This is a genomic window from Kitasatospora sp. NPDC092039 (genome assembly GCF_044756065.1).
Classification (GTDB): Bacteria; Actinomycetota; Actinomycetes; order Streptomycetales; family Streptomycetaceae; genus Kitasatospora.
Genome location: NZ_JBIVSD010000007.1, coordinates 56,884 through 113,014 on the forward strand (window position 1 = coordinate 56,884; position 56,131 = coordinate 113,014).

Here is a 56,131-nt window from a genome sequence, read left to right on the forward strand (position 1 = left end):
CCTCCTCGTCGCCCTCCAGCGGGAACAGGTCGGCGAAGTCGGGTGTGAAGTCCTCGGTGACACTGATCTCCAGCGTTCCGCCGACCGCCTCGACCCCGGGGATGGCGGCCACCAGCCGGTCCGGATGGAGCAGCGCGCCGAGCGCCGCGTTGGCGTCCTCGGCGACCTCGCGCAGCAGTTCGCGGCGCTGGCCGGCCGGGTCGATGCCCTCGAACTCCAGTTCCTCGACGGCCCTGATCGCGGCCGCGCGCAGGGCCGGCCAGTCGGTGATCCGCAGGCCCAGCACCACCGTCGCCTCGATCTCCTGCGCGCCGGAGTCCTCCGCCGCGCCCGGCCCCTGTGGATGATCGCTTCGCTCGCCCATGGGCTAACGGTACGGCCTTTCGGTCCCCCCATCACCGGTCGGGACCAGCTTCCGGACGCCTTCTCGGCCACCGTCCGGCCCTGCCTGGGTCACTCGGACGCAGGAACTTGGCAGGATGAGTCCCATGGCTGACATCAACGAGTACGGCGGCGGGCAGGGCCCGAACGCCGACGTCCTGGTCGTGACCACCAACGACATCCCCGGCTTCCGGGTCGACCACGTGATCGGCGAGGTCTTCGGGCTGACCGTGCGCAGCCGCCACATCGGCAGCCAGATCGGTGCCGGTCTGAAGTCGCTGATCGGCGGCGAGCTGCGCGGTCTGACGAAGACCCTGGTCGAGAGCCGCAACGAGGCGATGCAGCGGCTGATCGAGCAGACCAAGGCGCGCGGCGGCAACGCCGTCCTGATGATGCGCTTCGACGTCACGGAGGCGGCCGACGTCGGCACGGAGGTCTGCGCCTACGGCACCGCCGCGGTCATCTCGCCGGTTTCCTGACGTTCTCATCCGTGCGTCCCCGTTCAGCGGGTCCGCTCCCGGGTGTGCGTTCGCGCCCCCGCTGACGGGGGCAGGGAACAGCCACCGCACCGGTGATGTTTCACCAGCGTGACTGTTTACGGTGCAACGAACAGCGTTCAGGGACGCGTTGACGTGCTGGTGGTGGGTGCCGGGCAGGCAGGCCTGTCCGCCGCCTACCACCTGCGCCGCCGCGGCTTCGCCCCCTATCGGGCGGGCGCCGACGGCGGCTTCGTCGTGCTCGACGCCGACGCCGGTCCCGGCGGCGCCTGGGCGCACCGCTCGCCGTCCCTGCGGATGGCCACCGTGCACGGCTTCCACGACCTCCCGGACGCCGAACTCCCGCCGCCGGACCCCGAGGCCCCCGCGCGCGAGGTGGTGCCGGGGTACTTCGCGGCGTACGAAGCCCGGCACGCGCTCCCGGTCGTACGCCCGGTCACGGTGCGCGCCGTACGCGCCGAGTCCGCAGGCCCCGACTCCCGACTGCTGGTCGAGACCGACCGCGGCACCTGGTCCACGCGCTCGCTGATCAACGCCACCGGCACCTGGACCCGCCCCTTCCTCCCGCACTACCCGGGCCACTTCGCGGGGCGCCAGCTGCACTACGCGGAGTACCGCGGCCCCGAGGAGTTCGCGGGCAGGCGCGTGCTGGTGGTGGGCGGTGGCGCCTCGGCGGTCCAGGTGCTGTCCGAGGTGGCCGCCGTCGGCGAGACGGTCTGGGTCACCCGTTCCGAGCCCGTCTACCACGACGGACCGTTCACCCCCGAGTACGGGCGCGCGGTGGTCGCCAAGGTCGAGGAGCGGGTCCGGCAGGGCCTGCCGGTGCGCAGCGTGGTGAGCGTGACCGGGCTCGGCCCGTCCGTCGCCTACCGGCGCGCCGAGGAGCTGGACGCGCTGCACCGCCGGCCGATGTTCGACCGCCTCACCGAGCACGGGGTCGCCTGGGGCGACGAGGAACTGGCGGTGGACGCGATCGTCTGGGCGACCGGTTTCCGGCCCGAGGTCGGACACCTCGCCCCGCTCGGGCTACGCTCCCCCGGCGGCGGCATCGCGCTCACCGGCACCCGCGCCACCGCCGATCCCCGTGTCCACCTGGTCGGCTACGGCCCGTCCGCCAGCACGGTCGGCGCCAACCGGGCCGGCCGTGCGGCGGTCAACGACCTGGTCAAGCTGCTCGGGGATCCGGCGGCCGGGGACTCGACGCTCGGAACGCCGGTGCCGCAGCGATCGACACTCGGGAGCCCGGCTCCCGGGAAGCCGACACCCGGGAGCCCGGCGGCCGGGGCGCCGGTCGTGGAGGCCGCCGTGGTCTGAGGCTCAGCGGTCGTAGTCGACGGTCACCCGCTCGGTGACCGGGCGGGCCTGGCAGGTGAGGACGTAGCCGGCGGCCAGCTCCTTCTCCTCCAGCGCGAAGTTGCGGCGCATCTCCACCTCGCCCTCGGTGACCAGCGCACGGCAGGTGCCGCACACCCCGCCCTTGCAGGCGAACGGCAGGTCGGGGCGCGAGCGCTGGGCGCCGTCCAGGATCGAGCGGTCGCGCGGGAGGCAGAGCGTGCTGCCGCGGCCGTCGAGGACGACGGTGACCTCGCTCTGCGGGCCCGACGCGCCGTCGGCCGAGGCGTCGCCGCGGTCCCAGTCCTCGTCGCGCTCCGGGAGCGGCTCGTCCTCCGCGTGGAAGAGCTCCTGGTGCACCCGCTCGCCCGGCACGTCCAGCTCGGCGAGCAGGTCCTTCGCCCCGACGACCATGCCGAACGGGCCGCACAGCCACCAGTGCCCGACGCTCCCGACGTCCACCAGCGCGGCCAGCAGGGCCCGTACCCGCTCCGGGTCCAGCCGGCCGCTGAGCAGCTCGGCGTCCCTGGTCTCCCGGGAGAGCACATGGACCAGCTGGAAGCGGCCGAGGTAGCGGTCCTTCAGGTCGGCCAGCTCGTCCGCGAACATCACGGTGTCGCTGCGCCGGTTGCCGTAGAGCAGGGTGACGGTGGAGCGGCGGTCGGCGGCCAGCACGGAGGCGGCGATCGACAGCATCGGGGTGATGCCGGAGCCGGCCGCGAGCAGCACGTGGTCGGCCGGGACGCCGAGTTCGGGGGTGAACAGGCCGGACGGCGTCAGCACCTCCACCTCCTCGCCCGGCTTCGCCTCGCGCACCAGCCAGCGCGAGAACAGCCCGCCGGGCACCTCCCGGACGGCGATCCGCAACGGCCCGCCCACCGGGGCGCAGATCGAGTACGAGCGGCGCTCGTCGACGCCGTCGACCAGCTTGCGCAGCGTCAGGGTCTGCCCCGGCCGGAAGGCGAACTCCTCCGCCAGCCCGTCCGGCACCGCGAAGGTCACCGCCACGGCGTCCTCGCAGAGCCGCTCGACCCGGTCGATCCGCAGCCGGTGGAAGGTCGGACGGCGGGCGGGGCGGATGCCGGGAGCCGGGGTGCCGGAAGGCTGGGCGTCGGGCGCCGGGATAGCAGGAGCCTGGGCGTCGGGAGCCGGGGTAGCGGGAGCCTGGACGTCGGACGCCTGGGTGTCGGCGGCGGCGGGCGAGACGGCGGCGGACATTCAGATCTCCTTGACGCGTTCGAAGGGCTCCCGGCAGGCGCGGCAGCGCCAGAGCGCCTTGCAGGCAGTGGAGCCGAAGCGGGACAGCTCCTCCGTCTCCGTACCTCCGCAGAGCGGGCAGGGCACCCGGCTCTCGGCGGTTCCGGTACGGGTCGGGCCGAGGGTGAGCGCCACCGGTCCGGCCGCGGCGGCCACGGCCAGGGCGGCGGTCGGGCGCGGCGGGGCGATGCCCGCCTCGGCGAGCTTGCGGCGGCCCTCGGCGGTGATCAGGTCGGTGGACCACGGCGGGTCCAGCCGCAGCCGCACCCGGACGTCCGGGTACCCGGCCGCGCGCAGCCGGCGGTCCACGTCGGCGGCCATCTCGGCGACGGCGGGGCAGCCCGAATAGGTCGGGGTCAGCCAGGCGGTCACGGTGCCGCTGCCGCCGTCCACCTCGACCTCGGCCAGGACGCCCAGGTCGGCCAGGGTGAGCATGGGCAGCTCCGGGTCCGGGACGGCCGCGGCGACCGCCCAGGCCAGGTCGCGGGTCGTCGGGCCCTCCGGTGCCGCGGGGGCGGCCGTACCCGCCGGGCCCGCCGTACCCGTCGCGGGCGCCGGTCCCATCGGCACGTCGTCCGTCACCATGTCGCCCCCGGGTGGGCGCGGGCCACCACCTGGAGTTCTGCTAGCAGCGGACCGAGCGCCTCGGTGTGCACGCCGTCCCGGCCGCCCCGGCCGAGGACGGTGGCCAGCGGCGGTACGTCCGGCACGGTCAGTCCGGCCTCGGCGAGGACCGCGGCGATCGAGCCCAGCACCGGTTCGCGCAGGGTCGCCGGGTCGACGCCCGCCCGCCGCTCCACCGGGTGCGCCGTGAACAGCTCCTCCAGCAGCGGCCAGACGGCGTCCAACCCGGCCTGCATCCGCTCGGCGGAGTACGGCGTGCCGTCGCCGAGGCGCAGCGTCCAGGCGGTGGCGTACTCCCGGTGGTACGCCAGCTCCTTGACCCCCCGGGCGGCGACCGCGGCCAGCACCGGATCGGGGTGCCCGCTCAGCGCCTCGTACAGGGCGCCGCGCGCGGTGGCGAACAGCAGCAGCCGGGCGATCGAGTACGCGAAGTCGCCGTTCGGCGTCTCCACCAGGCGTACGTTGCGGAACTCGTGCTCCTCCCGCCAGTACGCCAGGTCGTCCTCGGTGCGACCGGTGCCGTCCGCCTGGCCGGCCCGGGTGAGCAGCAGCCGGGCCTGGCCGAGCAGGTCGAGGCCCAGGTTGGCGAGCGCGACCTCCTCCTCCAGCTCGGGCGCCCGGGTGCACCACTCGATCAGCCGCTGCGCGAGGACCAGGGCGTCATCACCCAGCATCTGGCAGTAGGCGGCGAGGTCGGCACCGTCCAGTCCGGCGGGCAGCGCGGTGTCCACGCCGAGCAGCGGGTCGGCGAAGCCCGTCCCGTACGCCCAGCGGCCCTCGCCCTCGGGGCCGGGGGCGGCGTCGACGAGGCTGAGGTAGACGTGGTCGTCCTGGTCGGCGCCCGCGCCGGTGCCGGTGGTGGAGGTGGTGTGGTCGTGCACGGTGGCTCCCCCGTCAGATGTGCGGGACATCCTCGGGGATGTCGTAGAAGGTCGGGTGGCGGTAGACCTTGTCGCCGCTGGGCTCGAAGAACGGGTCCCGCTCGTCCGGCGTGGAGGCGGTGATCGCGTCCGAACGGACCACCCAGAGGCTGACGCCCTCGTTGCGGCGGGTGTAGAGGTCTCGGGCGGCGAGCAGGGCCATCCGGTCGTCGGAGGCGTGCAGCGAGCCGACGTGGACGTGGTTCAGCCCGCGCCGGGGGCGCACGAACACCTCGTACAGCGGCCAGCCGGCCTTGGACCCGGCCGGGGAGCCAACCTGGGGGTCGGTCACTTTCCGTTCTCCTGTTCGGTGGGTCCGACGGCTTCGGCCGGTTCGACGGCTTCGGTCGGTTGGACGGCTTCGGTGGGTTCGGCAGGTTCGGCAGGTCCGGCGGCGTCGACGGGCTGGGCGGCTTCGGCAGCACGCTTGGCCGCGTAGGCGACGGCCGCCTCGCGGACCCAGGCACCCTCCTCGTGCGCGGTGCGGCGGCGGTCGATCCGCTGGGTGTTGCAGGGGCCCTGGCCGTGGATGACCCTGGTCAGCTCGGACCAGTCCGGCTCGCCGAAGTCCCAGCCGCCGCGCTCCTCGTTCCAGCGCAGTTCGGGGTCCGGGAGGGTGACGCCCAGGTGCTCGGCCTGCGGGACGGTCATGTCGACGAAGCGCCGGCGCAGCTCGTCGTTGCTGTGCCGCTTGATCCGCCAGGCCATCGAGCGGGCGGAGTTCGGCGAGTCGGCGTCCGAGGGGCCGAACATCATCAGCGACGGCCACCACCATCGGTCCACCGCGTCCTGCACCATCCGGCGCTGGCCCTCGGTCCCGCGCATCAGCGTCATCAGGAGCTCGTAGCCCTGGCGCTGGTGGAAGGACTCCTCCTTGCAGATCCGCACCATCGCGCGGGCGTACGGCCCGTAGCTGCAGCGGCAGAGCGGGACCTGGTTGCAGATCGCGGCGCCGTCCACCAGCCAGCCGATCACGCCGACGTCGGCGAAGGTGAGGGTCGGGTAGTTGAAGATCGAGGAGTACTTCTGGCGGCCGGAGATCAGTTTCTCGGTGAGCTCGGCACGGTCGACGCCGAGGGTCTCGGCGGCGGCGTAGAGGTAGAGGCCGTGGCCGGCCTCGTCCTGGGCCTTGGCGAGCAGGATGGCCTTGCGGCGCAGGGACGGCGCCCGGGTCAGCCAGTTGCCCTCGGGCTGCATGCCGATGATCTCGGAGTGGGCGTGCTGGGCGATCTGGCGGATCAGGGTGGCCCGGTAGGCGTCGGGCATCCAGTCCCTGGGCTCGATCCGCTGCTCGGCGGCGACGACCGCCTCGAACCGGTCCTCCGGCGTCTGCGCGGGGACCGCCTCGGCCACCTCTGCTGTCACCACGGTCCCCTCTCGTGTCCTGCCCGGTCGGGTCGCCGGAGTACCGGCCGACCAACCGACTGACCGTTCGGTCGGTACCATTCTGCGCGGCGGGGCGGAGGGATGGCAAGGTGCGGAACAGATAACAGCTGACAGATTTCAGAATCTGTCAGCTGTCATCTGTCGGCTGCTCTCTGTTCGCTGTTGGTTGTTCGCTGTTAGTTGTTCGAGGTTCGCTGTTCGGGTTCGGTGTTCGGGGTTCGGCGTTCGCTGAGGCCTGTCAGCTACCCGCTGCTTGAGGCCTACCGTCAGCCGTCGGTCGCCTGACGTCAGCGGCTCGCCGCCGGCTCATCCCTCCGCGCGGTCCCGCAGTCGCGGCAGGGGCACGGCGAGCAGCGCCGCCAGCAGGGTGAGCCGGGGGGCGATCTGGTCGAGCCGGATGTGCTCGTGCCGGGCGTGGGCCCCGGCGCCCACCGCGCCGAAGCCGTCCAGGGTCGGGAGCCCGCGCGAGCCCGGCAGGTTGGTGTCCCCCGCCCCGCCCGCCGGGGCACCGTCCAGCTGCTGCCCGAGCACGGCGGCGAGCGAGCGCACGTGCCGCAGCAGCGGGTTCCCGGTCCGCTCGGGCCAGGCCGGACGACTGGACAGCACCTCCGTACGGACCCGGGCCCCCGGTCGCAGCGCGGTGAGCCGGGCGAGGCCGTCCAGCGTGCGGCGCTGCGCCTCCACGGTGGCGAACCGCAGGCCCAACTCGGCCTCGGCCCGCCCGGCGACCACGTTGGCACGCGAACCACCGCTGATCCGACCGGCGTTGAGCTCGGTACCGGGCTGCCCGGCGAGGTCGCGCACCAGCACGAGCTGGTCCACCAGCTCGTCGACCGCGGACACCCCGTCCCGGGCGTCGTTGCCCGCGTGTGCCTCCCGGCCGGTCACAGTGAGCCGCACCCGGGTGCTGCCGCGCCGGGCGGTCTTCAACCGGCCGTCCGGGTGCGGGGGTTCGAGCCCGAGGACCGCGGCGGCGCCGCGCAGCTGGCGCTCGACCAGGCGCCGCCCGTCCGGGCTGCCCACCTCCTCGTCGGAGACCACGACCAGGCGGACGGTTCGGTGCGGGCGCTCTCCCACGTCCGCGAGGAGCCCCAACGCTCCCTCCAGGATGGCGAGTCCACCCTTCATGTCGACCACACCGGGGCCGGTGAGCCGACCGTCCTGCTCGGTCACCGGCCAGTCCGCGAGGGTGCCGACCGGCCAGACGGTGTCGTGGTGGCCGACGATCAGCAGGTGCGGCAGGGACTCGTCCCGGCCCTCCCACTCCAGTACGAGGTGGTCCCCGGCCGGCCCGGGTTCACGCCGGGCGGTCGCACCGGTGGCACGGAAGCCCGCGGCCAACTCCTCGGCGAGGGCGTCGAGTCTGGGGGCGTCCCCACTCGGTGACTCGATCCGCGCCAGATCGGCGCAGCGGCGCCGGACGGCGCCGGCGAGGGTACGGGCACGGGTGCTGAGAGCCTGCGGCAGGCCGGGCAGCGCCGCGGTGACGGCGACGGCGGTCCCGGAGGCGGTGGCCGCGGCGGGGGTGACGGTGGCGGCTGGCCCAGTCACGGCCTTCGCGACAGCGGTCGGCGCGGCTGAGGTCTGGGCGTCCGCGTTCTTCGACACCGCGCTCTTGGCGACGACGGGTCTGGTGACGGAGGACTTCACGAGGGCGGACTTGGCGACCGTGGTCTTGGTGGCGGCCACCTCGGCCACGGCGGCCTTCGCGATGCTGGACACGGCGGCGGTGGACACTGCGACGCTGGACACGGCGGCGGTGGACACGGCGGCGGTGGACACGGCGGCGGTGGCCTGAACCGAGACGGCCGGAACCGTAGTGGCCGCAGCGTGAGCGGCAGTTGCCGCGCCGACGACGTCAGCCGTCGCGGTGGCCGCGGCCGCGGCGGGGAGGGCCTCGCCGTCGGCGGCGGCCGGGTCGGTGACCGAGGTCGGATCGGATTGCGCGGCGGCGCCCGAAACGGCGGGCGACCCGATGGTCCGGGGACTCAACGCTCGCCTCCGCGGCCGCCGCCGGTATTCAGCGGCCGTACCGGCCGACCGCTCCCACCCGCGTACCAGGCCCGGCCTGACCGCACCGGTCGACCGGATTGGTGGGCGGCCCACCGGATCGGTCCGTCTGGCCCAAGTACGGTGGAACGGTTGGGCGGCGTGCTTGGCATGGTGCGTCCTCCTCGCTCGATCCGGTGGCCCCGGTCCGCCCGGAGCCCCGTGGACGGCGGCTTCCTGGTGACGGGCGCAGTGGCGGGACCGCCGCAGGGAAGCCGAGATGTGAGCCTAGAAGAACCGTTCGGTTTCCTGCGAGGTGGCCCTGCTCCCAGCGTGCCGGTACCGGGCCCCGCTTCGGAGGCCGCCCGGCCGCGATCGGCGCGGGCGCTCGGCGCGCGGGCCTGGATCGGCGCGCGGGCGCGGTCGCCGATCGCGCCCATCTCCACCATGGACCCGCCGCCCGAGTTCGGCAGCGCAAACGGCCAAGGCACGGCATTTCCACGCCGGATGGGTGACAGCTGCTCAGCCCGCGGTACGAACCGGGTGCACGCGACGGCTCAGGGAAGCCCGCCTCGTCGCCCGCCCTGACTCCTCAGGAACATCCGGGGAACACCGGCGTGAACACCGGCCGATGCCGTGCCTCGATGTGCCCCGCCGAGCACGGACGTGCCTCGGCTGCCGTCCAGGGCGCGCGACATGGCGATATCGGGGACCGGCGGGCGGTCGCCCGGGCACGGCGGTGGAACACCTCGGGCACGAACGTGCACGTACGGGCACGCACCTACGGGCACGCACGTACACGACCGACCGGAACCCTGGTGCCCGCCCCGAGCGCGCAGCCGCTCCCGACCGTCCGCCCTCAGCCCCCGTCGCCCATCAGCCCGGCGTCGCGGGCGAGGAGCGCCGCCTGGACCCGGTTGCCGACTCCGAGCCCGGTGAGGATCCGGCTGACGTGCGCCTTGACGGTGCTCTCGCGCATCCCGAGCACGCCCGCGATCTCCGCATTGGAGAGCCCGTCGGCGAGTTCGCGCAGCACGTCGGTCTCCCGCGGGGTGAGCCCGGCGACCCGGTTACGGGCGGCCACGGACCGGGGCGCCCCGACCCGGTGGTACCGGTCGATCAGCCGCCGCGCGGCCGCCGGGTGCAGCATTCCCTGGCCGCCCGCGACGACATGGACGGCACGGGCGATCTCCGCGGGCGGGGTGTCCTTCAGCAGGAAGCCGTCCGCCCCGGCCGCCAGCGCCTGGTACACGTACTCGTCCAGGTCGAAGGTGGTGAGGGCGATGACCCGCGGGCCGTCGGGGAGTTCGCGCAGCCGCCGGGTGGCGGCGATCCCGTCGAGCCGGGGCATGCGGATGTCCATCAGTGCGACGTCGATCCGCCGACTGCCGGCGAGTTCGACGGCCTGCAGCCCGTCGGCGGCCTCGGCGACCACGGTGAGCGCCGGGTCCTGGGTCAGGAGGTCGACCAGGCCGAGGCGCACCAGCGCGTCGTCGTCGACCACCATGGTTCGGATCATGCGGCGCCCTTCGGCTGCGTTCTCGGTTCCTGCTCCGGTTCCATCGGCTCCTTCGACGCCCCTTGCGCCCCTTGCGTCCCTTCCGGCGACTGCCGTGCCCGTCGTATCCCTTGCCCCGGCCGCGGCGACGCCCGCCCCGGCCGGGGAGCCGGACCGTCGCCACGGGCGGAAGCCCGGTCGGGCACCCCCGGCGGCGGGCGGTCCGGCGCGGGTAACCGGGCGGAGAGCCGGAAGCCTCCGCTGCCGTCCGGACCGGCGTCGAGGCGGCCGCCGAGGGCACCGACCCGTTCGGCCAGCCCCACCAGCCCGTACCCGCTTCCGGCGCCCGTCCCGTCCGGCGGCGCCCCGCCCGGACCGTTGCGGACCTCGACCGTCGTCGCCGGCGCCCCGTAGCCGACCCGGACGGTGACGGGCGCGGCGTACGCGTACCTGCGGGCGTTGGTCAGCGCCTCCTGGACCAGCCGGTGCACGGCCAGCCGGTGGGTGGTCGGGACGGTCTCCGGGTCTCCGGAGAGGGCGAGTTCGACCTGTTGCCCGGCCTGGGTCGCCTCGCCGACGAGTTCGGTGAGGTCGCGCAGGGCTGGTGCCGGGACCAGCCCGGCCTCGGCGGGCACGGACGGCTCGCCCCCCGGGGCAGGCGGGGCCGGCGGGTCGGCCCGCAGCGCGCCCAGGACGTCGCGCAGGTCGTCGAGTGAACGGGCGGCGGTGGCGCGCAGCAGTTCGAGGCGGTGGGTGAGCCGGTCGAGGTCGGCGGCGACGGTGCCGGCGCCGGCCTGGTCGCGCAGCACCCCGGCGTGCAGCACCAGGAGGCTGAGCCGGTGGGCCAGCACGTCGTGCATCTCCCGGGCGATCCGGGCGCGTTCGGCGGCCCGGGCCTGTTCGGCGCGCAGCTCACGCTCGCGACGCAGCGCGTCCACCTGCTCGTGCAAGGTGCGGATCAGCACCCGTCTGCCGTGCAGCCACAGACCGACGGCCAGGACGGCGGCCTGGACGAGGAGTTGGGACCCGGCGCTGCCGAACCAGCCGACCAGCGAATCCGCGGCCGTCGCGCTGGTCACGGCGATGACCGCGCCGCCCGCGATGGCGGGGCCCGTCCGGCCGAGGTAGGCGAGGTGGAAGACGCTGAACAGGCCGGGGAAGGCCCGGTTGAACAGCCCGCCGGTGAGCACCGGCAGCACGGCCGCGGCCACCGGGTGGCGGCGGGCGAAGAGGAGCGAGAGCGCGGCGAGCGCGGCCACCACCGTACGCGCCAGGCGCAGCGGCCCGTCGGACCGCGTCCACTGGACCAGCGCCTCCTCGACCGCCAGGGCGAGCACGCCGATCAGCAACAACGTGTCCGTCCCGGCCCGGTGGTCCGGCCCGTACCAGCCCAGCACACTCCTGCGCATGGCGCTCCTCCTCTCCCTCTCCCCACTCCGAGAGCCTTCCGCACGTCCGCCGTCCGGGACTTCGGGCTCGATGCTAGGGGCGCTCGGCCGCGGACCGCCTCTGTCTTCCGGCTAACGTCACCCTCGACTTTCGTCGGGGGTCGGCGCCGCTGACCGGCCGATTCGCGGCGGCCCGGCCCTGCCTAGCGTCGACGGCATGACCGACGAACGGCTCCACCACCGCCCCGACTCCCCTGCCGCCCGGTACAGTTCGCCCTCCGGCGGGGACCATCTGCTGTTCCTCGCCGAGGCGCTGCGCGCCTTCCACGACACCGGCGCGCTGGCTCCGAGCGGCCCGGAGCTGGTGAACGCGCTGGTGGTACCGGCCACCAGCCGCCCGAACCGTCCGATCTCGGTGCTGGAGGTCGGCGCCGGCACGGGCGCGGTGACCCGACGGCTGGCCCAGGTGCTGCGCCCGGGCGACCGGTTGCACGTCGTCGAGGCCAACCCGCGGTTCGCCGACCGGCTGCGGGGGGACCCGGTCCTGGCCGCGCGCCACCCGGGGGTGGGGCTGCGGCTGTCGGCCTGCCGGATCGAGGAACTGGCGGAGTACCGCCCGCCGCTGCCGGCAGGGGCCGAACCGGAGGACGGCGCACAGCGGTACGACGTGATCGTGTCCGGGCTGCCGTTCACCAACTTCGAGCCCGCGCAGGTGCGCGACATCCTCGACCTCTACCTGCGGCTGCTGGCGCCCGGCGGTGAGCTGACGTACTTCGGGTACCTCGGCACGACGACGGCCCGCCTCCTCGCCTCGGGCCCCCGCCGGGGCGCCCGTCACCGGGCGGTGGTGCGGCTGCTGCGACGGTTCGAGGCGACGTACGGCCTGGGTGAGCGCACGGTGTGGCGCAACGTGCCGCCCGCCCGCGCCCACCTCCTGCGGGCGCCGGGCGGGCGCGAGACCTGGGCACCGGCCGAAGAAGGCCCCGCCGCCGACACGACGGACGGGACGGGGGCGGGACGGAGGCCGCCGGCCAGGAACAGATGACAGAAGACAGAAGACAGATTTCAACTTTCAGATGACAGACGACAGCGAACAGATTTTGAAATCTGTTCGCTGTCGTGCCATAGTGACACCCGGGCCACCCTGCCCCCGCCTCCCGGCACCGCACTGTCCCCTTGGAGCACCCGTGTCCTCGCACACCCGCCCCGCCCAGCGCACCCTCGGCACCGCCGGCCCGGTCACCTCGGCCCTCGGCCTCGGCTGCATGGGCATGTCCGACCTCTACGGCCCGGCCGACGAGGCCGAGAGCATCGCCACCATCCACGCCGCCCTCGACGCCGGGATCACCCTCCTCGACACCGGTGACTTCTACGGCATGGGCCACAACGAGCTGCTGATCCACGAGGCGCTGCGCGGCCGCGACCGCGAGAGCGTGCAGATCAGCGTGAAGTACGGCGCCCAGCGCGGCCCCGACGGCCAGTGGCTCGGCTACGACACGAGCCCCGCCGCCACCAAGACCGCGCTCACCTACACCCTGCGCCGCCTGCGCACCGACCACGTCGACGTCTACCGCCCGGCCCGCCTGGACCCGAACGTCCCGATCGAGGAGACCGTCGGCGCCATCGCCGACCTGGTGAAGGCTGGCTACGTCCGCCACATCGGGCTCTCCGAGGTCGGCGCCGACACCCTGCGCCGGGCCGCCGCCGTCCACCCGATCAGCGACCTCCAGATCGAGTACTCACTGCTCTCCCGCTCGATCGAGACCGCCGTCCTGCCCGCCGCCCGCGAACTCGGCATCGGCGTCACCGCCTACGGCGTGCTCTCCCGCGGCCTGCTCAGCGGCCACTGGGGCTCGGACCGCGCCCTCGCCGGCACCGACTTCCGCAGCCACAGCCCCCGCTTCCAGGGCGAGAACCTGACCCACAACCTGGCCCTGGTCGAAGCCCTGCGCGAGATCGCCGCCGCGCGGGGTGCGACCGTCGCCCAGGTCGCCATCGCCTGGGTGGCCTCGCGCGGGCAGGACGTCGTCCCGCTGGTCGGCGCCCGTCGCCGGGACCGTCTGACCGAGGCCCTCGGCGCACTCGACGTCACGCTGACCGAAGCCGACCTCGCCGCCGTCGAGGCCGCCGTACCCGCCGGCTCCGCCGCCGGTGACAGGTACGCTGCCGCACAGATGGCCCACCTGGACAGCGAGCACTGACCGCCCCACCGGCGCCATCGGCGCACGCCCCGACCGCACGACCCTAAGGACGGACCTCCCCGTGACCACGGACACCACACTCACCGCCGAGCAGATCCTGATCGCGGCGGAGGACGTCCTCCGGCGGTTCGGCCCGGCCAAGGCCACCGTCGTGGACGTCGCCCGCATCCTCGGCGTCAGCCACAGCAGCGTCTACCGGCACTTCCCCAGCAAGGCCGCGCTGCGCGAGGCGGTCACCCAGCGCTGGCTCGACCAGGCGCACCACGACCTGGCGGCCGTCTCCAACGAGGGCGGCCCCGCCGCCGACCGGCTGCACCGCTGGCTGACCACGCTGTTCGCGGCCAAGCGGAAGAAGGCGCTGGACGACCCGGAGCTGTTCGCCACCTACATGGTGCTGGTGGAGGAGAACAGCGGCCTGGTGGACACCCACATCGACACCCTGGTCGACCAGATCGCGCAGATCGTCGCGGACGGGATCGAGAGCAAGGAGTTCAAGCTCGCCCACATCCGCGACACCGCCCGCGCCGTCTTCGACGCCACCGGCCCCTTCCACGACCCGGTCTACGCCTCCACCTGGTCCGCCCCCGGGGCGGACGACCGGTTCGAGGGCGTCTGGAAGCTCGTCCTCGGCGGCCTGAAGGCGAAGTGACCGGCCATCGGTGAGGGCCGCCGGTCATGAGGCGCGAGTGACCGGGGCGCCGGCCGGCGGAGAAAACCGCTGGTCGGCGCCTCACCCGACCGGCAGACTGCCCCGCACGGTTGATCTCACCTGGAGGATGACATGCGTGCGGCCGGCTCGGTCCTGGACAGCCTCGAGGGACTCGCCCTCGGCGACGCCTTCGGCGACCGCTGGTTCTCGGTCCCGCTGGACGAGGCGCCCGCCGCCCTGGCCGCCCGGCTGGTCCGGCCCGCACCCTGGCACTGGACCGACGACACCGCCATGGCGCTCGTCCTGGTCCGCCACCTGCTCGACACGGGCGAGGTCCGTCCGGACGCCCTCGCCCAGGAGTTCGCCGCCGAGTACACCCGCGAGTACGGGCGCAAGTACGGCCCGTCGATGCACCGGGTGCTGCGCGGGATCGGCGCCGGCGGGGACTGGCGCGCCATCACCGCGGGCCAGTTCGAGGGCCAGGGCTCGCACGGCAACGGTGCCGCGATGCGGGTCGCCCCGCTGGGGGCCTGGTTCGCCGACGACCTCGACGCGGTGGTCCGGCAAGCCGAACTCCAGGCGCTCACCACCCACTTCCACCCGGAGGCGGTCGCCGGCGCACCCTGGAGGGCTGGGGAGACAAGGACACCACCTGCGCCATCGCGGCCGGCGTGGTCGCCGCCCGGACGGGGTTCGCGGACGTGCCGTCCGGCTGGCTCGCCGCGCGCGAGCGACTCCCGGGCCGGGTCGCCGAGGTGTCCCGGGCCGCCGCCACCCGGTGACCGGTGACAGCGGGACCGCCGCCCGGTGGCCCGTGTCGGACGGGCGGCGCCCGGTGCCGGGCGGGCCGCCGCCCAGTGGTCAGCGCCGGGTGATGAAGCGGAACACCCGGTAGGCGAGCAGCAGGACCATCGCGCCACCGATCGCCGACACCCAGGTCGTGACGTCGAGGAGGCTCGGCTTCACCGCCCCGTGCATCCAGTGCGTGACGATCCAGGCGCCGATGTAGGAGCCGGTGATGCCGATCAGGGTGCTGCCGATCAGACCGCGCTCCCCCCTCGACATCGCCATCCTGGCCAGGGTCCCCGACACCAGGCCCAGCACGATCCACGCCATCCAGCTCATCCGCCGCCCCTTGCGTCATCGGTGTGACGACCCCGTCGAGCCCCCGAGTCCGACCGGAAGGACGTTCGGGGGCCTCGCGCCGTTCCAGCAGGTCGGCAGGACCGGTTCGAACCGGCCAACCGGGCTCTGCCGCGCCGGGCGGCGGCGGCCCTCGCGGCACCACCCGGGTCCTCACGGCACCGCCCGGGCGCCCTCACGGCACCGAGACGGCAGCGAACCAGCCCCTCAGCGGCGCGAGTTGCCGAACAGCAGCCGGTAGACGATCAGCAGCACCAGGGCACCGCCGATCGCCGACACCCAGGTCGCCGCGTCGAAGAAGTGCGCGGTGACCGAGCGGTGCAGGAAGTGCGACGCGATCCAGCCGCCGACGAAGGACCCGGCGATGCCGATCAGGGTGGTCACGATCAGGCCGCCCGGGTCCTTCCCCGGCAGCAGCAGCTTGGCCAGCGCGCCCGCCAGCAGGCCCAGTACGATCCACGCGACGATGCTCATCCGTCATCCCCTCCCGTCCGAGGCGTGACGGGCCCCGTCCCGTCCGCTCTGCCCGCAAGGACGCCGCCGGCCGTCGCCCGGTTCCGCCGACCGGCTCCACCACATGCGGAACGGCGCTCCAAACCGGTGGAAGGGCCGGACCGCCCGCGCGTGGCGCCCTTCCCGTGAACCCGTCCGCGCCGAAATACTGCGGCCATGCGCATCCTGATCGCCACCGCCGGCTCCCGGGGGGACGTGGCCCCGTTCACCGGGCTCGGCTCCCGCCTGCGGGCGGCCGGCCATCAGGTGGCCGTCGCCACCCACGACACCTTCGCCGAGTCGGTGCGGGCCGCCGGACTGGAGTACCGCCCGCTGCCGGTCGACCCGCGCGCCGAACTCGCCTCCGCCGAGGGCCGCCGCCTGCTGCGGGCCGGCGGCAGACCGGACGCGGTCCTGCAACTCCTGCGGCTCGGAAGGAAGTTCATGCCCGCACTCGGCGACGGCATCGCCGACGCCACGGCACTCGGCACCGACCTGCTGCTGACCACCAGCACCACCAGTGCGCTCGGCCAGGTCGTCGCCGAGGCGGCCGGCATCCCCACCATCGGACTGTATCTCCAACCCCTCGCGCCCACACAGGAGTTCGCTCCGGCCGTCGCCGGCACCCGGTCGCTCGGGCGGCCCGGAAACCTGCTGGCGGGGCACGCCGTCCAGGCCATGACCGACCAGCTGTTCGTCCCGGCCGTCCGCGGGCTGCGCCGACGGCTCGGCCTGCCGCCGATCGGGATCGCCCGGGCCCGCCGCAACCACCCAGTCCTGCACGGCTTCTCACCCCTGGTGGTGCCCCGACCCGCCGACTGGCACCCCCGACTGGACGTGGCGGGCTACTGGTGGCCGGCCGACCGACCCGACTGGCAGCCGCCGGCCCGGCTGCTCGACTTCCTCGCCGCCGGTCCGCCGCCTGTCTTCGTCGGCTTCGGCAGCCTGGTCGTCCCCGACGCCGAGCGGCTCACCGCGACCGTCCTCGCCGCCGCCCGCACCGCGCGGGTGCGCCTGCTCCTCCAGTCGGGCTGGAGCGAACTGACCGCCGAGGACTCGGACTCCGTCCTGACCATCGGCGACACCCCGCACGACTGGCTCTTCCCCCGCACCGCCGCCGTGGTCCACCACGCGGGCGCCGGCACCACGGCCGCCGCCCTCCGCTCCGGGACTCCCACCGTGCCGGTGCCCGCCCAACTCGACGCGCCGTTCTGGGCCGCCCGGCTCGCCCGGCTGGGCGTCTCCCCCGGCCCCGTCCCGCTGCGCGCCCTTACGGCCGGCCACCTCGCCACCGCCCTTCGTCTGACCCTCGACGACGCCCGCTACCGCATCCGCGGCCAGGCCGTCGCCGCCGCCCTGGCCGGCGAGGACGGCGCGGAAAAGGTCCTCACCGCCGTCGACCGCGCGACGGCAGCGGCCGGGTGACGAGCGACAGGCGACAGGCGACAGGCGACAGGCGACAGCGAACAACGGACGGCGAACAGCTGACAGATTTCAACATCTGTCAGCTGTTCGCCGTCTTCTGTCAGCCCCGCCCCTCCTCCTCCGCCGCCCGCCTCCGAACACCCCGCTCAGCCCCAGGTACACCACGGCCGCCGCCGTCAGCCCGACCGCCCAGCCGTAGTCGGCGAGCGGCTTGAGGACGGGTATCAGGCCGTCCGCCGGGAACGGGCCCTGCTTCGCCCCTTCGGCGCCGAGGGTGGAGTACGAGCCGCCGACGGCCAGCACACCACCCACCAGCAGCGCCACGACGGCCCGCCAGTTCCACCCGGCCGCGTACCAGTACGCCCCACCCGGTCGATACAGCTCGGCGAGCCGCAGACGGGTGCGCCGCAGCGCCCAGTAGTCCGCGATCAGCACCCCCGCCACCGTGCCGAGCAGCCCGCCGACCACGCCCAGCCAGGTGAAGATGTACATGTGCGGGTCGGAGATCAGCCGCCACGGGAAGATGGCGATCCCGACCACGCCCGTGATCAGCGCGCCGGTACGGAAGCCGACCAGACGGGGCAGCAGGTTGGCGAGGTCGTAGGCCGGCGAGACCACGTTGGCGGCGATGTTCACCGACAGCGTCGCGACCAGCACGGTCAGCAGCGCGAACAGGATGCCGACCGGGTTCTCCATCTTGGCCGCCAGCTGGATCGGGTCCCACACCGGCACCCCGTAGACCGCCTCGGAGCCCGAGGTGACCAGCACGGACAGGAACGCGAAGAGCGTCATCGTGGTCGGCAGGCCGAGCGCCTGCCCGCGGATCTGGGCCCGCTGGCTGCCGCCGAAGCGGGTGAAGTCGGGGATGTTCAGCGAGAGCGTGGACCAGAACCCGATCATGCCCATCAGCGCCGGGAAGAAGACCTTCCAGAAGCCTCCGCCCCAGCCCAGCCTGGACGGCTGGTCGAGCAGCGGCCCGAGCCCGCCCGCCTTGACGGTGATCCACACCAGCAGTGCGAGCGCACCGACGATGACGAACGGCGCCGCCCAGTTCTCGAACCGCCGCAGTGCCTCCATCCCGCGCGCGATGATGGCCATCTCGATCAGCCAGAACAGCAGGAAGGAGAGCAACTGCGTCCACGGGTAGCCGCCCAACTCACCGGCCGTGCGCCAGGATTCGCCCATCAGCTTGCCCGCCAGCAGGAAGATGCCCTCGCCGCCGATCCAGGTCTGGATGCCGAACCAGGCGCAGGCCACCGCCGCCCGCAGCAGGGCGGGCAGGTTGGCGCCGCGCAGCCCGAAGGAGGCGCGGGCGAAGACCGGGAACGGGATGCCGTACTTGGTGCCGGCGTGCCCGGTGAGCAGCATCGGGACGAGCACGACGAGGTTGGCGAGCGCGATGGTCAGAACGGCCTGTTTCCAGTCCATGCCGAGCGTGACCAGGCCCGAAGCCAGGGTCCAGGACGGGATGTTGTGGGCCATGCCGACCCAGAGCGCGAGGAAGTTGTAGGTGGTCCAGGTGCGCCGCGCCACCGGGACCGGCCTCAGGTCGTCGCTGGTGAAGCCGTTGGGCGGCAGTTCCCCGACGGCCGGGTCGAGTTCGACCCGGCCGTCGGGGTGACGCCGCTGTCCGCCGCCGCTGGTCTCGGTTTCGGGCATGGACAACTCCCGTCCGCCGCGGGCGGATCCGCGGCTGAGCTCAGGTGGGGGTCACAGGCGGGTCCGAGGACACGTTCGAGGACAGGTCCACGGGAAGGCCTACGGGCTGGTTCACGGGCTGGTTCACGATCGCTGCGGGCGGGAGGTCACAGGTGCGGGATGACGTCCGTCCCGTACGCGTCGATGGTGGTCTCGATCGCGTCGTGCATGGCGTAGACGGCGAACTGGTCGACGCCGAGCGAGCGGAGCTCCGCCAGCCGGGCCCGCTGCACCTCGGCCGGGCCGATCAGGCAGAAGCGGTCCACGATCTCGTCCGGGACGAAGGCCGTGTCCGGGTTCCCGGCCCGGCCGTGGTGGCTGTAGTCGTAGCCCTGGCGGTCCTTGATGTAGTCGGTGAGTGCCTCCGGCACCAGGTCGGAGTGCTCGCCGTAGTGGCCGACCAGGTCGGCCACGTGGTTGCCGACCATCCCGCCGAACCAGCGGCACTGCTCCCGGGCGTGGGCGAGCGCCTCCGGCGAGTCGTCGGCGGTGACGTAGGCCGGGGCGGCGACGCAGACGGTGACCGAATCCGGGTCCCGTCCGGCCTCGACGGCGGCGGCCCGGACCGCCTTGACCATGAACTCGGTGAGATAGGGGTCGGCCAACTGGAGGATGAAGCCGTCCGCCTGACGACCGGTCAGGCTCAGCGCCTTCGGCCCGTACGCCCCCATCCAGACGGGCAGCGACGCGTCGGCGCCGACCCACGGCAGGTGCATCTCGGTGCCGTCCACCTCGGCGGTGCGCCCCTCGGCCAACTCCTTGATGGCGTGCATGGCTTCGGAGAGCCGGGCGAGGGTGGCGGGGCGTCGCCCGGCGACCCGCATGGCGGAGTCGCCGCGGCCGATGCCGCAGACGGTCCGGTTGCCGTACATGTCGTTGAGCGTGGCGAACATGGAGGCGGTCACCTCCCACGTACGGGTGGAGGGGTTGGTGACCATCGGGCCGACGGTCATCCGCTCGGTCTCGGCGAGGATCCGGCTGTAGATGACGAAGGGCTCCTGCCAGAGCACGCACGAGTCGAAGGTCCAGCCGTGGGTGAAACCGGCCCGCTCGGCGCGGACCATCCGGTCGATGAGCAACCGGGCGGGCGGGTCGGTCTGGAGGACGAGGCCGATGTCCATGAGGAGCTCCAGGTAAGGGGGTTCGACCGCCGCCGCCCGGTCGCCCCGCCGAGACGGTACGGCGGACAGCAGGCGGGCGGCGGGCGGGGGCGGGCGGCGGCGGGTGGACGACGAAGAGCGGGAGAGGCGGAGGGCCCAGGGGACAACCGCGGGAGGGTGTCAGACCAGGTACTGGCAGGTGTCCCGGCGCAGGAAGGTGCCGTGGCCGGCCCGGCCGAGCCAGTGGCCGCCGTCCAGCACGACGGTGCCGCGCGACATCACCGTCCGCGCCCGGCCGGTGAGTCGGCGGCCCTCGTAGGCCGAGTAGTCCACGTTCATGTGGTGGGTCGCGGCGGAGACGGTCTGCACCGCGGTGGGGTCGTAGACCACCAGGTCGGCGTCGGCGCCCGGGGCGACGGTGCCCTTGCGCGGGTGCAGGCCGAACATCCGGGCCGGGGTGGTGCAGGCGATCTCGACCCAGCGGCGGCGGCTGATGTGCCCGTCCACCACGGCCTGGTGGAGCAGGTCCATCCGGTTCTCGACGCCCGGCAGGCCGTTGGGAATCTTCGAGAAGTCGCCCCGGCCCAGCTCCTTCTGGCCGACGAAGCAGAACGGGCAGTGGTCGGTGGAGACCACCTGGAGGTCGTTGGTGCGCAGCCCGCGCCAGAGCGCCTCCTGGTGCTCGCGCGGCCTGAGCGGCGTGCTGCACACGTACTTGGCGCCCTCGAAGCCGTCGACTCCCTCCTCGGCGAGGTTGTCGGTGGAGAGGAAGAGGTACTGCGGGCAGGTCTCGCCGAAGACGTTGAGGCCGGCGTCCCTGGCCCGGGAGAGTTCGGCGAGCGCGGCGGCGGCGGAGACGTGCACCACGTAGAGCGGGCTGCCGGCCACCTGGGCGAGCTTGATCGCCCGGTGGGTGGCCTCGGCCTCCAGCAGTTCGCGGCGGACCTCTCCGTGGTAGCGGGGGGCGGTCTTGCCGGCGGCGAGCGCCTGTTCGACCAGGACGTCGATGGCGATGCCGTTCTCCGCGTGCATCATGATCAGCCCGCCGTTGGCGGCGCCGCGCTGCATGGCGCGCAGGATGCGGCCGTCGTCGCTGTAGAAGACGCCGGGGTAGGCCATGAAGAGCTTGAAGGAGGTGGACTCGCCGGAGTCCACGAGGGCGTCCATCTCCTTCAGCACGGCGTCGTTGACGTCGGAGACGATGGTGTGGAAGGCGTAGTCGATCGCGCAGTTGCCCTCGGCCTTGGCGTGCCAGCCGTCCAGGCCCTCGCGCAGCGAGCCGCCGACCGGCTGGACGGCGAAGTCCACGATGGTGGTGGTGCCGCCCCAGGCGGCGGCCCGGGTGCCGGTCTCGAAGGTGTCGGAGGCCGCGGAGCCACCGAACGGCATCTCCATGTGGGTGTGGGCGTCCACGCCGCCCGGGATGACGTAGTGACCGGTGGCGTCGATGACGGTGTCGGCGGTCCAGGCCTCGGCGGCGGAGCTGCCGGTGGTGGCGAGGGCGGCGATCCGCTCGCCCTCGATCAGGACGTCGGCGTGGAGTTCCTCGGTGGCGGTGATGACGAGGCCGCCGCGGACGACGGTGCGCTGGTGCGGGTGTCGGGTGGTCATCGCGCGCTGCTCCTCACGCCTCGGCGAGCGGTCCGTAGGCGTCGGGGCGGCGGTCGCGGTAGAACGCCCATTGCTGGCGGACCTGTTCGATCAGGCCGAGGTCGAGGTCGCGGACGACGAGTTCCTCCTCCTTGTCGGAGGCGACGTCGCCGACGAACTGGCCGCGCGGGTCGACGAAGTAGGAGGTGCCGTAGAAGTCGTTGTCGCCGTACTCCTCGGTGCCGACGCGGTTGATCGCGGCGACGAAGTACTCGTTGGCGACGGCGGCGGCGGGCTGTTCGAGCTGCCACAGGTAGCCGGACAGGCCCCGGCTGGTGGCGGAGGGGTTGTAGACGATCTGCGCGCCGGCCAGGCCCAGCGCGCGCCAGCCCTCGGGGAAGTGGCGGTCGTAGCAGATGTACACGCCGACCTTGCCGACGGCGGTGTCGAACACGGGCCAGCCGAGGTTGCCGGGCTTGAAGTAGTACTTCTCCCAGAAGCCCTTGACCTGCGGGATGTGGTGCTTGCGGTACTTGCCGAGGTAGCTGCCGTCGGCGTCGATGACGGCGGCGGTGTTGTAGTAGACGCCGGTCTGATCCTCCTCGTAGACCGGGACGACCATCACCAGCCCGAGTTCGCGGGCGAGGTCCCGCATCCGGCGCACGGTCGGGCCGTCGGGGACGGCCTCGGCCCAGCGGTAGTGCTCGGCCTCCTGGACCTGGCAGAAGTACGGGGAGTTGAAGACCTCCTGGAAGCCGATGATCTTCGCGCCCTGGGCGGCGGCCTCGCGGGCGTACTGCTCGTGGAGCGCGATCATGCTCTCCTGGTCGCCGGTCCAGCGGGTCTGGACGAGCGCGGCACGGACGATCTGCGACATGGGTACCTCCGCAACTCCGCGGTCCGGCCGTGCGGTCGGGCCAGCGGTCTGAGGGTTGACGGGGTGGGTCTCACCCGCGGTTCCACTCGGGGAACCACAGGGTCTACGTGCGTAGAAAGCGATCTGTAGACGGTAGGCCCGGCCTCGGTGGCCTGACAATACGTTGGCGGAAACGCGTCTGGGGTGATCCTGTTGCGCGGACACGCGGACGGGCCCGGGTGTGATGAAAAGCTGATCTACCCCGGGAGTTGCCCTCTTACTCGTTCGAGTGAAACCAGCCATCCCTGGTGCGCGAACTGCGAGGGTGGGGTAAGACCCGCGTGGACATCACCGTGGACGACCACTCACCGTCAGTCCTCGGTGGTTTCATGCGAGTTCAGCGGCTCGGTCACGGGGGATCGGGGCGACCGAGCGGGGGTGACGACGATGGCGGTGACGAATTCCTCAGGTGCGGCGGCGGAAACGGCGGAGGTGGCGGCCACCACGGGCAACGCGGGCACCACGGGCACCGCGGCGGGCGGTTGCCCGGCGCCACGGCCGCCCGCCCTGCCCGCTTGGGCCGGCCTGCTGCTCGCCCTCGGCGCACTCCTGCCGGCCGTCCTCGGTGGGCTGCTGTTCCACCGCCTGGCGCCTCGCGTACCGGACATCGCCCTCCAACTGGCCGGTTCCCGGGTGGCCGCCGAGGCGGTGGTCGGCGGGCGCGCGGCGGACCACCTGGCCGCACTGCGCGCCGACGTCTGGCTGGCCGGCGGCTACGGGCTGACGCTGGTCGCCGCCGCACTGCTCGGCGGGTACGTGCTCGGGCCGGTGCGCCGACGCCTGCCGGCGCTCGCGGTGGGCGCCGCCGGGCTGCTCGCGGCCTGCTGCGACCTCGGGGAGGACGCGCTGCTGCGCGCGGGCCTCGTCGGTCTCCGCCCGGGCGCCGGCGGCTCCGACACGCCCTTCGCCGCCGCCACCGCGCTCGCCACCGTCAAGTGGCTGCTGCTCCTGCCCGCAGGGGCGGCCGCGGCAGGGATTCTGCTGGTGACCGCCACCCGCGCCGTACGCGGGCTCCGGCGGTCGCAGACGGACGAGAACGCCCGCGGCGCCGACTCCCCCGACCGCCCGGCGCTGGTCCCGCCCCGGCCCACGGCCACCCGGAACGACGCCTCGCCGAGCACCGCCACGGCTCCACACGCCCCTGACCGCTCGGGCGCCCCGGGCGCAACCGACCAGACCCCGGACACACCCGTCCGGCACGCCCGCTGGCGCGACGCCGCCCGGGTGCCGCCCGGCCGCGAGCCCGCCGAACTCGGCTTCTGCGCCTCCGGCGGCGGCATCCGCTCGGCCTGCGTCACCCTCGGCGCGCTCCAGTCGCTGCGGCCCTGGCTGAAACGGGCCCGCTACCTGGTCTCCGTCTCGGGCGGCGGCTACACCGTCGGCGCGCTCCAGCTCGCACTCAGCGACTCGGCGCCCGGCAGCCCGGTGCACGCCGTCTCGGGCCTGACGGCCGACACCGTACTGGAGCCCGGCTCCCCCGAGGAGGACCACCTCCGCCGGCACGGCAGGTACGTCGCGGAGGGCGCCGGCGGGTGGCTGGTCGCCCTCGGGACGCTGCTACGCGGAGTGCTGTCCGCCCTCACCCTGCTGCTGGCCGCCGTCCTGACGATCGGCCTGGGGCTCAGCCGCTGCTACCGGGCCGTGCCGCTCACCGACCTGGGACACCTGGCGGCCGCCGGGCTGCGCCGCACCGCCGCCGCACCGGGGCCGCTGGAGTTCCGGGCACCGGCGCTGGCCGCCCTCGGCGTCCTGCTCGCCACGGCCGCCGGCTGCTGGCTGCTCTGGCTGCTGCTCTTCCCCTCGTTAGGCTGGCAGTCGCCGCTGCCACGCGTGCTGCGCCGGGCCAATCTCGGCCTGCTCGGGCTGGCCGCCCTGCTGGCCGTCGGGGTGCTGGCGGTGCCGGGGCTGGCCTGGGCCGCGGTACGGCTCCAGCAGGCGGTGGCGGCGGGGCCGCAGCTGACCGGCGCGGGGCTCGGCCTGGCCGTGGCGCTCAGCTACCTGGCGCTGCTGCTCGCCATACTCCGGCGCGATCGCCGGACGCCCGGCCGGGGTGCCGCCGTGGCCGGCGCGACGGCCCGGCCCCGCGGCGGCCGCGCCGCCGGCCTCCCCCAGGTCCTCGTGGTGTGGGCCTCGCTCCTGGTGCTGACGGCCGGTGCGCTGCTGGCCCTCGGCTGGGCGGTCGCCACCGGGTACGCGTGGCCGACGGCCGTCCAGGTGCTGCTGCCGCTGGTGCTCGGCGCGGTCGGGCTGAACCTCGACCAGACCTGGGTCAGCCTGCACCCGTTCTACCGACTGCGGCTGGCCTCGGCGTTCGCGGTCCGGCGGGCCACCGAGGGCGGCCAGTCGATGGCCCGCCCGTACCACTTCTTCCGGGAGCAGACCTGGCTGAGCCACTACGGCGCCCGGCACCCCGAATTCCCCCAGGTGATCTTCTCCGCGGCGGCCAACCTGTCGGGCAACTCCCGTACACCGCCGGGCCGTCCGGCGGTCTCCTTCTCGCTCTCGTACGACTACGTGGGCGGTCCGGGCGTCGGGTACGCGCGCACCGACCTGCTGGAGCGGCGCACCCGTCCGCACATCGCCCGGGACCTCACCGTGCAGTCGGCGATGGCCGTCTCCGGCGCGGCCTTCTCCTCCGCGATGGGACGGGAATCCCGGGTCTACCAGCGGCTGTTCGCGGTGACCAACGCCCGCCTCGGGACGTGGCTGCCCAACCCCGCGGTGCTCGGCCCGGACTGGTCCGGGCCGCCGGACTGGCGCCGCCCCGCGCAGCCCGCCGTCCGCCGCCTCCCGTACCAGCTGCGGGAGCTGGTCGGGTGGTTCCCGGCCGACGACCGCTTCCTGCTCACCACCGACGGCGGCCACTACGAGAACCTCGGGCTGGTCGAGCTGCTGCGGCACCGGGTACGGACGGCGGTCTGCATCGACGCCAGCGGCGACGCGGGCTACGCCGCCAAGCTGGCCGCCGCGATCGCCCTGGCCCGTGAGGAGCTGGGCGTCGTCATCACCCTGCACGAGCCGGAACTGCTGGTCCCGGGCAGCGCCGCCGAGCAGCCCGCCGAACGCGGTGCCGCGGACGACGGCGGGAACGGCGGCGGGAACGGCGGCACGGACGGCCGCGGGAACGGCGGCACGGACGGCGGCGGGAACGGCGACGGGTACGACGGCAGGCACGGCCACCCGGGCCGCCGGCCACCGCTGCGCGGGCTCGCGGCGCAGCTGTCCGCCCGGCTGTCGGCCCGGGGCGTGATCACCGGAGACATCCGCTACCCGGACCTCGGCGAGGGGCCCGGGGCCGTCCGGCACGGCCGGCTGGTCCTCCTCCAGTCGGTGCTGACCCCCGACATGCCGTACGAGCTGCACGCCTACGCCATGGAGAACCGGGCCTTCCCGAACGACCGCACCAGCGACCAGTGGTTCGACCACCAGCAGTTCGACGCCTACCAGACGCTCGGCCGCCATCTGGGCGAGCAGGCCGCACCACTGGTCGAGCAGGCACTGGCCGGCCCGGCGCCGGTCGCCGAGGCCACGACCGCCGGCGTCCCGTCCGCCGAGGCTCCGGCCGCCACGGCTCCCCCGACGCCGCGCCGCGCCGCCGAGGAGTAGCGGACGGGGGTCCGACGGCCCCGACGGCGCCGGTAACGGACGGCGGCGGGCCGTCGGTTCGGCTTGACTTCGTCCGGTTCGCTCGGGAAGGATCCGGCGCATGGACTCCGGCGCCACTCTGGTATGCCGCCTGCACGTCGATCTGCGACGCCAGGCGAGTTCCATCTGTGCCTGTTGACCTTGCTCTCCCCCGCCGGTCCCGCCCTGTGACGTCTGCCAGGGCCCGCGCCGCGCACCCGCACCCGCAGTCCTGACCCCCGCCCCGCCCCGGCGCACCCGTACGTGCCGGGCCGCTCCGCCGGCCCGCGTCCGTCCACCGCCGTCGGACACCGGGCGCTTCCCGCCGACGTTCCCGCACCCGAGGACGCCCTGATGAGCCTGAGCCCGAGCATCAGCCCCGACGCCCGCCCGATCACCGACACCGACACCGCCCCCGGAACCGGCACCGCTCCCGCCCTCGGAACCGCTCCCGATGCCGGAACCGGCACCGTCACCGCGAGCCCGGCGACCGCCCCCGGGCCACCGCCGCCGTCCGCCGGGGACACCCGAGCGCCGCTCACCCCCGGCACCCTGCGGACCCTCGTCCGGGACCTGGCCGAGCGCCCCGAGGAGTGGATCCACCACGTCCGCCTCTCCACCGAGGAGCGCTGGTACCGGCGTCTGGCCGCCGACGAGGACCACGAGGTGTGGCTGATCAGCTGGCTGCCCGGCCAGTCCACCGGCTTCCACGACCACGGCGGCTCCCGCGGCGCCTTCACCGTCGCCCTCGGCGAGTTGGAGGAGCTGTCCCTCGGCGGCCCGGACCAGGGCCTGCTGATCCGCCGGGTCCCGGCCGGCACGGCCCGCGCCTTCGGCCCCGAGTACGTGCACGACGTGCGTAACACCGCCGTCGGCCCCGCCGTCACCCTGCACGCCTACTCCCCGCCGCTGAGCTCGATGGCGCACTACGACCTGCGGGCCGGCGGGCTCGTCCGCACCTCCGAGGAAGGACCCGAACAATGGTGACCACGATCGACGACCTGGTGGAGCGCGCCCGGGAGGGCGTCCACCGACCGCGGGCCCGCGAGGCGTACCAGGCCCAGCTGGACGGCGCGCTGCTGGTGGACATCCGTCCGGCGGCGCAGCGGGCGGCCGAGGGCGAGATCCCCGGCTCGCTGGTCATCGAACGCAACGTGCTGGAGTGGCGGCTCGATCCGACGGGTAGTCACCGGATTCCCGAAGCCTCGGGCTACGACGTCGAGGTGATCGTGGTCTGCTCCGAGGGCTACGCCTCCAGCCTGGCGGCCGCCTCGCTGCGCGAGCTGGGGCTGCACCGGGCGACCGACCTGGACGGCGGCTTCGTCGGCTGGGCGGCCGCCGGTCTGCCGACCCGTCAGGGCGGCTGAGCTCACGGTCGCGCCGCGTGCCGGACGGTAAATCAGAGACAGGAGATGATGCAGGTCATAGTCTGATCAGAGTTTCCGCCGGTCCAGAGCTGGGCAGCCACGCGGGCGGAAGTACGCCCGGGCGCTTGAAACCGCCGCCACCGAACGACCCGACCGAACGACCGAACGACCCAGGCGCCGCCTCCCCGGGGCGCCCTGACGAGGAAACTCCACGTGATCAGATTCGAGGGCGCCGGAAAGCGCCACCCCGACGGCACCGTCGCGGTCGAGGGCCTGGACCTGGAGGTCCCGACCGGTCGGATAACCGTCCTGGTCGGACCGTCCGGCTGCGGGAAGACCACCCTGCTGCGCATGGTCAACCGGATGGTCGAGCCCACCTCGGGCCGGGTCCTGCTGGACGACACGGACGTCGCCGAGCTGGAGCCCGCCAAGCTGCGCCGCGGCATCGGGTACGTGATCCAGCAGGCCGGGCTGTTCCCGCACCGCAAGGTCATCGACAACATCGCCACCGTCCCCTACCTGCTCGGCTGGGACCGCAGGAAGGCCCGCGCCCGCGCCGCCGAACTGCTCGAACTGGTCGGGCTCGCACCGGAGACCGCCAAGCGGTACCCGTTCCAGCTGTCCGGCGGCCAGCAGCAGCGGGTCGGCGTGGCGCGCGCGCTGGCCGCCGACCCGCCGGTGCTGCTGATGGACGAGCCGTTCAGCGCGGTCGACCCGGTGGTGCGGGCCGGGCTGCAGGAGGAACTGCTGCGGCTCCAGTCCGAGCTGCACAAGACGGTGCTGTTCGTCACGCATGACATCGAGGAGGCCGTCCGGCTCGGCGACCAGGTGGTGGTGCTGCGGGAGCACGGCCGGATCGCCCAGCTGGCCGACCCGCACACCCTGCTCACCACCCCCGCCGACGAGGGCGTGGCCGCCTTCCTCGGACGCGACCGGGGCCTGCGCGGTCTCGGCCTGCGCCCCGCGAGCGCCGTCGAGCTCCGCCCGGTGGGCGACGGACTCCGCTACGGGGGGTGGGAGTTGGTCCTGGACGACGAGCGTCGCCCGATCGGCTGGATCGACCGCGACGCCGTCACCGCCGAACTGCACCCGACAGCCGGCTTCCGCCCGGACGCCGACACCCTGCGCACCGCGCTGGACGCCGCCGTCCTCTCCCCGGCCGGTGTCGCCGTCGCGCTGGACGCCGACGGCCGGGCCACCGGCACCGCGAGCCGCGAGGCCGTCCTCACCGCGCTGCGGCCCGACGCCTCCGGCCCAGGCACCCCGGCCGGCTCAAGGGCCCCGGCCGGCCCAGGCAGCCCCGACGGCTCAGGCGCCCCGGTCGGCCCTGACGGAAGCGCCCTCGTCGAAAGCGCCCCCGTCGAAAGCGCCCCCGACGGAAGCGCCCCCGACGGAACGGGCGGAACACGCGCCTCCGACGCAGCGGGCGGCGGAACCGCGACGGGCGGCACGGACGGAGCCGACGGTGGACGATGAACCGATCGTCCGCTGGTACTGGATCGGCGACCACCTCGGCTACCTCGGCAACCTGCTCGCCGACCACGCCGTGATCGCCCTGGTCCCCGTGCTCATCGGTCTGCTGCTCGCCGTCCCGCTCGGTCTGGCCTGCGCCCGCTACCCCCGGCTGTACCAGCCGCTCTCCGCCGTGTTCAACATCGTCTACGCGCTGCCCTCGCTGGCCGTGTTCGTGGTGCTGATCCCGTACACCGGCCTCGCCACCCAGGCGACCGTGATGATCCCGCTCACCTTCTACGCCCTCGCCGTGCTGCTGCCGACCACCGTGGACGGACTGCGCGCCGTCCCGGACGCCGTCCGGCAGGCCGCCACCGCGATGGGGTACGGACCGTGGCACCGGCTGACCTCGGTCGAGCTGCCCGCCGCCGTGCCGTACCTGATCGCCGGACTGCGGGTCGCGGCGGTGTCCAGCATCTCGCTGGCCAGCGTCGGCGCGCTGGTCGGCCGTGGCGGGCTCGGCTACCTGTTCGTCGACGGCTTCCAGCGCACCTTCCCGACCCCGATCCTGGCCGGCATCGTGCTGATCGCCGTCCTGGCCCTGGCCGTCGACCTGTTGCTGGTGGCCGCCCGGCGGCTGCTCGCGCCCTGGGCCGTCCGGGAGAAGGGGGCGGGCTCGTGAACTGGCTGACCTGGCTGAGCGACTTCTTCACCGACCCGGACCACCTCAGCGGTCCGGACTCGATCGTGCACCGGGTCTCCGAGCACCTGCTGCTCTCCGGTGAGGCCCTGCTGTACGCGGCGGTGCTCGCCGTCCCGCTCGGGCTGCTGATCGGCTACACCGGCCGCGGCGTCACCGTGGTGACCGCGCTCGCGGGCGCCGCCCGCGCCCTGCCCACCCTCGGCCTGGTGACGCTGGCGGTGCTGCTCGCCGGGGTCGGCGACACCGCCGTGCTGTTCCCGCTGGTCGCGCTCGCCGCGCCGCCGCTGCTGGTGGCGGCCGTCGAGGGGGTGCGCGGCACCGATCCGGACGTCCGGGACGCCGCGCGCGGCATCGGGCTGACCCACCCCCAGGTGCTGCGGCAGGTCTGCCTGCCCTCGGCCGCGCCGACCCTGCTGGCGGGCTTCCGCACCGCGACCGTGCAGGTGATCGCGACCGCCACGGTGGCCGCCTACGTCGGTCTGGGCGGCCTCGGCCGCTACGTCATCGACGGGCTGGCGACCCGCAAGTACGCCGTGACCGTGGGCGGTGCGCTGCTGGTGGTGCTGCTCGCGGTCGCCGCCCAGCTGTTCTTCGCCCTGCTCGCCCGCTTCGCGCTCCCGCCCGGGGTGCGCGCCCAGCGGCAGCCCCGCTGACTCCCCATCGTCCCCCCTCCCGTTCCGGAAGGACATCTGTCACCATGTCGACAATCAACCGAAGCCGCCGCGCCGCCGTCCTCGGCGCCCTCGCCGCGCTCGCCCTCGGCGCCACCGCCTGCGGCTCCTCCGGCGGCGACCCGCTCAGCGGGGGTTCGAGCGCCTCGGCCCCCGCGGGCGGCTCCGGCGGTGCGGGCGGTTCCGGGTCGACCGTCGTGGTCGGCTCGGCCAACTTCCCGGAGAACGTCCTGCTCGGGTCGATCTACTCGCAGGCGCTCAAGGCCAAGGGCGTCAAGGTCGAGGAGAAGTTCAACATCGGCAGCCGCGAGGTGCTCTACGGGCAGTTGCAGAGCGGCAACCTGACCGTCCTGCCGGAGTACAACGGTTCGCTGCTCGCCTACCTGGACGCCAAGTCCACCGCCGTCACCACCCAGGACGTGAACGCGGCGCTCGCCAAGACGCTGCCCGCCTCGCTGGGCATCCTCGACTCCTCCCCCGCCGAGGACAAGGACTCGCTCAGCGTCACCCAGGAGGCGGCCGACAAGAACGGCCTCAAGAGCATCGCCGATCTCGCCGCCAAGGCCGGCGAGTTCACCATCGGCGGGCCGCCGGAGTTCAAGACCCGCCGGGAGCAGCAGCTGAAGGACGTCTACGGGCTGACCTTCAAGGAGTGGAAGCCCACCGCCGACACCACCGCGAACGCGCTCAAGGACGGCAGCATCCAGGTCGGCAACGTGTTCACCACCGACCCGAAGATCGCCCAGTACAAGCTCGTCCCGCTGGCCGACCCGAAGAACATCTTCGGCGCCCAGAACATCACCCCGCTGGTCAACAAGGCGGGCGTGGACGCGACCGCGACGGCGGCGCTCAACGCGGTGTCGGCCAAGCTCGACACGGCCGGGCTGGTGGCGCTGATGAAGCGCGTGTCGGTGGACAAGGAGGACCCGTCCGCGGTCGCCAAGGACTGGCTGAAGTCCAACGGTCTCGGCTGACGGCCGGCCGATCGGCCGGACAGCCGCCCGACCGCACTGACGGTCGCCCGCTCGCGCTGGTCGACCGGCCGTTCGCACCGGTCGACCGACCCACCTGACGGCGGCCCGGAGGAGCTCCCTCCGGGCCGCCGTCCGCCGTTCCGGAGATGCCCTTCCGACCGCCGGAGGGACCTTCCCTTCCATGCCGCGAACATGACAGTCTGGGCGCCATGCGCACTCGTCTCCTCGCCGCCACCCTCACGGCACTCGCCGCGGTGAGCCTCGCTGCCTGCTCCAGCTCCAGTTCCGGATCGGGCTCGGGCCCCGGGTCGGGGCCGGGGTCGGGCAGGCCCACCGCCGCGGCCGGCTCCCCCACCGCCACGGCCGCCTCGACCGCCGCTCCCTCCGACGCCGCCGCCACGCCCCCGGCTCCCGCGGCCGGCTCGGCCACCCCCACGACCGACGGCGCCACCGGCGCGCCCGCGGCCGACGCCGGCGCCTCGGGAGCCCCCGCACCGGCCAAGCCCGCCCCGCCCGCCGACGCCGGACTGCCCGCCAAGCCGGGCGACGACCTGACGGCCAAGCTGGTCTCCGCGCTGGACGCGATCGACCCGGCGATCGTCGGCGGCAAGCCGGACCAGGCCGTGGACCGGGCGCGCAACCAGTGCCAGTCGATGTACCAGTTCCCCAAGGACAAGCAGAAGCTGGTCGAGCTGGCCGATCAGCGCTTCACCTCCGCCGACCACCCGCAGGGCTTCGGTCCGGACACCGCCGCGAAGATCAACGAGGCGCTGCTCGCCACGCTCTGCCCGCCGTCCCGCTGATCCGCGTTCCGCCGATCCGGCCCGCAGGCCCTGGGGCCCCGGGTCTGCCGATCCGCGACACATGAACCGCCCGGTGTCCTGAGCGCCGGGCCGCCGTGGCCGCGCCCCTTCCCGGTGCGCGGCCACGGTCTTCTCGTTCCCGACCCCTCCCCCCGCCGACACCGGCACCCACCCCCGCCCCAGGCGCACACCGCCCCCTTTCGCCGGACGGGCCGTGTGGTGACGAACTGTTAGGTCTCTTGACAGACCAGTGGTCTAGTCCAAACATAAGCATGTCGATCCGACCGGGATGCACTGTGGGGGTGTGACCACCGGCGGCTGAGGCACTGCCCTGCCCTGCTCCGCCCCACCCCCGCTCCGTACGGCGCGCGCATCCGCACGCCGCCCGCGCCCACGCGAGTCGGTGGGCCTTCGCACCCCCGAACGCCCGCACTCCCGATATCCGACCCGGTCCCGGACCCTTCGGCCGACCCCACACGGCCATCCCGTCCGAACCGACCGCACCTCCCCAACGTCCTGCCCCACCACGTCTGTTGGAGAATCCATGCGCCTTCGCCGAACAGTCCAGGCCGTGCTTACGGCCTGCGCCACGCTGGTCGCCTCGGCCGGCCTGGTCGCCGCCGGGACGGGCTCCGCCCAGGCCGCCACCCCGCTCCCCAGCCGGGTCTTCGCCCCCTACTTCGAGGCCTGGACCGGCCAGAGCCCGGCCCAGCTGGCCGCACAGTCCGGCGCCAAGCACCTGACCATGGCGTTCCTCCAGACCGCCACCAAGGGTTCCTGCACGCCGTACTGGAACGGCGACACCTCCATGCCGGTGTCCTCCGCGACCTTCGGCGCCGACATCTCGACCATCCGCGCCAACGGCGGGGACGTGATCCCGTCCTTCGGCGGCTACACCGCGGACAACACCGGCACCGAACTGGCCGACAGCTGCACCGATGTCAACCAGATCGCGGCCGCCTTCGAGAACGTGATCACCACCTACGACATCAGCCGGATCGACCTCGACATCGAGGACAACTCGCTGACCAACAGCGGCGGCATCGACCGCCGCAACAAGGCGATCAAGCTGGTGCAGGACTGGGCCGCCGCCAAGGGCCGGAACATCCAGTTCTCCTACACGCTGCCGACCACCACCTCCGGGCTGGCCGACAGCGGCCTCGCGGTGCTGCGCAACGCGGTGAGCAACAACGCGCGGATCGACGTCGTCAACATGATGACCTTCGACTACTACGACAACGCCGTCCACGACATGGCGGCCGACACCCAGACCTCCGCGCAGGGGCTCTACAACCAGCTCGCCAAGCTCTACCCGTCCAAGACCCCCGCCCAGTTGTGGGGTTCGATCGGGATCACCGAGATGATCGGTGTCGACGACTTCGGCCCGGCCGAGACCTTCACCCTGGCCAACGCCACCACGGTGTACAACTGGGCGGTCGCCAAGGGCATCAACACGCTGTCCTTCTGGGCGCTCCAGCGCGACAACGGCGGCTGCCCGGGCACCAAGGGCAACGACAACTGCTCCGGGATCGCCCAGAACACCTGGGACTTCACCCACATCTTCGCGCCGTTCACCAGCGGCTCGACGGTGAACAACGACTTCTCGGTGTCGGTCAGCCCCAACTCCGCCACGGTGGCGGCCGGTTCGTCCACCTCCGCGACCGTCGCGACGGCCGTCACGGCGGGCTCGGCGCAGAGCGTCAACCTCACGGTCAGCGGCGCCCCGGCGGGCGTCACCGCCACCGTCACCCCCGGCAGCGTCACCGCCGGCAACAGCGCCACGCTGAACGTCTCCACCACCTCCTCGGTGACGCCCGGGAGCTACCCGATCACGGTCACCGGCGCGGCGGCCTCCGGCAGCCACACCAGCACCTTCACCCTGAACGTCACCGGCACCCAGCCGGGCAACGACTTCTCGGTCGCCGTGAACCCGAACTCCGGTACGGTCGCGGCCGGTTCGTCCACCTCGGCCACCGTCGCGACGGCCGTCACGGCGGGCTCGGCGCAGAACCTCAACCTCACGGTCAGCAGCGTCCCGGTCGCCGGCGTCAACGCCACCGTCACCCCCGGCAGCGTCACCGCGGGCAGCAGCGCCACGCTGAACATCTCCACCACCTCGGCCGCGGCGCCGGGCACCTACCCGCTGTCCGTCACCGCCACCGGGGCGTCCGGCAGCCACACCGCGACCTACACGCTGACCGTCACCGGGACCGGCCCGACGACCGGCCTGGTCAACGGTGACCTGGAGACCGGCAGCCTGGCTCCGTGGACCTGCCAGAGCGGCGGCGCCGTGGTCTCCACCCCGGTCCACTCCGGCACCAAGGCGCTGCAGGCCGCGGTCTCCGCGAGCCAGACCGGCGAGTGCTCGCAGACCGTCACGCTGAAGCCCAACACCAGCTACACCCTGAGCGGTTGGGTGCAGGGCAACTACGCCTACGTCGGCGTCAACGGCGGCGCCACCGCCAGCGCCTGGGCCAACTCCTCCGGCTGGACCAAGCTGACCGTTCCCTTCACCACCGGCGCCAACGGCACCGTCACCGTGTACCTGCACGGCTGGTACGGCCAGGGCAACGTGTACGGGGACGACTTCTCCATCGCCTGAGTCCCCCTCGGGTGACGCCGGGCGAGTGACGAACGACGAATAACGGATGACAGCTGACAGATTTCAACATCTGTCAGCTGTCATCTGTTTTCCGTCCGGCGTCACCCGTCCGCTGCCGCTCCGGCCGGCACAGCGCCAGGTACACCACCGTCGCCAGCACGCCGCAGACCAGGACCACCAGCGCCAGCAGCACCGCCGAGGGCTGACCGCCCAGACTGCTCAGCGGTGCGACCACCGCACCGCACAGGAAGTTGCCCGTCCCGAGCAGCGCCGACGCCGTACCCGCCACCTGCGGCTCGACCAGGCCGAGCGCCTGGGCGGCGGTGTTCGGCAGCAGCACGCCCAGGCTGCCCATCATCACGAACAGCGGTGCGCAGAAACCGGCCAGCCCGAAGTCCCACACCGTCGTCAGCAGCACCAGCGCGACCCCGGCGGCGACCGCCGCCGCGAGGCTGCCCAGCATCAGCGCCCGCTGGGTGAAGCGCGGCGCCAGCAACCGCCCGTTCACCTGGGTCATCACCACGATCGCGAACGAGTTCAGCCCGAACAGCAGGCTGTAGGTCTGCGGCGAGACGTGGTAGACGTGCTGGAGCACCGTCGAGGACCCGCTGATGTAGCCGAACAGCGCCCCGAAGGCGAGGGAGCTGGTCAGCGCCAGCCCGAGGAACGGCAGGTTGCGCAGCAGTCGGCCCATCGTCCGCAGGGTGGCGCCCACCCCGCCGGCGTGCCGGGTCTCCGGCGGCAGCGTCTCGCGCAGCACGCCGAGCGAGACCAGGGTGAGCAGCAGTCCGAGCGCCGTGAGCACCCCGAAGGTGCCGCGCCACGAGGTGAACCGCATCAGCTGCGCGCCGACGATCGGGGCGAGGATCGGCGCCAGTCCCGATATCAGGGCGATCGAGGCGAGGAAGCGCAGCAGTGCGACGCCCTGGAAGCGGTCCCGGGAGACGGCGCGCCCGATCACCAGCCCGGCGGAGCCGGCCGCGCCCTGGACGAAGCGGGCGGCGATCAGCACCGACAGGTTCGGCGCGAACACGCACACCAGGCTGGACAGCGTGTAGAGGACGAGCCCCGCGAGCAGCGGCGGGCGGCGCCCGAAGCGGTCGCTGAGCGGCCCGAAGAGCAACTGCCCGGCCGCGACCCCGAACATCGAGAAGGTCAGGGTGAGCTGGACGGCGGCCGGCTGGGCGACCAGGTCGTCGGCGATCGCGGGCAGGCCCGGGAGGTAGAGGTCGGTGGTGAGCGGGCCGAGCGCGGCGAGACCGCCGAGGGCGGCGATCACGGCCCAGCCCGGACGGCCCTGTCCGGCGCCGGACGCGACGCCGGGCACGGCGACGGGCACGGCGACGGGTGCGGCGCCGGGCGTGGCGGGTGTGGCGACGGAGGCGGGGGTGGTGGTGGCAGCGGTCGACGTGTCGTCGGTGGGGCCGACGGTCGGGCCGGGCATGGTTCTCCTTACGGACGGGCGACATGGGGCTCGTTCGCGCTCCGTCCTATCGCAGCCCGGTCCGGTTCCGACAGCGGGGGTGCGAGCTGTTCGGCCGTGGGGGTGTGTTCGGGCGGGTCGCCCGCCGCCCGTTCCGCGCCCGCGCACGACGGCGGCCCGCCCGCACCTTCCGGTGCGCGGCGGGCCGTTTCCGCCCCTGGCCGGGATGGCCGGGGCGGTCGTCCAGGGTGGTCGGGCGGGCGGGCTGCCGGTCGGCGGGCGCCCGCGACCGACCGCCGGGCTCAGTGCTTGGCGACGTGCTCGGCGCGCAGCGCCGCCTGCACCGCCGCGCCGTCCTGCCAGGCGTAGAGCTGGTTGCCGGTCAGCGCCACGTTGTAGTGCCCGCAGGTGCCGCTCGCCTTTGCCGCGACGTTCTCGGGGAACCAGCCGGCCTTGAGCGACTCCGGCACGGGGTGGGCGCTCTTGCCCGGCAGCCCGACGGTGCAGCCGGCCGGCAGCCGCCCCTCCGGGAGGGTGGCGTGCAGCAGGCGGTCGTCGCCCTTGGTGGACATCAGGTACTTCACCCCGGAGGCATTGTCGGGCAGCCAGGTCGGCATCGACCGGCGGTCGGCCTTGGCCTGGGTGCCGGTCTCGAACGAGCCCTGTTGCTGGTGATGCTCGTCGTACCAGTCGGACACCCGCGGGCCGATTGCCACGGCTGCCACGGCGACGGCCATGCCGGTGCCCGCGACTCCCAGCGCGACCTTGCTCACGATGCCCTTCATGCCCGACTGCCCTCTCCGTGTCCTGACCGGTGCGGCTGTTGCCGCTCGTCTCCGCCTCCGGCGCGGCCGCCCGGGCCGGCGCCACCGGCCCGGCCTGCGCGCCCCGCCGTCCGGTGCAACCATCGTGGCGTGTCCGGACCCGTCGGATCGTCACCACCAGGTCGCGATGTCGTCTCCGACCCACGGGGTACCTTCTCCACCTTCAGGCGTATGCCGTTCGGCGGAGACCCTGAGGCCCGCGGGTGCGGGACCCGCCGGTCCCGGGGACGTGCCGCTCCCGAGCCGGGGTCGGCACGCCCGGGCCGGACGCGGCCCGAGTCCCGATCGAGCCTTGCCCAAGCCCGGCGCCGCCGCAGCCCGGCCTGCTGCACCCGGAGCACTGGTGGTCGGCCGCGGGCCCGACCACCCGTGTTACCGGACCGCCACCGGTACCGGCCGGGCGACCGGGAACGGGCGGCCGTCGAGGGTCCAGTGCGGGTCGATCGGGCGCAGCAGCGAGGCGTACACCTGGGCGGCGACGTCCGGGTGGCGGATCTCGCCGGTGGGCGGGCCGGCCGGGATGCCGTGCCCGGCGCAGGCGACCCACGCCGTCCGCTCCTCGACCGTACGGCCGCCGTGGCCGCCGGCGTCCACGTGCCCGTGGTCGGTGACGACGATGACCGTCCACTGCTCCTCGGCGTGGGTCGCCCGGCCGCGGACGGCGTCGAGGAGGCGGCCGAGGCGCTCGTCGGCGGTGCGCATGGACGCGCGGTACTCCTCGCCGCAGCCCCGGAAGTGGGCGGTCTCGTCGACGGCGCCCAGGTAGACGAAGGAGGCCTCGGGGTCGGCGGTCCCGAGGACGTGGACGGCCTCCCGGGTGACCTCCTCGTCCACGTCCTCCCAGGCCTCCGGGGTGTCCTCGGCGGGGGCGACGTAGGAGAGCCGGCCGGGGGCGCGGAACAGCGGACCGCCGGACTCGTTGATCATCAGCGGGTCCCAGCCGGCCGCGACGAAGGTGCGGCGGCGGTCGCCCCGGGCGAGCCGGGTGGCGAAGTCGGGGAAGACGTCGAGCCGGTTGCCGCCCAGGTGGTTGCCCCAGACCCCGTGCTTGGCGGGCTCGACCCCGGTCACGATGGTGGCCCAGCACGGCCCGGACATGGTGGGCGTGGAGTCCGCGACGGTGACCGGCACCAGGAACCCGGCCTCGGCGACCTCCCGCAGCCTCGGCATCGGCACCTGCGCCAGGTAGTCGTGGCGGACGCCGTCGATCCCGACGACGAGCACGCGCGGGCGGGGCCACGGGGCAGCGGACATGGTGGGGGTTCCTTTCGGTCGTGCGCACCCGGCCGCGTCCGCCGAGGGCGCCGCCGACCGCGCCACTCTTCACCGGCCGCCGTACCGGTCGGCGTCCCGGCACCGAACTCCGCGTGTCCACGAGGTGTCGGAAGGGCGCCGGGGAGCCGTCAGGAGGGGCCCCGGCCGCCCCCGTCCGGAACGCACCGACCATCACTGCTACGGGCCGCTCAGGGCGGTGAGCCCCTCAGGGCTGTGGGGCCGCTCAGGACAGGGATCGCTCGGGGCACGGATCGCTCTCAGGGCACAGATCGCTCAGCGCTGTGGCCGGAACTCGTGGACGACCTCGATGCGGCCGACGATGTGCCGGTTGAACTCGGCCAACTCCTCGGCAGGCACCCAGAGTTCGAGGATCGTCCGGCCACCCGCCCGCTGAACGGGGTAGCGGGCGAGGAACGCGGCGTCGACCTCGAAGCGGGTGACGTAGCCGACGCCGGAGGCGGGCACGTTCCAGTCCCGGGCGATCCGGATCGCGTAGTCCTCGTTGAGGACGGGGTAGAAGATCGGCTGCTCGGGCAGTCGGGGCGGCCAGGCGCGCCAGTCGGCGGCCTCGACCAGGGCCAGCTCCTCGGGGCCGGTGGGGCGCCAGAGGGTGGTGGTCGGGGGCGGCGTCGGGACGGAACGGCTGGTCATGGCAGGGACGGTAGCCGGGCCGCGGCGGGCCCGGCCACCGGATTTCCCGGGCCGGATCGGGGTGGACGGCCGCCCGTCAGCGGTAGGCGGACTCGCCGGTGATGGCCTCACCGAGGACCAGGGTGTGGATCTCACTGGTGCCCTCGTAGGTGAGCACCGACTCCAGGTTGTTGGCGTGCCGCAGCACCGGGTACTCGGTGGTGATGCCGTTGGCCCCGAGGACGGTCCGGGCGCTGCGGGCGATCTCCAGCGCGGTGCGGACGTTGTTGAGCTTGCCGAAGCTGACGTGCGGCGGGCGGGCCGCGCCCTGCTCCTTGAGCCGACCGATCCGCAGGGCGACCAGGTACGCCTTCTCGACCTCCAGCATCATCTCGACCAGCTTCTGCTGGGTCAGCTGGAAGCCCGCGATCGGGCGGTCGAACTGGATCCGGCTCTTGGCGTACTCCAGGGCGGAGGTGTAGCAGTCGCGGGCGGCGCCGACGGTGCCCCAGAGGATGCCGTAGCGCGCCTCGTTGAGGGAGGAGAGCGGTCCGCGCAGGCCGACCACCCCGGGCAGCACGGCATCGGCGGGCAGCACCACCTCGTCGAAGGCCAGCTCACTGGTGACCGAGGCGCGCAGCGAGAGCTTGCCGTGCACGTCGGTGGCGGTCAGCCCGCGGGTGCCGCGCTCGACCAGGAAGCCGCGCACGCCCTCCTCGGTCTGCGCCCAGACCACGGCGACGTCCGCGATGCTGCCGTTGGTGATCCACATCTTGCTGCCGGACAGCACCCAGTCGCCGCCCTCGCCGCCCTTCCGCACCGCCCGGGTGCGCATGTTGGCCGGGTCCGACCCGAAGTCCGGCTCGGTGAGGCCGAAGCAGCCGATCAGCTCGCCGGCGGCCATTCCGGGCAGCCAGCGCCGCTTCTGCTCCTCGGAGCCGAAGGCGTGGATCGAGCGCATCGCCAGCGAGCCCTGGACGGAGACGAAGCTGCGCAGCCCGGAGTCGGCCGCCTCCAGCTCCATGCAGGCCACCCCGTACGCCACCGCGTCGGCGCCCGCGCAGCCGTAGCCGTCGAGGTGCATCCCGAGCACGCCCAGGGCGCCGAGTTCGGGGGCGAGTTCGCGGGCCGGGAAGACCCCGCGCTCGAACCACTCGCCGATGTGCGGGCGGATGCGCTCCTCGGTGAACCGGCGCACGGTGTCGCGGACCAGCCGCTCCTCGTCGGAGAGCAGGTCGCCGACGGCGAGCAGGTCGGACGGGTCGATCCGGTTCGGCTTCGTCATTGAAGCTCCTTGTACTCTCGGCGGAATACCGGCGAGTATTCCGCACCCGGCCGAGCGGTGGGCGGGCGCGAACGAGTGAGGATGGCGACACGTCCGGCATCGCGTGCGGCCGACGAGAACACGCGGCGCGGAAGCGGGCCGAACGCACGCAACGGAAGGAACGGGGGCAGGAGATGGCGCGCTGGGCACTGGTCGTCCAGGAGACGGTGGGCATGGGCCAGGATCGGATCTGGGGGAGCAAGGTGCTCGCCGAGGTCGAGGGAACCCGCGAGGAGGCCGTCGAGGAGCTCAAGCGGCTCGTTCCCTCCTGCACTCCGGAGCACCCCTTCAACAGCCGACGGCGGACGCTGCTCCGCGACGGGGACGCCTACCTGCTGATCTCGCAGGGGAGCATGCGCGACTACCAGTGCGTGTTCAAGGTGTGGGAGCTGCTGTGGGACAGCAAGCGGCCGGAAGTACAGGCGGAGCGGCTGTCCGGAGAGCCGGGGGCGGGGCCGGGCGAGGACCGCTGACGGCAGACCGGCGGACAAGCGACGGCCGACAGACGACACACGAGAGACGAGAGACGAGAGACAACAGATCACAGCTGACAGATTTCAAATTCTGTCAGCTGTCACACCACCCCGCAGAGCCGCAGCAGCGCCGTCGTCGCCGCGCCCGCGACGACCACCGCCGGGAACGGCGCCCGGCGCAGCGCGAGCACCCCCGCGACCAGTACGCCCATCGGCCGGGCCCAGCCGGCGAAGCCGTGTCCCTGGGTCAGCGCACCGGTCGCGATCAGGGCCATCAGCAGGACCGCCGCCGCGACGGCCAGCAGGTGCCGCAGCCGCTCCGAGAGGGCCAGCCGGCCCGCGAGCAACGGCCCGGCCAGACGGTAGGCGTACGTTCCGGCCGCGAGCAACAGCACCGCGTACAGCGGCATCATCGGACGGCCTCCCTCTCCGGGCTCTCCGCGCCCGCCGTGTTCCGCCCGTCCGCCGCCTTCCGGCCGCCCGTCTCCCCCGCCGCCGGCCGCCCCGCGAACAGCAGCCCGACCAGGGCGAACAGCACCGGCAGTCCGGCCGGGACGAACGGCGTGGCCGCGACCGCGACCACCGCGCCCACCATCGCCGCGGTACGGGTCCGGCGGTCCGAGAGCGTGGGCAGGAGGAGCGCGAGCAGCACTGCGGGGAAGGCCGCGTCCAGGCCAAGCGCATCGGTGTCGCCGATCAGCCCGCCCGCGAGCGCGCCGAGCAGCACCGAGATGTTCCAGACCACGAACAGCGCGATCCCGCAGAGCCAGTACACGGCCCGGCGCCGGCGCGGCTCGCTCTGCTGCAGGACGAAGGCGGCGGTCTCGTCCGTGATCAACTGTGCCCCCACCAGCCGCCGCCACCAGGGGCCGTCGAGGACGTCGGCCACCGTGAAGCCGAAGGGGAGCAGCCGGGCGTTGAGCACCAGTCCGGTGGCGACCGCGGCAAGGGCGCCACCGCCGGAGAGCACCACGCCGACCGCCGCGAACTGGGAGCCGCCGGCGAACACCAGGACGGAGAGGGCGATCGGCACCCAGAGGGGCAGACCGCCGGAGACGCTGATCGCGCCGAAGGAGACGCCGACGAGGGCGTCGGCCAGGCAGACCAGAGCGATGTCCCGGAAGGTGGCACGCTCCAGTGTTCGAAGTAGCGAACGCATGTTCATTAGACTGAACCGACCAGGAGGCGTTCGTCAAGGCGAACAGGTGGACCGACAGATCGAACGAAAGTCGATGGAGCCGGCCATGGCAGCATGAACGGCGGCATCAGCCGCAGCGGAGCCGGACGAAGGGGCCAGGAGGAAACGTGAGTGGCAAGCATGAGTGACCTGACCACCCCGGAAACGGGCCCAGGCGGCTCCGACGCCAGCGATCACGGCAGCGGCGACAACGGCGGCACCAGCACCGGCACCGGCGGCGGCGCCGAGCTGATCGGCCAGATCGCCGCCTCGATCCGGCGCGAGCGCGAGCGCAGCGGGCTGTCGATGGCCGAACTGGCCCGGCGCGCGGGCATCGCCAAGTCCACGCTGTCCCAGCTGGAGTCGGGCGCGGGCAACCCCAGCGTGGAGACGCTCTGGGCGCTCGGGGTCGCGCTGAACGTGCCGTTCAGCCGGTTCGTCGACCCGCCGCGCCCGGCGGTCAAGGTGATCCGGGCCGGCGAGGGCCCGGTGACCCACTCCGAGCGCGCCGACTACGCCGCCACCGTGCTCTCCTCCTGCCCGCCCAACGCCCGGCGCGACATCTACCGGATCGAGGCGCAGCCGGGCGAGACCAGGGCCTCCGATCCCCACATGCCCGGCACCGTCGAGCACGTGATGATCGGCGCCGGGCGGGCGCTGGTCGGGCCGACCGAGGCGCCGGTCGAGCTGGGCCCGGGCGACTACGTCAGCTACCCGGGCGACACTCCGCACGTGTTCCGCGCCCTGGCGCCGGCCACCCTCGCGGTGATCGTCATGGAACACATCTGACGCACTCGCCCGACGCATCGTCAGGCACCGGGCTGTGCCGCGCTCCGGCTACTTCAACAGCCCGTCCAGGAAGGGGTTTCCGAACACCCGGTACGGGTCGTGGCGGTCCAGGACGGCGACCGCCTCGTCCCAGCCGGGCCCGCCGCCGGCCCGCAGGCTGTCTGGGATGACCCGCCCGAGGAGGTCGGGGTCGGACCAGGCGGCGTCATCGGTGTACGCCCAGCCCTTGGACCACTCGACCCGCAGGCCGGCCCGGGTGCCGTCGAAGGTGCGCAGCAGCCACTGCTCCAACTCCCGGGCGAAGCGTTCCAGTCCGGGGGTTCCGGGGAAGGCGAGGACGTCCAGCCAGACCGCCGTGTCCCACTCGGGGCGGTCGTCGCGCGGGCGCAGTGCGGACAGCAGCGGCGGCCGGGCGCCGGGGACGCCGGAGGAGGCCGGGTCGTCCAGCCCGGTGGCCCGGATCTCCACCGCGCCGTTCACCGGGAATTCCCCCCTGGCCTGGTAGGTGGCGAGCGACTCCCGGTAGTAGGCCGCGAATTCGCTGACCACCCACTGGAGGTCGGCACGCCTGGTGAGGATCGCGTAGCCATTGGCGGTGACCCGCAGGGTGGTCGGCCGGACGTACTGGAGCAGGGTGCGCGAGGGGCCCCAGAGATCGGACCGCAGGCCGCCGGCGAGCAGGTGGGTGAGCACCTCGCCGCTGAGCAGCCGGCGCAGCAGGGCGCCGGAGAGCAGGACCTCCGTGATGTCGCCGGTCAGTCCCACCTTCGCGACCAGGTACTGGAGTTGGCCGAACAGTGGGGCCGACGCCCAGGCGCCGGTGACGATCTCACCGGCGAGCCGCGCGACCGGTTCCGGCAGGTTGTCCGAGAAGGGGTAGTTGTAGGGGTGGTCGACGGACAGCGAGGCGAGCGGTTTGTCCGGGGTGACGCTCCAGGTCTTGAGCCAGGGGTACTCGGTGTAGGCGAACCAGATCGCCTCGACCCGGCCGTCGCGTTCCACGAAGTCGGCGAAGGTGCGCGGGCCTCCCCCGGCACCGCCGAGGACGCCGCCCAGTACTCCCCCGAGCACCCCGCCCAGCACCCCGCCGAGCTCGCCGTCCCCGCCCGTCCCCGCGCCGGGGCCCGGGCGGGCGAAGAGTTCGCCCGCCGGGATGTCGAGCCGGCTGACGCAGCGCAGCGGCCGGTCGGCGCCGGCCCGCAGCACCACCTCGGTGAGGAAGGCGCGGCCCAGGTGCACCAGGAAGGCGGCGCTGTCGGCCTCGGAGCGCTCGAAGGTGCGCAGCGTGTAGCGGCCGGCGGCCGGGTCGAGGACGACGGCGGTGAGCCGGACGACCTGGTTGCTGACCGAGCCGTAGCCGTGGCCCTCCGGCCGCACCTCCCCGGCGGCCGGCAGCGCGGTGCCGTGGCCGCCGATGGCGAGCACGCCGCCGACGGTGATCTCACCGGGCGCCGGGCAGGCGGTCAGGCCGAGGCCGCGGTCGGCCAGGTGGGCGAGCAGGGCCTCCATGGTGGCGCCGGTCTGCACCCGGACGGTGTCGGGCGAGTCGGCGCTGATCGCGGTGAGGTGCCGGCTGGTGTCCACCAGCAGGACCCGGGCGCTCTCCGGGGTGCCGGCGGCCACGGTGAGCGGCGCCCAGGTGTGCCGGTAGCCGGAGGCGCGCAGCCGCCAGCCCTTGGCGTGCGCCCAGTCGGCGAGGGCCGGGACCTCCTCGGGGGTGCGGGGCGCGCAGGTCCACAGCTGGTCGGTACGGATCTCGCCGGACCAGTTCTGGAAGACCCGCTGGTAGAGCTCGGTGCCGGCGGGCAGCCCGGGCGGTACGGGCGTGGCGGCCTCGGCGCTGTCCGGGCCGATGGTGCCGCGCAGCAGCCAGGCCGCACCGCCGAGTGCCGCCGACGCGCCCAGCAGCCGCCGGCGGGTGAGACCGCCGCCGGCGCCCCGCCCCGCACCCTGGCGATCGTCCGCCGGAGCCGTCGGGGGAGTGTTCGCGGGGGCGTCCACCGGGGCGCTCGTCGGGACCATCCCCTCCGTGGCGGCCCCGTCACCCGTTCCGCCCATCGGACCGTGTCCTGCGGTCATCCGTCCGTCCGCCCCTCGCGCTGGTTCCCCCCGGGCCGGGCTGCGGCGATCCGGGTCCGGCCGGAGTCCGCCCGGCCCGGTCTGGAGCGTACGAAGGGGCGCACGGCAGTTTGAAGCGCCCGCCGGGGATCTCACTCCTTCGAGTGAGATCGACCCGATCGGCGCCAGGAGCCCCGCCCGTCTGCCCCGTACCCCGCCCGAAGGCTGTTGCCCACGTCCTCGGCGGGCGCATAGGTTGATCATCGACACCCCACCTCACGCCACCCCACCGCCGGAGGCTCCGCCGTGTCCTCGACCGCGACCGCGTCGCTGACCGTCACCGCCGCCCAGCCCCGCTGCGCGGCCGCCCACCGTCCGGACACCGTGTCCGAGAACGTCGCCCTGCACGCCGCGGCGGTCCGGGAGGCGGGCACCCGGCTGGTGGTGTTCCCCGAGCTGTCGCTGACCGGCTACGACCTGGCCGCACCGGCCGTCGACCCGGCGGACGCCCGCCTCGCCCCCCTGGTGGCCGCCTGCGCCGAGGCCGGTGCCGTCGCCCTGGTCGGGGCGCCGGTCGCCGAGACCGACGGTCGCGAGTCCATCGCCACGCTGGCGGTCACCGGGGACGGCGCCCAGGTCGTCTACCGGAAGATGCGCCTGCACGGCGCCGAGGTCGAGCGCTTCGCCCCCGGCGAGAAGCCCGCCGTCCTGGAGCTGGACGGCCTGCGGCTCGGCCTGGCCGTCTGCGCGGACGCCGCCGACCCGGCGCACGCCGCGGAGACCGCCGCGCTCGGCATCGACGCCTACGTCGCCTCCACCCTCTACGGGCCCGGTGCCGCCCAGGCCGAACGTCGGGACGGCCACTTCCGAGACCGGGCCGCCGCCCACGGGGTGTGGTGCGTGCTCTCGACCTCCGCCGGCGCCACCGGCGAGTACCCGGACAGCTCGGGCGGTTCCGGTGTCTGGGCCCCGGGCGGCGACCTCGTGGTCCAGGCCGGCACCGCGCCGGGCGAACTGGTCCGCGTCGAGCTTCCCGGGCGGTAGGCACCCGGGGCGGTGGCTGCCAGACCGGGTAGGCGCCCGGCCGGAAGGCATCCGGCCGGTAGGCACCCGGCCTGAACCCGGTTCACCCGGGCCGGAGGCCGGGCCGTCCCGGCCGGAAACCGGATCACCCCGACCGGAAATACCCGGGCCCCCTCCGCGGCTGTGGTGATCGGAGATCCGTTCCGGGCCGGTCCGGCCCGTACAGGAGGTGCAGCGCGCGATGGGTGGCCAGCAGGAACAGCCGCAGGAGTACCGGATCGAGCACGACTCGATGGGCGAGGTCCGGGTGCCGGCCGACGCGAAGTGGCAGGCGCAGACGCAGCGGGCGGTGGAGAACTTCCCGGTGTCCGGCCAGCGGCTGGAGCGGGCGCACATCGCCGCGCTGGCCCGGATCAAGGCCGCCGCGGCCCGGGTGAACGCCCGGCTCGGGGTGCTGGAGGAGGAGACGGCGGAGGCGATCGCGGCGGCGGCCGAGGAGGTCGCGGAGGGGCGCTGGGACGACCAGTTCCCGGTGGACGTGTTCCAGACCGGTTCGGGCACCTCGTCCAACATGAACACCAACGAGGTGATCGCCACCCTGGCCGGGGAGCGGCTGGGCCGGCCCGTCCACCCGAACGACCACGTCAACGCCAGTCAGTCGTCCAACGACGTCTTCCCGTCCTCGATCCACATCGCCGCCACGGCCGCCGTCACCCACGACCTGGTCCCGGCGCTGGAGCACCTCGCGGAGGCGCTGGAGCGCAAGGCCGCCGAGTTCGCCCGGGTCGTCAAGTCGGGCCGCACGCACCTGATGGACGCCACGCCCGTCACGCTCGGCCAGGAGTTCGGCGGCTACGCGGCGCAGGTGCGGCACGGGCGGGAGCGGCTGCTGGCCACCCTCCCGCGGGTGGCCGAACTCCCGCTCGGCGGCACGGCGGTGGGCACCGGCATCAACACCCCGCCCGGGTTTCCGGCGGCCGTCATCGCCGAGGTCGCCCGCGCCACCGACCTGCCGCTGACCGAGGCCAGGAACCACTTCGAGGCCCAGGGCGCGCGGGACGCCCTGGTCGAGCTGAGCGGTCAACTGCGCACGGTCGCGGTCGGGTTCACGAAGATCGCGAACGACCTGCGGTGGATGGGGTCCGGTCCGCGCACCGGGCTCGGAGAGATCAACCTGCCGGATCTCCAGCCCGGTTCGTCGATCATGCCGGGCAAGGTGAACCCGGTGCTGCCCGAGGTGGTGCTGATGGTGGCCGCCCAGGTGGTGGGCAACGACGCGACGGTGACGCTGGCGGGCGCGAGCGGCAACTTCGAGCTGAACGTGATGCTCCCGGTGATCGCCCGCAACGTGCTGGAGTCGGTGCGGCTGCTCGCCAGCAGCGCCCGGCTGCTGGCCGACCGGACGGTCGACGGCATCACCGCCAACGTCGAACGGGCGCGGGAGTACGCGGAGTCCTCGCCCTCGGTGGTGACCCCGCTGAACCGCCACATCGGGTACGAGGAGGCCGCGAAGGTCGCCAAGCAGGCGCTGGCCGAGCGCAAGACGATCCGTCAGGTGGTGCTGGAGCGCGGCTACCTGGAGCAGGGGCTGCTCACCGAGGAGCAGTTGGACGAGGCCCTGGACGTGCTGCGGATGACGCACCCGTGAGCCGCTGACGCGCCCCTGAACGGCCGGGGCGCCCCTGCGGATGACGGCGCTCCTCGGCGGAGGACGGCGCCCGGCGCGCGGGTGGCGCCCCTGCCGGGGCGTGCGCCGGGGCGCGGCGGGCGTCAGGCCCTCCGCGCCCCGGCACGGGCTGCGGGGAAGATCAGCCCTTGGCGCGGCCGGCCCGGCCGCGCCGCATCGACGCTCCGTTCGACGTCATGGTCGCCATCGAGATCGCCGCGAGGCCGAGCAGGAACATGACGGCACCCGCGATGACGCAGGTCACGATGTTCTTGCCGACCGCGACGGACCCGGAGACGGCCCATGGGGAGATGATCGTCCAGACACCGAGCGCGGCGGCCGCCCAGGCCCGCGCGTGGGTGCGTTCGTAGGCCGATCCGTAGCCGGCCATCAGGGCCGTGTAGGCCAGACCCACGATCAGGCAGGTCACGGTCAGGGTGCTGAACGCGGTGAAGCCGACGATCCATGGCGATGCCGCCAGGAAGAGGCCGGCCAGGACCGCCAGGGCTTCGATGCCCTGGGCGCGGGGGGTCGACGTGACCCGCTCGTAACGTTCGCGCAGTTCGACGATGTCCGGATGGTGCTCCATGCCCGTCGTCGGGATATGGGTTGCCACCGATACCACCTCCTGTGGTCGGAACCGGTCGGAACCGGTAAGGCGCTTGCCCCGTACCCATTCTGGCGCCTATCTAACGTTTTGCACCTGTTGACCGGGAATGACCGATAACCATCCGATCACGCCGGTGACCTGTGTCTCAACCGCCCGGGCCGCCATTGCCTATGCAACTCGTTGCATAGCAGGATGCGAGCCATGGCACTGGAGCACGCGATCCTCGTCTCACTGCTGGAGCAGCCCGGCTCCGGCTACGAGCTCGCCCGGCGGTTCGACCGCTCGATCGGACGCTTCTGGACCGCCACCCACCAGCAGATCTACCGGGTGCTGCGGCGGATGGAGGCGGACGGCTGGGTGGCCGCACAGGAGGTCCCCCAGGACGGGCGCCCGGACAAGAAGGTGTACTCGGCGGCCGAGGCCGGACGGACCGCGCTGGCCGGCTGGCTGCGCGAACCGGTCGAGCCGGAGACCGTCCGGCACGAGCTCGCGGTCAAGATCCGGGCCGCCGCCTTCGACGACCCGGCCGCCCTGGTCTCCGAGGTCGAGCGGCACCGCGAGAGCCATGCCGCCCTGCTCGCCCGCTACCTGCACGGCGAGCAGCGGGACTTCCCGGACGCCACCGCGCTCGACGCCCGGCAGCAGCTGCAGCACGTGGTGCTGCGCGGCGGCATCGAGTACGAGCGGATGACGCTCGCCTGGCTCGACGACGTGCTCGCCACCCTCCGCCGGCTCGCCGCCGACCGGCCCTCCTGACGGCCGCGCCCTGGACGGCCGCCCGGCCGTCCAGGCCGTTCCCGCCGCCGCACCGCCCTCTCCGTACCCTCGACCCCGGGAGCCCCTCGATGCTCTTCAACCCGCGTAGCTACGACCCCGCACAGTTCGACGAGCCGACCCGCCGGCTGCTGCGCGCGACGGTGGACTGGTTCGAGTCCCGCGGCAAGAAGGCGCTGATCGACACCTACATCGACCGCAGCTGGTACGCCGACTTCCTGGAGTTCGCCGCGAAGGAGGGCCTGTTCGCGGAGTTCCTGACCCCCGCCGCGGCCGACCCCGACAAGCGCTGGGACACCGCGCGGATCGCCGAGCTGAACGAGATCCTCGGCTTCTACGGCCTCGGCTACTGGTACACCTGGCAGGTCACCATCCTGGGCCTCGGCCCGGTCTGGCAGAGCGGCAACGAGGCCGTCCGCGCCCGCGCCGCCAAGCTCCTCGCCGAAGGCCACGTGATGGCCTTCGGCCTCTCCGAGCGCACCCACGGCGCCGACATCTACTCCACCGACATGATCCTCACCCCGGACGGCGAGGGCGGCTTCACCGCGACCGGCTCCAAGTACTACATCGGCAACGGCAACGTGGCCGGCCTGGTCTCGGTGTTCGGCCGCCGCTCGGACGTCGAAGGCCCGGAGGGCTACGTCTTCTTCGCCGCCGACAGCCGTCACGACGCGTACCACCTGGTCAAGAACGTGGTGAACGCGCAGATGTACGTCAGCGAGTTCCGCCTGGAGGACTACCCGGTGCGTGCCGAGGACGTGCTGCACACCGGTCAGGCCGCCTTCGACGCCGCGCTCAACACCGTCAACGTCGGCAAGTTCAACCTGTGCACCGCCTCGATCGGCATCTGCGAGCACGCGATGTACGAGGCCGTCACGCACGCCCACAACCGGATGCTGTACGGCAAGCGGGTCACCGACTTCCCGCACGTCAAGCGGGAGTTGACCGACGCCTACGTCCGCCTGGCGGCGATGAAGCTGTTCAGCGCGCGGGCCGTGGACTACTTCCGCACCGCCTCCCCCGAGGACCGCCGCTACCTGCTGTTCAACCCGATGACCAAGATGAAGGTCACCACCGAGGGCGAGAAGGTCATCGACCTGATGTGGGACGTCATCGCGGCCAAGGGCTTCGAGGCGGACACCTACTTCGACAAGGCCGCGAAGGACATCCGCGGCCTGCCGAAGCTGGAGGGCACCGTCCACGTCAACCTGGCGCTGATCCTCAAGTTCATGGGCAACTACCTGTTCGCCCCGGCCGACTACGCGCCGGTGCCGACCCGCCTCGACGCCACCGACGACGCCTTCCTGTTCCAGCAGGGCCCGGCCCGCGGCCTCGGCGCGATCCGCTTCCACGACTGGCGCACCGCCTACGACCGCCACGCCGGGCTGCCCAACGTCGCCCGCTTCCGCGAACAGGCCGACGGCTTCTGCGCGTTGCTGCTCCAGAACGCGCCGAGCAAGGAGCAGCAGGCGGACCTGGACTTCCTGCTGGAGATCGGACAGCTGTTCGCGCTGATCGTCTACGGCCAGCTGGTGCTGGAGCAGGCCGAGTTGACCGGCCTGACCGCCTCCGAGCACGGCGGCGACGTGCTGGACCGGATCTTCGACGCGCTGGTCCGCGACTTCTCGGCGCACGCCACCGAGCTGCACGGCAAGGCCTCGGCCACCGAGGAGCAGGCCGCCTGGGCGCTGGCGAACGTCCGGCGCCCGGTCGCCGACGCGGCGCGGGACGCCCGGGTCTGGGCGCAGGTCGAGGCGCTCTCCGGCGCGTACGAGATGCGGCCGTAAGGCCCGGACGGCAAGACCCCGGGGGTGCCGGTCGGCGGGCCGGCACCCCCGGTTCGCTTTCTCCGGGTCGACCCGGTCGTTCAACGACCACGGATGGACCGGCCGTTCGTCGCTCCGGATCGGCCCGCTCGTTCAACGCGCCGGTCCGGTGAGGACGTTCAGCGCTCCGGATTGGCCCGATCGTCGCCGAGACCCATGTCGCGGGCCCGGGCGACCGCCTCGGCACGGGTGGCGACGTGCAGCTTCTCGAAGATGTGGGTGATGTGGTTGCGGACGGTCTTCTCCGCGACCACCAGCTCCCGGGCGATCCGCCGGTTGTCCAGCCCGCGCGCGACCAGGTCCAGCACCTCGGCCTCGCGGGTGGTGAGTTCGGGGAAGAGCTGTCCCGCCTCGCGCATCTTCGCGCCGGCCAGCAGGGCGGTGATCCGTCCGGCCACCTCGCCGCCGAACACCGCGCCGCCCGCCGCGACCGTCCGCACCGCGTGCAGCACCTCCTCCCGCCCGGCCCCCTTGACCAGGTAGCCGCGCGCGCCCGCCTGGAGGGCGGCCAGCAGGTTGCCGTCGTCGTCCGACATGGTCAGCATCAGTACCGGCGGCGGCGCCTCCTGGGTGGCGAGCTGCCGGACGGCCTCCAGCCCGGAGCCGTCGGGCAGTGAGAGGTCCATGATCACCACGGTCGGGCGGTGCCGGGCGACCGCCTCCGGGACGTCGGCGACCCGCTCGGCCTCGGCGACCACCAGGACGCCCTCGGCGCTCTCCAGCGCCGCCTTGAGCCCCTCCCGGAAGAGCGGGTGGTCGTCGACGATCAGCACACGGACGGACGGGCTGCCGCCCGGGTACGCGGGCGCCACCGGTTGTTCTTCATCCACCCGGCCGACACTATCAGCGGCTATCCCGTGACTTTCCGTGACAGGCTCGCGGAGTCCTCAGCGTGTCGGGCCGGAGCGGACCGGGACGGGCCCGAACGCGCGGGGCCCGGCGCGGCTGCGACCGCCCGAGCCGCCGGCGGAGGTGGGGGTGGGGGTGGGGGTGGGGATGGAGGTGGCCAACAGGCCCAGGTCACAGAGAACAGACGACAACCGACAGATGACAGATTTTGAAATCTGTCATCTGTCGGTTGTCATGGATGGGTTGTCGCGGGCCGAGCGTCCGGCTCTCTTCTTCTAGGGACCGATCGAGGCCGATCGCTCCGGCCTCAACTCTGCGGACCGGCCTGCCCCGAGCGCATGGGCCTGCTGCCCCACTCCGGCCCCAGAACCGCGCCGGGAGCGCCGACGCGACCCAGCACCGCGGCGACCGGTCCGCGCCGGCCGGCCCGGAGGCCATACCGCTCCCCCGCCCGGACGTAGACCAGGTCTCCTGCGAGCAGCGGTACTTCACCGAGCTCGCCGAGGAAGGCGGCGGCCCCGGAGAGGACCACCAGGAAGGCGTCGGCGGCCCGGTCCGTGTACGGCCCGCAGATGCCGTCCTGGTCGAGCCGCACGGCGCCCACCTCCACCTGCCGCCAGCTCGCGGCGGGCGCGGAGCTCGACCGCTGGATCGGGACGGCGGCCCGGAGCGGGGCGGGCCGGACGGTGAGCACGGTGGTCGGCGCGCCGCGGACGGCGGAGATCCGGCAGGAGGTGCCGGGCCGGTGGTGCAGCGCCTCGCCCGGGGAGAGGATCCGACCGGCCGCGAACAGCCGGCCGGAGAGCACCACGGTCACCGACTCGACGGACTCGTAGGGGAGTTGTTCGACCTGGACGCCCGGCGGCAGCGCCTCGACGGTCAGTCCGGCGCGGATGGCCGGCCGCTGCTCCGGGTCGATCAGCCGCTGGAACGCGGGGGCGGTGCGGGGGACCGCGGCGGGGACGAGTATCAAGAGGACTCCTCTGGCGAGGACTGGCGGGACCGGTCAGGGCCGGTCGCGTCGGACGGCGCGGCGTCGGGCCAGGGCGGCCCGGGTGCCGGCGCGGTGCCGCGGTACGGCGAGGGTCAGGCAGAGCAGTTCCGCGCCGAGCGGCCCGGCTTCGAGGTGCAGGGTGCGGCCGCGGCGGGCCAGCAGCAGGTCGCCTTCGGAGGCCAAGTGGTCCGGTTCGTTCGACAGTTGACCGACGACGGCGGCACCGCGCAGCACGTGCAGCACGGTCTCGGCGTCGGGCCGGCCAGGCAGCACGTGGTGGGCGCCCGGGCTCAGCCGCAGGTGGTCGAAGGCCTCGCAGGCGCTGGCGAGCATCGGGCTCCGGGCGAGGGAGCGGATCCGTACGCGTTCGCCGTTCGGACCGATGACGACCATGGCCGCGCCGGTGTCGGTGGTGACGATCACCTGGGGTCACCTTCTTCGGGAGAGGCTTCGGGCGGGTATGCGAAGGAGGCGGGGACGGCCAGCAGGGCGTGGAAGTACTCCAGCCCGGCCGTCCCGGCGGTCAGGACGGTCCGCGAGCCGAGCGGCAGCACGACCGCGGTGCCCTCGACCAGCGGCAGGCCGGCGTCGGCGCGCTCCGGATGGTCCGGGTGCACGGCGTCCTCGGGCGGTTCGGCGAGCCCGGAGCCGGCCGTGACGTAGAGCGCGTGCTCGACGCCGTCGGCGGCCACTTCGGTGCTCCGGCCCGGGTCGAGTCGTTGCAGGCCGACACCGCGCAGCGGTCCGGCGAGCAGGCGGCCGGGGTCGACGGCGCCTCGGCGGCGCAGGTCGGTGATGACGGTGCCCGACATGACGGGCGCTCCTTCCGGTCGCGGGCGGGCTCTGCGGTCCGCCTCTGCGGTCAACCGTGCGCCGCCCGTTGTCCCGGTCACACGGGGGTGTCGTCCCGTCCGGATCCCGATCCGTTCCCGCCCCGATCCCGGTCGGCTCCCGGTCGGCTCCCGGTCGGCTCCCGGTCGGCTCCCGGTCGGCTCCCGGTCGGCTCCCGCCCAGCGTCCCGGTCTCCCGCCCCGCGTCTCGGCCCGCCCGCGCCCACCCCGCGCGACCGGCCCCGTCCCTGCCCGCGCCCGGCGGTCCTCCGCGACCGCCCAGACCCGGCCGGAACGACGTACGGTGGAACCGGAGGCCGTGTCATGCACGTCACCGGAACCCACTTCACCCGCTTCGCCGACCGCACCGAGGCAGGCCGTCGACTGGCCGCCCGGCTCGGCCACCTGGCCGACCCCGACACCGTGGTCGTGGCGCTGCCGCGGGGCGGCGTACCGGTGGCCGCCGAGGTCGCCGCGGCGCTCGGCGCGCCACTGGACATCTGCGTGATCCGCAAGCTCGGCGTGCCCTACCAGCCCGAGCTCGGCATGGGGGCGATCGGCGAGGACGGCGTCCGGGTGCTGAACGACCAGGTCATCCGGTTCTCCTCGGTCACCGACGGGCAACTGGCCGAGGTGGAGCGGCTGGAGCGCGCCGAGCTGGCGCGCCGGGCCCGCCGCTACCGCGGCGGCCGGCCGCCCACCGACCTGCGCGGACGCACCGTGGTGGTGGTGGACGACGGCATCGCCACCGGGTCCACCGCCCGGGCGGCCTGCCAGATCGTCCGGGAGCGCGGCGCGGACCGGGTGGTGCTCGCGGTGCCGGTCGCGCCCGCGGACTGGGTCGAGCGCCTCGGCGACGTCGCCGACGAGCTGGTCTGCGTCGACACGCCGTCCCCGTTCTACGCGATCGGCGAGTTCTACGCCGACTTCTCGCAGACCGAGGACGAGGAGGTGCTGCGGCTGCTGGCCGAGGCCCGCGACGACCCGCCCGCGGGCTCGTCCGGGGTGGACCGCGAGCTGCTGCTGCCCGTCGCCGGGGTCCGTCTGGCCGGCCGGCTGACCGTCCCGGCCGGCGCGCGCGGGGTCGTCGTCTTCGCGCACGGCAGCGGCAGCGGCCGGCACAGCCCGCGCAACCGGCGGGTCGCCGAGTACCTGAACCGCACCGGGCTGGCCACGCTGTTGTTCGACCTGCTCACCGAGGCCGAGGAGGCCGACCGGCGGAACGTGTTCGACGTGGCGATGCTGGGCGGCCGGCTGACCGCCGTCGCCCGGCGGCTGGGCACGGCGGAGGACGCCCCGGACACCGCCGTGCCCGAGACCCGGGGCCTGCCGCTCGGTCTGTTCGGCGCCAGCACCGGGGCCGCGGCCGCGCTGCACACCGCCGCGGAGCTGGGCTCCGCCGTGCGCGCCGTGGTCTCCCGGGGCGGCCGCCCGGACCTCGCCGCACCCGACACGCTGGCCCAGGTCCGCGCGCCGACGCTGCTCGTCGTCGGCTCCCTGGACCCCACCGTGCTGGACCTCAACCGGCGGGCCCGGAGCCGGCTGCGCTGCGAGACCGCGCTGGCGGTGGTGCCGCACGCGAGCCACCTGTTCGAGGAGCCGGGGACGCTGGACCGGGTCGCCGAGCTGGCCTCGGACTGGTTCCTCCGCCACCTCCCGCGCCCCGTCGGCCCCGGAAGTGCCTGACCGTCCCATTGCACAGTCTTCGGGCATCACTCCCGGTCGGCAGCACATTTTGCGCAGCCGACAGCGGGATTTTCTGATCAGCTTGTACACATTGAGCAGTCAGAATCCGACCTGTTGCCCAACCACCCCGACAGGAGCAAGCTCTCCGCAACCACACCGCCCACCCCGTTCGGTGCGGTCGCGATCCAGCGGATGCCTCGACGGCGAGGCCCGAAGTGGAGGAACGAGCGATGACCCCGCAGACCCACGCCCTTGAGTTGACCCCCGAGGAGCGCGAGGCCGGTCTTGACGCCGACCAGCTGCGCCGCCTCGTCGGCCTCGTCGAGCACGACGCGGCCGCCGACCCGTTCCCGGTGACGGCGCAGGACGCGGTCGTCTTCGTGGTCGGCAACGCCACCCAGACGGCGCAGTTCTACCAGGTCGTCTTCGGCATGGAGCTGGTCGCCTACTCCGGCCCGGAGACCGGCCGTCGGGACCGCAAGTCGTACGTGCTCCGCTCGGGCTCCTGCCGCTTCGTGATCAAGGGCGGCGTCCAGCCGGACAGCCCGCTGCTGGACCACCACCGCCGTCACGGCGACGGCGTCGTCGACCTCGCCCTGGAGGTCCCGGACGTCGACAAGTGCATCGAGCACGCCCGCGCGTCCGGCGCCACCGTGCTGGAGGAGCCGAACGACGTCTCGGACGAGAACGGCACCGTGCGCCGCGCGGCCATCGCCACCTACGGCGAGACCCGCCACACCCTGATCGACCGCTCCCGCTACCACGGCCCGTACCTGCCGGGCTACGTCGTCGCGGAGAGCCGGGTCACCCACCCGGAGGGCTCGCCCAAGCGCCTCTTCCAGGCCCTCGACCACGCCGTCGGCAACGTCGAGCTGGGCCGGATGGACGAGTGGGTGGCGTTCTACAACCGCGTGATGGGCTTCGTGAACATGGCCGAGTTCGTCGGCGACGACATCGCCACCGACTACTCCGCGCTGATGTCCAAGGTCGTCGCCAGCGGCAACCACCGGGTGAAGTTCCCGCTCAACGAGCCGGCCGTCGCCAAGAAGAAGTCCCAGATCGACGAGTACCTGGAGTTCTACACCGGCCCCGGCTGCCAGCACATGGCGCTCGCCACCAACGACATCCTCACCACCGTGGACGTGCTGCGGGCGCGCGGCGTGGAGTTCCTCGCCACCCCGGACGCCTACTACGACGACCCGGAGCTGCGCGAGCGGA

Annotated in this window: 53 protein-coding genes (2 of these 53 running past the window's edge); 25 read left to right on the plus strand and 28 right to left on the minus strand. The window is 73.6% G+C overall.

From position 1 onward, the window contains the following. Positions 1–364: the 5' end (the start) of a hypothetical protein gene (locus tag ACIQI7_RS16085; RefSeq protein WP_401109869.1), read on the minus strand. Its footprint begins 566 nt before the window's first position; only the first 364 of its 930 coding nucleotides appear in the window; its start codon is at positions 362–364; the stop codon falls past the left edge of the window. Between the two features lie 124 nt (positions 365–488). On the opposite strand from ACIQI7_RS16085, the gene ACIQI7_RS16090 reads away from it, so the two are divergent. Continuing rightward, positions 489–860, plus strand: coding sequence for a YbjQ family protein (locus tag ACIQI7_RS16090; protein WP_387757697.1), 372 nt, complete (start codon positions 489–491; stop codon positions 858–860). 153 nt (positions 861–1,013) lie between these two features. Further along, entirely contained in the window at positions 1,014–2,192 is a 1,179-nt protein-coding gene (locus ACIQI7_RS16095) for an NAD(P)-binding domain-containing protein (RefSeq protein ID WP_401109872.1), read from the plus strand. Positions 2,193–2,195: 3 nt separating this feature from the next. Here the strand turns inward: ACIQI7_RS16095 and paaE are convergent, their stop codons facing one another. From paaE to ACIQI7_RS16135, 8 genes are all read right to left on the minus strand, one after another. Beyond that, positions 2,196–3,428 (minus strand): 1,2-phenylacetyl-CoA epoxidase subunit PaaE, encoded by a 1,233-nt coding sequence (paaE, locus tag ACIQI7_RS16100; RefSeq protein ID WP_401109875.1) that lies wholly within the window; start codon positions 3,426–3,428, stop codon positions 2,196–2,198. Further along, positions 3,429–4,052 (minus strand): 1,2-phenylacetyl-CoA epoxidase subunit PaaD, encoded by a 624-nt coding sequence (gene paaD, locus ACIQI7_RS16105; RefSeq protein WP_401109878.1) that lies wholly within the window; start codon positions 4,050–4,052, stop codon positions 3,429–3,431. Then, positions 4,046–4,972, minus strand: a complete 927-nt coding sequence (paaC, locus tag ACIQI7_RS16110; RefSeq protein ID WP_401109880.1) for a 1,2-phenylacetyl-CoA epoxidase subunit PaaC — start codon at positions 4,970–4,972, stop codon at positions 4,046–4,048. The genes paaD and paaC overlap by 7 nt, the downstream gene beginning before the upstream one ends. A 13-nt stretch (positions 4,973–4,985) precedes the next feature. Next, positions 4,986–5,303: a 1,2-phenylacetyl-CoA epoxidase subunit PaaB gene (gene paaB / locus ACIQI7_RS16115; protein ID WP_387757691.1), complete on the minus strand. Its 318-nt coding sequence runs from the start codon at positions 5,301–5,303 to the stop codon at positions 4,986–4,988. After that, positions 5,300–6,376, minus strand: coding sequence for a 1,2-phenylacetyl-CoA epoxidase subunit PaaA (gene paaA, locus ACIQI7_RS16120; RefSeq protein WP_401109883.1), 1,077 nt, complete (start codon positions 6,374–6,376; stop codon positions 5,300–5,302). Before paaA ends, paaB begins: the two co-directional genes overlap by 4 nt. A 327-nt stretch (positions 6,377–6,703) precedes the next feature. Next, entirely contained in the window at positions 6,704–8,149 is a 1,446-nt protein-coding gene (locus ACIQI7_RS16125) for a M20 family metallopeptidase (RefSeq protein ID WP_401109885.1), read from the minus strand. A gap of 1,096 nt (positions 8,150–9,245) precedes the next feature. Beyond that, the gene (locus ACIQI7_RS16130; protein WP_401109887.1) at positions 9,246–9,905 is read right to left on the minus strand and encodes a response regulator; all 660 of its coding nucleotides are present in this window, start codon (positions 9,903–9,905) and stop codon (positions 9,246–9,248) included. Next, a complete protein-coding gene (locus ACIQI7_RS16135) occupies positions 9,902–11,293 on the minus strand; it encodes a histidine kinase (RefSeq protein ID WP_401109889.1) in 1,392 nt (463 codons plus the stop codon). Before ACIQI7_RS16135 ends, ACIQI7_RS16130 begins: the two co-directional genes overlap by 4 nt. A 196-nt stretch (positions 11,294–11,489) precedes the next feature. Between ACIQI7_RS16135 and ACIQI7_RS16140 the strand changes: the two genes are divergently transcribed. From ACIQI7_RS16140 to ACIQI7_RS16155, 4 genes are all read left to right on the plus strand, one after another. Beyond that, positions 11,490–12,317: a class I SAM-dependent methyltransferase gene (locus ACIQI7_RS16140; protein ID WP_401109891.1), complete on the plus strand. Its 828-nt coding sequence runs from the start codon at positions 11,490–11,492 to the stop codon at positions 12,315–12,317. A 220-nt stretch (positions 12,318–12,537) separates the two neighbouring features. Next, positions 12,538–13,473, plus strand: coding sequence for an aldo/keto reductase (locus tag ACIQI7_RS16145; protein ID WP_401110488.1), 936 nt, complete (start codon positions 12,538–12,540; stop codon positions 13,471–13,473). Positions 13,474–13,534: 61 nt separating this feature from the next. After that, complete coding sequence (locus tag ACIQI7_RS16150; RefSeq protein ID WP_401109894.1) at positions 13,535–14,122, plus strand: TetR family transcriptional regulator; 588 nt, start codon at positions 13,535–13,537, stop codon at positions 14,120–14,122. A 132-nt stretch (positions 14,123–14,254) separates the two neighbouring features. Then, positions 14,255–14,911 (plus strand): ADP-ribosylglycohydrolase family protein, encoded by a 657-nt coding sequence (locus tag ACIQI7_RS16155; RefSeq protein WP_401109897.1) that lies wholly within the window; start codon positions 14,255–14,257, stop codon positions 14,909–14,911. Between the two features lie 72 nt (positions 14,912–14,983). On the opposite strand, the gene ACIQI7_RS16160 is transcribed toward ACIQI7_RS16155, so the two are convergent. Continuing rightward, positions 14,984–15,247, minus strand: a complete 264-nt coding sequence (locus ACIQI7_RS16160; RefSeq protein ID WP_401109899.1) for a GlsB/YeaQ/YmgE family stress response membrane protein — start codon at positions 15,245–15,247, stop codon at positions 14,984–14,986. Between the two features lie 225 nt (positions 15,248–15,472). Further along, a complete protein-coding gene (locus ACIQI7_RS16165; protein WP_355254305.1) occupies positions 15,473–15,739 on the minus strand; it encodes a GlsB/YeaQ/YmgE family stress response membrane protein in 267 nt (88 codons plus the stop codon). A gap of 195 nt (positions 15,740–15,934) precedes the next feature. Between ACIQI7_RS16165 and ACIQI7_RS16170 the strand changes: the two genes are divergently transcribed. Next, entirely contained in the window at positions 15,935–17,182 is a 1,248-nt protein-coding gene (locus ACIQI7_RS16170; protein ID WP_401109902.1) for a glycosyltransferase, read from the plus strand. Positions 17,183–17,251: 69 nt separating this feature from the next. Here the strand turns inward: ACIQI7_RS16170 and ACIQI7_RS16175 are convergent, their stop codons facing one another. The 4 genes from ACIQI7_RS16175 to ACIQI7_RS16190 form a co-directional block, all read right to left on the minus strand. Further along, positions 17,252–18,841 carry an NCS1 family nucleobase:cation symporter-1 gene (locus ACIQI7_RS16175; RefSeq protein ID WP_401109905.1) on the minus strand — a complete coding sequence of 530 codons (1,590 nt, stop codon included), beginning with the start codon at positions 18,839–18,841 and terminating at the stop codon, positions 17,252–17,254. 146 nt (positions 18,842–18,987) lie between these two features. Continuing rightward, positions 18,988–20,001, minus strand: coding sequence for a TIGR03842 family LLM class F420-dependent oxidoreductase (locus tag ACIQI7_RS16180; protein WP_401109906.1), 1,014 nt, complete (start codon positions 19,999–20,001; stop codon positions 18,988–18,990). A gap of 159 nt (positions 20,002–20,160) precedes the next feature. Further along, positions 20,161–21,591 carry a dihydropyrimidinase gene (gene hydA / locus ACIQI7_RS16185; RefSeq protein ID WP_401109909.1) on the minus strand — a complete coding sequence of 477 codons (1,431 nt, stop codon included), beginning with the start codon at positions 21,589–21,591 and terminating at the stop codon, positions 20,161–20,163. Positions 21,592–21,604: 13 nt separating this feature from the next. Further along, on the minus strand, positions 21,605–22,447 hold the full coding sequence (locus ACIQI7_RS16190; protein WP_401109912.1) for a nitrilase-related carbon-nitrogen hydrolase: 843 nt from the start codon (positions 22,445–22,447) through the stop codon (positions 21,605–21,607). Positions 22,448–22,918: 471 nt separating this feature from the next. On the opposite strand from ACIQI7_RS16190, the gene ACIQI7_RS16195 reads away from it, so the two are divergent. From ACIQI7_RS16195 to ACIQI7_RS16240, 10 genes are all read left to right on the plus strand, one after another. Then, entirely contained in the window at positions 22,919–26,092 is a 3,174-nt protein-coding gene (locus ACIQI7_RS16195) for a hypothetical protein (RefSeq protein ID WP_401109915.1), read from the plus strand. A 100-nt stretch (positions 26,093–26,192) separates the two neighbouring features. Then, positions 26,193–26,270 (plus strand): putative leader peptide, encoded by a 78-nt coding sequence (locus ACIQI7_RS16200; protein ID WP_107086570.1) that lies wholly within the window; start codon positions 26,193–26,195, stop codon positions 26,268–26,270. Between the two features lie 194 nt (positions 26,271–26,464). Next, positions 26,465–27,097 (plus strand): cysteine dioxygenase, encoded by a 633-nt coding sequence (locus ACIQI7_RS16205; protein WP_401109918.1) that lies wholly within the window; start codon positions 26,465–26,467, stop codon positions 27,095–27,097. Continuing rightward, a complete protein-coding gene (locus ACIQI7_RS16210) occupies positions 27,091–27,477 on the plus strand; it encodes a rhodanese-like domain-containing protein (RefSeq protein WP_363384225.1) in 387 nt (128 codons plus the stop codon). The genes ACIQI7_RS16205 and ACIQI7_RS16210 overlap by 7 nt, the downstream gene beginning before the upstream one ends. A gap of 213 nt (positions 27,478–27,690) precedes the next feature. After that, positions 27,691–28,953 carry an ABC transporter ATP-binding protein gene (locus ACIQI7_RS16215; RefSeq protein WP_401109921.1) on the plus strand — a complete coding sequence of 421 codons (1,263 nt, stop codon included), beginning with the start codon at positions 27,691–27,693 and terminating at the stop codon, positions 28,951–28,953. Then, entirely contained in the window at positions 28,943–29,611 is a 669-nt protein-coding gene (locus ACIQI7_RS16220) for an ABC transporter permease (protein WP_387757663.1), read from the plus strand. Before ACIQI7_RS16215 ends, ACIQI7_RS16220 begins: the two co-directional genes overlap by 11 nt. After that, the gene (locus ACIQI7_RS16225) at positions 29,608–30,285 is read left to right on the plus strand and encodes an ABC transporter permease (RefSeq protein ID WP_387757661.1); all 678 of its coding nucleotides are present in this window, start codon (positions 29,608–29,610) and stop codon (positions 30,283–30,285) included. Before ACIQI7_RS16220 ends, ACIQI7_RS16225 begins: the two co-directional genes overlap by 4 nt. Before the next feature lie 44 nt (positions 30,286–30,329). Continuing rightward, the gene (locus ACIQI7_RS16230; RefSeq protein ID WP_401109926.1) at positions 30,330–31,277 is read left to right on the plus strand and encodes an ABC transporter substrate-binding protein; all 948 of its coding nucleotides are present in this window, start codon (positions 30,330–30,332) and stop codon (positions 31,275–31,277) included. A 209-nt stretch (positions 31,278–31,486) separates the two neighbouring features. Beyond that, complete coding sequence (locus ACIQI7_RS16235) at positions 31,487–32,080, plus strand: hypothetical protein (protein WP_401109928.1); 594 nt, start codon at positions 31,487–31,489, stop codon at positions 32,078–32,080. A gap of 544 nt (positions 32,081–32,624) precedes the next feature. Continuing rightward, on the plus strand, positions 32,625–34,682 hold the full coding sequence (locus ACIQI7_RS16240; RefSeq protein WP_401109930.1) for a glycosyl hydrolase family 18 protein: 2,058 nt from the start codon (positions 32,625–32,627) through the stop codon (positions 34,680–34,682). Between the two features lie 73 nt (positions 34,683–34,755). Here the strand turns inward: ACIQI7_RS16240 and ACIQI7_RS16245 are convergent, their stop codons facing one another. The 5 genes from ACIQI7_RS16245 to ACIQI7_RS16265 all read right to left on the minus strand — a co-directional run bounded on the left by ACIQI7_RS16245 (position 34,756) and on the right by ACIQI7_RS16265 (position 40,119). Then, the gene (locus ACIQI7_RS16245) at positions 34,756–36,126 is read right to left on the minus strand and encodes a multidrug effflux MFS transporter (RefSeq protein ID WP_401109933.1); all 1,371 of its coding nucleotides are present in this window, start codon (positions 36,124–36,126) and stop codon (positions 34,756–34,758) included. A gap of 281 nt (positions 36,127–36,407) precedes the next feature. Beyond that, a complete protein-coding gene (locus ACIQI7_RS16250; protein WP_401109936.1) occupies positions 36,408–36,890 on the minus strand; it encodes a hypothetical protein in 483 nt (160 codons plus the stop codon). 411 nt (positions 36,891–37,301) lie between these two features. Continuing rightward, positions 37,302–38,183 carry an alkaline phosphatase family protein gene (locus tag ACIQI7_RS16255; RefSeq protein ID WP_401109939.1) on the minus strand — a complete coding sequence of 294 codons (882 nt, stop codon included), beginning with the start codon at positions 38,181–38,183 and terminating at the stop codon, positions 37,302–37,304. 294 nt (positions 38,184–38,477) lie between these two features. After that, positions 38,478–38,855: an ADP-ribosylation/crystallin J1 gene (locus ACIQI7_RS16260; protein WP_401109942.1), complete on the minus strand. Its 378-nt coding sequence runs from the start codon at positions 38,853–38,855 to the stop codon at positions 38,478–38,480. Between the two features lie 76 nt (positions 38,856–38,931). Further along, complete coding sequence (locus ACIQI7_RS16265) at positions 38,932–40,119, minus strand: acyl-CoA dehydrogenase family protein (protein ID WP_401109945.1); 1,188 nt, start codon at positions 40,117–40,119, stop codon at positions 38,932–38,934. Positions 40,120–40,292: 173 nt separating this feature from the next. Between ACIQI7_RS16265 and ACIQI7_RS16270 the strand changes: the two genes are divergently transcribed. Beyond that, the gene (locus ACIQI7_RS16270) at positions 40,293–40,631 is read left to right on the plus strand and encodes a hypothetical protein (RefSeq protein WP_401109948.1); all 339 of its coding nucleotides are present in this window, start codon (positions 40,293–40,295) and stop codon (positions 40,629–40,631) included. Between the two features lie 101 nt (positions 40,632–40,732). Here ACIQI7_RS16270 and ACIQI7_RS16275 read toward each other — a convergent pair whose 3' ends face one another. After that, complete coding sequence (locus tag ACIQI7_RS16275) at positions 40,733–41,041, minus strand: AzlD domain-containing protein (RefSeq protein WP_401110491.1); 309 nt, start codon at positions 41,039–41,041, stop codon at positions 40,733–40,735. Then, on the minus strand, positions 41,041–41,790 hold the full coding sequence (locus tag ACIQI7_RS16280; protein ID WP_401109950.1) for an AzlC family ABC transporter permease: 750 nt from the start codon (positions 41,788–41,790) through the stop codon (positions 41,041–41,043). Before ACIQI7_RS16280 ends, ACIQI7_RS16275 begins: the two co-directional genes overlap by 1 nt. Before the next feature lie 150 nt (positions 41,791–41,940). On the opposite strand from ACIQI7_RS16280, the gene ACIQI7_RS16285 reads away from it, so the two are divergent. Next, positions 41,941–42,597 carry a helix-turn-helix domain-containing protein gene (locus ACIQI7_RS16285; protein ID WP_401109953.1) on the plus strand — a complete coding sequence of 219 codons (657 nt, stop codon included), beginning with the start codon at positions 41,941–41,943 and terminating at the stop codon, positions 42,595–42,597. A 48-nt stretch (positions 42,598–42,645) separates the two neighbouring features. Here the strand turns inward: ACIQI7_RS16285 and ACIQI7_RS16290 are convergent, their stop codons facing one another. Continuing rightward, complete coding sequence (locus ACIQI7_RS16290) at positions 42,646–44,619, minus strand: cholesterol oxidase substrate-binding domain-containing protein (RefSeq protein WP_401109955.1); 1,974 nt, start codon at positions 44,617–44,619, stop codon at positions 42,646–42,648. Positions 44,620–44,961: 342 nt separating this feature from the next. On the opposite strand from ACIQI7_RS16290, the gene ACIQI7_RS16295 reads away from it, so the two are divergent. After that, complete coding sequence (locus ACIQI7_RS16295) at positions 44,962–45,699, plus strand: carbon-nitrogen hydrolase family protein (RefSeq protein ID WP_401109958.1); 738 nt, start codon at positions 44,962–44,964, stop codon at positions 45,697–45,699. A gap of 220 nt (positions 45,700–45,919) precedes the next feature. Further along, a complete protein-coding gene (locus ACIQI7_RS16300; RefSeq protein ID WP_401109961.1) occupies positions 45,920–47,326 on the plus strand; it encodes a class II fumarate hydratase in 1,407 nt (468 codons plus the stop codon). A 160-nt stretch (positions 47,327–47,486) separates the two neighbouring features. Here the strand turns inward: ACIQI7_RS16300 and ACIQI7_RS16305 are convergent, their stop codons facing one another. Further along, positions 47,487–47,960, minus strand: a complete 474-nt coding sequence (locus ACIQI7_RS16305) for an SPW repeat protein (protein WP_387757642.1) — start codon at positions 47,958–47,960, stop codon at positions 47,487–47,489. A 195-nt stretch (positions 47,961–48,155) separates the two neighbouring features. On the opposite strand from ACIQI7_RS16305, the gene ACIQI7_RS16310 reads away from it, so the two are divergent. Both ACIQI7_RS16310 and ACIQI7_RS16315 read left to right on the plus strand, forming a co-directional pair. Continuing rightward, positions 48,156–48,710 carry a PadR family transcriptional regulator gene (locus ACIQI7_RS16310; RefSeq protein WP_401109965.1) on the plus strand — a complete coding sequence of 185 codons (555 nt, stop codon included), beginning with the start codon at positions 48,156–48,158 and terminating at the stop codon, positions 48,708–48,710. Positions 48,711–48,799: 89 nt separating this feature from the next. After that, positions 48,800–50,515 (plus strand): acyl-CoA dehydrogenase family protein, encoded by a 1,716-nt coding sequence (locus ACIQI7_RS16315; RefSeq protein WP_401109967.1) that lies wholly within the window; start codon positions 48,800–48,802, stop codon positions 50,513–50,515. Positions 50,516–50,673: 158 nt separating this feature from the next. Here the strand turns inward: ACIQI7_RS16315 and ACIQI7_RS16320 are convergent, their stop codons facing one another. The 4 genes from ACIQI7_RS16320 to ACIQI7_RS16335 all read right to left on the minus strand — a co-directional run bounded on the left by ACIQI7_RS16320 (position 50,674) and on the right by ACIQI7_RS16335 (position 53,209). Continuing rightward, positions 50,674–51,384: a response regulator gene (locus tag ACIQI7_RS16320; protein ID WP_401109970.1), complete on the minus strand. Its 711-nt coding sequence runs from the start codon at positions 51,382–51,384 to the stop codon at positions 50,674–50,676. Positions 51,385–51,710: 326 nt separating this feature from the next. After that, the gene (locus tag ACIQI7_RS16325; protein ID WP_401109973.1) at positions 51,711–52,376 is read right to left on the minus strand and encodes a hypothetical protein; all 666 of its coding nucleotides are present in this window, start codon (positions 52,374–52,376) and stop codon (positions 51,711–51,713) included. Between the two features lie 33 nt (positions 52,377–52,409). After that, positions 52,410–52,820, minus strand: coding sequence for a hypothetical protein (locus tag ACIQI7_RS16330; protein WP_401109976.1), 411 nt, complete (start codon positions 52,818–52,820; stop codon positions 52,410–52,412). Then, positions 52,817–53,209 carry a hypothetical protein gene (locus ACIQI7_RS16335; protein WP_401109979.1) on the minus strand — a complete coding sequence of 131 codons (393 nt, stop codon included), beginning with the start codon at positions 53,207–53,209 and terminating at the stop codon, positions 52,817–52,819. Before ACIQI7_RS16335 ends, ACIQI7_RS16330 begins: the two co-directional genes overlap by 4 nt. A 342-nt stretch (positions 53,210–53,551) precedes the next feature. Between ACIQI7_RS16335 and ACIQI7_RS16340 the strand changes: the two genes are divergently transcribed. Together ACIQI7_RS16340 and hppD are read left to right on the plus strand one after the other, a co-directional pair. Next, entirely contained in the window at positions 53,552–54,913 is a 1,362-nt protein-coding gene (locus ACIQI7_RS16340) for a phosphoribosyltransferase family protein (RefSeq protein WP_401109982.1), read from the plus strand. A 230-nt stretch (positions 54,914–55,143) separates the two neighbouring features. Then, positions 55,144–56,131: the 5' portion of a 4-hydroxyphenylpyruvate dioxygenase gene (hppD, locus tag ACIQI7_RS16345; RefSeq protein WP_387757631.1), read on the plus strand. The gene runs 227 nt beyond the window's last position; the window shows 988 of its 1,215 coding nt (coding positions 1–988); its start codon is at positions 55,144–55,146; the stop codon falls past the right edge of the window.

Bases quoted from the DNA above. Each gene is read 5' to 3' on its own strand.
- ACIQI7_RS16090 (WP_387757697.1), top strand. From the start codon at position 489: ATGGCTGACATCAACGAGTACGGCGGCGGGCAGGGCCCGAACGCCGAC.
- paaE (WP_401109875.1), bottom strand. From the start codon at position 3,428: ATGTCCGCCGCCGTCTCGCCCGCCGCCGCCGACACCCAGGCGTCCGAC.
- paaD (WP_401109878.1), bottom strand. From the start codon at position 4,052: ATGGTGACGGACGACGTGCCGATGGGACCGGCGCCCGCGACGGGTACG.
- ACIQI7_RS16130 (WP_401109887.1), bottom strand. From the start codon at position 9,905: ATGATCCGAACCATGGTGGTCGACGACGACGCGCTGGTGCGCCTCGGC.
- ACIQI7_RS16135 (WP_401109889.1), bottom strand. From the start codon at position 11,293: ATGCGCAGGAGTGTGCTGGGCTGGTACGGGCCGGACCACCGGGCCGGG.
- ACIQI7_RS16140 (WP_401109891.1), top strand. From the start codon at position 11,490: ATGACCGACGAACGGCTCCACCACCGCCCCGACTCCCCTGCCGCCCGG.
- ACIQI7_RS16145 (WP_401110488.1), top strand. From the start codon at position 12,538: ATGGGCATGTCCGACCTCTACGGCCCGGCCGACGAGGCCGAGAGCATC.
- ACIQI7_RS16155 (WP_401109897.1), top strand. From the start codon at position 14,255: ATGCGTGCGGCCGGCTCGGTCCTGGACAGCCTCGAGGGACTCGCCCTC.
- ACIQI7_RS16160 (WP_401109899.1), bottom strand. From the start codon at position 15,247: ATGAGCTGGATGGCGTGGATCGTGCTGGGCCTGGTGTCGGGGACCCTG.
- ACIQI7_RS16165 (WP_355254305.1), bottom strand. From the start codon at position 15,739: ATGAGCATCGTCGCGTGGATCGTACTGGGCCTGCTGGCGGGCGCGCTG.
- ACIQI7_RS16170 (WP_401109902.1), top strand. From the start codon at position 15,935: ATGCGCATCCTGATCGCCACCGCCGGCTCCCGGGGGGACGTGGCCCCG.
- ACIQI7_RS16175 (WP_401109905.1), bottom strand. From the start codon at position 18,841: ATGCCCGAAACCGAGACCAGCGGCGGCGGACAGCGGCGTCACCCCGAC.
- ACIQI7_RS16180 (WP_401109906.1), bottom strand. From the start codon at position 20,001: ATGGACATCGGCCTCGTCCTCCAGACCGACCCGCCCGCCCGGTTGCTC.
- hydA (WP_401109909.1), bottom strand. From the start codon at position 21,591: ATGACCACCCGACACCCGCACCAGCGCACCGTCGTCCGCGGCGGCCTC.
- ACIQI7_RS16190 (WP_401109912.1), bottom strand. From the start codon at position 22,447: ATGTCGCAGATCGTCCGTGCCGCGCTCGTCCAGACCCGCTGGACCGGC.
- ACIQI7_RS16200 (WP_107086570.1), top strand. From the start codon at position 26,193: ATGGACTCCGGCGCCACTCTGGTATGCCGCCTGCACGTCGATCTGCGA.
- ACIQI7_RS16205 (WP_401109918.1), top strand. From the start codon at position 26,465: ATGAGCCTGAGCCCGAGCATCAGCCCCGACGCCCGCCCGATCACCGAC.
- ACIQI7_RS16210 (WP_363384225.1), top strand. From the start codon at position 27,091: ATGGTGACCACGATCGACGACCTGGTGGAGCGCGCCCGGGAGGGCGTC.
- ACIQI7_RS16230 (WP_401109926.1), top strand. From the start codon at position 30,330: ATGTCGACAATCAACCGAAGCCGCCGCGCCGCCGTCCTCGGCGCCCTC.
- ACIQI7_RS16235 (WP_401109928.1), top strand. From the start codon at position 31,487: ATGCGCACTCGTCTCCTCGCCGCCACCCTCACGGCACTCGCCGCGGTG.
- ACIQI7_RS16240 (WP_401109930.1), top strand. From the start codon at position 32,625: ATGCGCCTTCGCCGAACAGTCCAGGCCGTGCTTACGGCCTGCGCCACG.
- ACIQI7_RS16245 (WP_401109933.1), bottom strand. From the start codon at position 36,126: ATGCCCGGCCCGACCGTCGGCCCCACCGACGACACGTCGACCGCTGCC.
- ACIQI7_RS16250 (WP_401109936.1), bottom strand. From the start codon at position 36,890: ATGAAGGGCATCGTGAGCAAGGTCGCGCTGGGAGTCGCGGGCACCGGC.
- ACIQI7_RS16255 (WP_401109939.1), bottom strand. From the start codon at position 38,183: ATGTCCGCTGCCCCGTGGCCCCGCCCGCGCGTGCTCGTCGTCGGGATC.
- ACIQI7_RS16260 (WP_401109942.1), bottom strand. From the start codon at position 38,855: ATGACCAGCCGTTCCGTCCCGACGCCGCCCCCGACCACCACCCTCTGG.
- ACIQI7_RS16265 (WP_401109945.1), bottom strand. From the start codon at position 40,119: ATGACGAAGCCGAACCGGATCGACCCGTCCGACCTGCTCGCCGTCGGC.
- ACIQI7_RS16270 (WP_401109948.1), top strand. From the start codon at position 40,293: ATGGCGCGCTGGGCACTGGTCGTCCAGGAGACGGTGGGCATGGGCCAG.
- ACIQI7_RS16275 (WP_401110491.1), bottom strand. From the start codon at position 41,041: ATGCCGCTGTACGCGGTGCTGTTGCTCGCGGCCGGAACGTACGCCTAC.
- ACIQI7_RS16280 (WP_401109950.1), bottom strand. From the start codon at position 41,790: ATGCGTTCGCTACTTCGAACACTGGAGCGTGCCACCTTCCGGGACATC.
- ACIQI7_RS16290 (WP_401109955.1), bottom strand. From the start codon at position 44,619: ATGGTCCCGACGAGCGCCCCGGTGGACGCCCCCGCGAACACTCCCCCG.
- ACIQI7_RS16300 (WP_401109961.1), top strand. From the start codon at position 45,920: ATGGGTGGCCAGCAGGAACAGCCGCAGGAGTACCGGATCGAGCACGAC.
- ACIQI7_RS16310 (WP_401109965.1), top strand. From the start codon at position 48,156: ATGGCACTGGAGCACGCGATCCTCGTCTCACTGCTGGAGCAGCCCGGC.
- ACIQI7_RS16315 (WP_401109967.1), top strand. From the start codon at position 48,800: ATGCTCTTCAACCCGCGTAGCTACGACCCCGCACAGTTCGACGAGCCG.
- ACIQI7_RS16335 (WP_401109979.1), bottom strand. From the start codon at position 53,209: ATGTCGGGCACCGTCATCACCGACCTGCGCCGCCGAGGCGCCGTCGAC.
- ACIQI7_RS16340 (WP_401109982.1), top strand. From the start codon at position 53,552: ATGCACGTCACCGGAACCCACTTCACCCGCTTCGCCGACCGCACCGAG.